The organism is Comamonas sp. A7-5 (genome assembly GCF_039581385.1).
GTDB classification, from domain to species: domain Bacteria; phylum Pseudomonadota; class Gammaproteobacteria; order Burkholderiales; family Burkholderiaceae_C; genus Comamonas; species Comamonas thiooxydans.
Genome location: NZ_JBCPWO010000013.1, coordinates 57672 through 112421, shown reverse-complemented (window position 1 = coordinate 112421; position 54750 = coordinate 57672). Strand labels below are relative to the sequence as shown.

At 61.0% G+C, this 54750-nt stretch carries 58 protein-coding genes and 1 pseudogene (2 of these 59 running past the window's edge); 27 read left to right on the top strand and 32 right to left on the bottom strand.

The annotated features are described in order from the left end of the window. From pheT to aceA, 7 genes are all read right to left on the bottom strand, one after another. Positions 1-1502 carry the 5' portion of a phenylalanine--tRNA ligase subunit beta gene (gene pheT, locus AAIL67_RS19390; protein ID WP_343484604.1) on the bottom strand. The gene continues 967 nt to the left of window position 1, outside the view, so the window shows 1502 of its 2469 coding nt (coding positions 1-1502); the start codon lies at positions 1500-1502; the stop codon falls past the left edge of the window. A 165-nt stretch (positions 1503-1667) separates the two neighbouring features. Beyond that, positions 1668-2720, bottom strand: coding sequence for a phenylalanine--tRNA ligase subunit alpha (pheS, locus tag AAIL67_RS19385; protein ID WP_343484603.1), 1053 nt, complete (start codon positions 2718-2720; stop codon positions 1668-1670). Positions 2721-2920: 200 nt separating this feature from the next. After that, a complete protein-coding gene (gene rplT, locus AAIL67_RS19380) occupies positions 2921-3280 on the bottom strand; it encodes a 50S ribosomal protein L20 (protein WP_003053572.1) in 360 nt (119 codons plus the stop codon). Between the two features lie 26 nt (positions 3281-3306). Next, positions 3307-3510, bottom strand: coding sequence for a 50S ribosomal protein L35 (gene rpmI / locus AAIL67_RS19375; protein WP_003053571.1), 204 nt, complete (start codon positions 3508-3510; stop codon positions 3307-3309). 192 nt (positions 3511-3702) lie between these two features. Next, positions 3703-4335, bottom strand: a complete 633-nt coding sequence (infC, locus tag AAIL67_RS19370) for a translation initiation factor IF-3 (protein ID WP_080745935.1) — start codon at positions 4333-4335, stop codon at positions 3703-3705. 82 nt (positions 4336-4417) lie between these two features. Further along, positions 4418-6337, bottom strand: a complete 1920-nt coding sequence (thrS, locus tag AAIL67_RS19365) for a threonine--tRNA ligase (protein WP_034396897.1) — start codon at positions 6335-6337, stop codon at positions 4418-4420. Between the two features lie 320 nt (positions 6338-6657). Continuing rightward, positions 6658-7989, bottom strand: coding sequence for an isocitrate lyase (gene aceA / locus AAIL67_RS19360; RefSeq protein WP_003053566.1), 1332 nt, complete (start codon positions 7987-7989; stop codon positions 6658-6660). Between the two features lie 535 nt (positions 7990-8524). Between aceA and AAIL67_RS19355 the strand changes: the two genes are divergently transcribed. Beyond that, a complete protein-coding gene (locus tag AAIL67_RS19355; protein ID WP_343484601.1) occupies positions 8525-9436 on the top strand; it encodes a DMT family transporter in 912 nt (303 codons plus the stop codon). 16 nt (positions 9437-9452) lie between these two features. Here AAIL67_RS19355 and rraA read toward each other — a convergent pair whose 3' ends face one another. Continuing rightward, positions 9453-9968, bottom strand: a complete 516-nt coding sequence (rraA, locus tag AAIL67_RS19350; protein ID WP_034379811.1) for a ribonuclease E activity regulator RraA — start codon at positions 9966-9968, stop codon at positions 9453-9455. 278 nt (positions 9969-10246) lie between these two features. On the opposite strand from rraA, the gene AAIL67_RS19345 reads away from it, so the two are divergent. Then, positions 10247-10555 carry an SWIB/MDM2 domain-containing protein gene (locus tag AAIL67_RS19345; RefSeq protein WP_003053560.1) on the top strand — a complete coding sequence of 103 codons (309 nt, stop codon included), beginning with the start codon at positions 10247-10249 and terminating at the stop codon, positions 10553-10555. A 588-nt stretch (positions 10556-11143) separates the two neighbouring features. Here the strand turns inward: AAIL67_RS19345 and AAIL67_RS19340 are convergent. After that, the gene (locus tag AAIL67_RS19340; RefSeq protein ID WP_343484599.1) at positions 11144-11404 is read right to left on the bottom strand and encodes a helix-turn-helix domain-containing protein; all 261 of its coding nucleotides are present in this window, start codon (positions 11402-11404) and stop codon (positions 11144-11146) included. Positions 11405-11509: 105 nt separating this feature from the next. On the opposite strand from AAIL67_RS19340, the gene AAIL67_RS19335 reads away from it, so the two are divergent. Further along, positions 11510-11905: a helix-turn-helix domain-containing protein gene (locus AAIL67_RS19335; protein WP_072248304.1), complete on the top strand. Its 396-nt coding sequence runs from the start codon at positions 11510-11512 to the stop codon at positions 11903-11905. A gap of 104 nt (positions 11906-12009) precedes the next feature. Here the strand turns inward: AAIL67_RS19335 and AAIL67_RS19330 are convergent, their stop codons facing one another. The 5 genes from AAIL67_RS19330 to AAIL67_RS19310 all read right to left on the bottom strand — a co-directional run bounded on the left by AAIL67_RS19330 (position 12010) and on the right by AAIL67_RS19310 (position 16767). Next, positions 12010-13413, bottom strand: a complete 1404-nt coding sequence (locus AAIL67_RS19330) for a sulfite reductase subunit alpha (RefSeq protein WP_063663424.1) — start codon at positions 13411-13413, stop codon at positions 12010-12012. Continuing rightward, positions 13410-14528, bottom strand: a complete 1119-nt coding sequence (locus AAIL67_RS19325) for an FAD:protein FMN transferase (RefSeq protein WP_343484598.1) — start codon at positions 14526-14528, stop codon at positions 13410-13412. The genes AAIL67_RS19330 and AAIL67_RS19325 overlap by 4 nt, the downstream gene beginning before the upstream one ends. 87 nt (positions 14529-14615) lie before the next feature. Continuing rightward, positions 14616-15416: a DUF4198 domain-containing protein gene (locus AAIL67_RS19320; RefSeq protein WP_003069955.1), complete on the bottom strand. Its 801-nt coding sequence runs from the start codon at positions 15414-15416 to the stop codon at positions 14616-14618. Between the two features lie 150 nt (positions 15417-15566). After that, entirely contained in the window at positions 15567-16088 is a 522-nt protein-coding gene (locus AAIL67_RS19315; RefSeq protein ID WP_012838986.1) for a DUF2271 domain-containing protein, read from the bottom strand. 28 nt (positions 16089-16116) lie between these two features. Continuing rightward, positions 16117-16767: a PepSY-associated TM helix domain-containing protein gene (locus tag AAIL67_RS19310; protein ID WP_034379814.1), complete on the bottom strand. Its 651-nt coding sequence runs from the start codon at positions 16765-16767 to the stop codon at positions 16117-16119. A 372-nt stretch (positions 16768-17139) separates the two neighbouring features. On the opposite strand from AAIL67_RS19310, the gene AAIL67_RS19305 reads away from it, so the two are divergent. From AAIL67_RS19305 to AAIL67_RS19265, 9 genes are all read left to right on the top strand, one after another. After that, complete coding sequence (locus AAIL67_RS19305) at positions 17140-19392, top strand: TonB-dependent siderophore receptor (protein ID WP_343484597.1); 2253 nt, start codon at positions 17140-17142, stop codon at positions 19390-19392. Positions 19393-19412: 20 nt separating this feature from the next. Then, complete coding sequence (locus AAIL67_RS19300; RefSeq protein ID WP_034379815.1) at positions 19413-19595, top strand: hypothetical protein; 183 nt, start codon at positions 19413-19415, stop codon at positions 19593-19595. Between the two features lie 109 nt (positions 19596-19704). Beyond that, positions 19705-20385 (top strand): Fe2+-dependent dioxygenase, encoded by a 681-nt coding sequence (locus tag AAIL67_RS19295; protein ID WP_034358914.1) that lies wholly within the window; start codon positions 19705-19707, stop codon positions 20383-20385. A 121-nt stretch (positions 20386-20506) separates the two neighbouring features. Then, positions 20507-21634, top strand: a complete 1128-nt coding sequence (locus tag AAIL67_RS19290) for an alpha-hydroxy acid oxidase (protein WP_343484614.1) — start codon at positions 20507-20509, stop codon at positions 21632-21634. 95 nt (positions 21635-21729) lie between these two features. Then, on the top strand, positions 21730-22023 hold the full coding sequence (locus tag AAIL67_RS19285) for a (2Fe-2S)-binding protein (RefSeq protein WP_343484613.1): 294 nt from the start codon (positions 21730-21732) through the stop codon (positions 22021-22023). A 144-nt stretch (positions 22024-22167) separates the two neighbouring features. Then, complete coding sequence (locus AAIL67_RS19280; RefSeq protein WP_034379817.1) at positions 22168-22896, top strand: energy transducer TonB; 729 nt, start codon at positions 22168-22170, stop codon at positions 22894-22896. Positions 22897-22919: 23 nt separating this feature from the next. Further along, positions 22920-23642 carry a MotA/TolQ/ExbB proton channel family protein gene (locus AAIL67_RS19275; protein ID WP_003069935.1) on the top strand — a complete coding sequence of 241 codons (723 nt, stop codon included), beginning with the start codon at positions 22920-22922 and terminating at the stop codon, positions 23640-23642. A 3-nt stretch (positions 23643-23645) separates the two neighbouring features. Further along, entirely contained in the window at positions 23646-24062 is a 417-nt protein-coding gene (locus tag AAIL67_RS19270) for a biopolymer transporter ExbD (protein WP_034358920.1), read from the top strand. Positions 24063-24315: 253 nt separating this feature from the next. After that, positions 24316-24525, top strand: coding sequence for a hemin uptake protein HemP (locus AAIL67_RS19265; RefSeq protein WP_003069932.1), 210 nt, complete (start codon positions 24316-24318; stop codon positions 24523-24525). Positions 24526-24728: 203 nt separating this feature from the next. Here the strand turns inward: AAIL67_RS19265 and AAIL67_RS19260 are convergent, their stop codons facing one another. Continuing rightward, positions 24729-25136, bottom strand: a complete 408-nt coding sequence (locus AAIL67_RS19260) for a heme-binding protein (RefSeq protein WP_003053536.1) — start codon at positions 25134-25136, stop codon at positions 24729-24731. Between the two features lie 192 nt (positions 25137-25328). Between AAIL67_RS19260 and AAIL67_RS19255 the strand changes: the two genes are divergently transcribed. The 6 genes from AAIL67_RS19255 to AAIL67_RS19230 all read left to right on the top strand — a co-directional run bounded on the left by AAIL67_RS19255 (position 25329) and on the right by AAIL67_RS19230 (position 29431). After that, positions 25329-26021 (top strand): Bax inhibitor-1/YccA family protein, encoded by a 693-nt coding sequence (locus AAIL67_RS19255; RefSeq protein WP_003053535.1) that lies wholly within the window; start codon positions 25329-25331, stop codon positions 26019-26021. 145 nt (positions 26022-26166) lie between these two features. Further along, positions 26167-26520 (top strand): hypothetical protein, encoded by a 354-nt coding sequence (locus tag AAIL67_RS19250; RefSeq protein ID WP_343484596.1) that lies wholly within the window; start codon positions 26167-26169, stop codon positions 26518-26520. A 310-nt stretch (positions 26521-26830) separates the two neighbouring features. Further along, complete coding sequence (locus AAIL67_RS19245) at positions 26831-27331, top strand: hypothetical protein (protein WP_343484595.1); 501 nt, start codon at positions 26831-26833, stop codon at positions 27329-27331. 32 nt (positions 27332-27363) lie between these two features. Then, positions 27364-27843, top strand: coding sequence for a hypothetical protein (locus AAIL67_RS19240; protein WP_343484594.1), 480 nt, complete (start codon positions 27364-27366; stop codon positions 27841-27843). Positions 27844-27874: 31 nt separating this feature from the next. Beyond that, positions 27875-28510, top strand: a complete 636-nt coding sequence (locus tag AAIL67_RS19235) for a superoxide dismutase (protein ID WP_343484593.1) — start codon at positions 27875-27877, stop codon at positions 28508-28510. Between the two features lie 3 nt (positions 28511-28513). Further along, complete coding sequence (locus tag AAIL67_RS19230) at positions 28514-29431, top strand: ZIP family metal transporter (protein WP_034392947.1); 918 nt, start codon at positions 28514-28516, stop codon at positions 29429-29431. A gap of 36 nt (positions 29432-29467) precedes the next feature. Here AAIL67_RS19230 and rlmD read toward each other — a convergent pair whose 3' ends face one another. Together rlmD and AAIL67_RS19220 are read right to left on the bottom strand one after the other, a co-directional pair. Continuing rightward, a complete protein-coding gene (gene rlmD / locus AAIL67_RS19225; protein WP_034358953.1) occupies positions 29468-30967 on the bottom strand; it encodes a 23S rRNA (uracil(1939)-C(5))-methyltransferase RlmD in 1500 nt (499 codons plus the stop codon). 152 nt (positions 30968-31119) lie between these two features. Next, positions 31120-31431 (bottom strand): hypothetical protein, encoded by a 312-nt coding sequence (locus AAIL67_RS19220; protein ID WP_343484592.1) that lies wholly within the window; start codon positions 31429-31431, stop codon positions 31120-31122. Between the two features lie 230 nt (positions 31432-31661). Between AAIL67_RS19220 and AAIL67_RS19215 the strand changes: the two genes are divergently transcribed. Genes AAIL67_RS19215 through AAIL67_RS19200 form a run of 4 tightly spaced genes read left to right on the top strand, consistent with a single transcriptional unit; the run spans position 31662 to position 34048 of the window. Continuing rightward, positions 31662-32213, top strand: coding sequence for a MarR family transcriptional regulator (locus AAIL67_RS19215; protein WP_003075187.1), 552 nt, complete (start codon positions 31662-31664; stop codon positions 32211-32213). 47 nt (positions 32214-32260) lie between these two features. Further along, on the top strand, positions 32261-33145 hold the full coding sequence (locus AAIL67_RS19210) for an NAD-dependent epimerase/dehydratase family protein (protein WP_343484591.1): 885 nt from the start codon (positions 32261-32263) through the stop codon (positions 33143-33145). Then, the gene (locus tag AAIL67_RS19205) at positions 33138-33575 is read left to right on the top strand and encodes a DoxX-like family protein (protein WP_034379827.1); all 438 of its coding nucleotides are present in this window, start codon (positions 33138-33140) and stop codon (positions 33573-33575) included. Before AAIL67_RS19210 ends, AAIL67_RS19205 begins: the two co-directional genes overlap by 8 nt. Next, on the top strand, positions 33572-34048 hold the full coding sequence (locus tag AAIL67_RS19200) for a DUF2269 domain-containing protein (RefSeq protein ID WP_034358941.1): 477 nt from the start codon (positions 33572-33574) through the stop codon (positions 34046-34048). The genes AAIL67_RS19205 and AAIL67_RS19200 overlap by 4 nt, the downstream gene beginning before the upstream one ends. A 108-nt stretch (positions 34049-34156) precedes the next feature. On the opposite strand, the gene AAIL67_RS19195 is transcribed toward AAIL67_RS19200, so the two are convergent. Together AAIL67_RS19195 and AAIL67_RS19190 are read right to left on the bottom strand one after the other, a co-directional pair. After that, positions 34157-35701: a methyl-accepting chemotaxis protein gene (locus tag AAIL67_RS19195; protein WP_343484590.1), complete on the bottom strand. Its 1545-nt coding sequence runs from the start codon at positions 35699-35701 to the stop codon at positions 34157-34159. 207 nt (positions 35702-35908) lie between these two features. Continuing rightward, positions 35909-36385 (bottom strand): Lrp/AsnC ligand binding domain-containing protein, encoded by a 477-nt coding sequence (locus tag AAIL67_RS19190; RefSeq protein ID WP_343484589.1) that lies wholly within the window; start codon positions 36383-36385, stop codon positions 35909-35911. 115 nt (positions 36386-36500) lie between these two features. Between AAIL67_RS19190 and putA the strand changes: the two genes are divergently transcribed. Further along, positions 36501-40343 carry a trifunctional transcriptional regulator/proline dehydrogenase/L-glutamate gamma-semialdehyde dehydrogenase gene (gene putA / locus AAIL67_RS19185; RefSeq protein ID WP_343484588.1) on the top strand — a complete coding sequence of 1281 codons (3843 nt, stop codon included), beginning with the start codon at positions 36501-36503 and terminating at the stop codon, positions 40341-40343. Between the two features lie 299 nt (positions 40344-40642). On the opposite strand, the gene AAIL67_RS19180 is transcribed toward putA, so the two are convergent. The 10 genes from AAIL67_RS19180 to AAIL67_RS19135 all read right to left on the bottom strand — a co-directional run bounded on the left by AAIL67_RS19180 (position 40643) and on the right by AAIL67_RS19135 (position 49462). Continuing rightward, the gene (locus AAIL67_RS19180) at positions 40643-40858 is read right to left on the bottom strand and encodes a molybdopterin-binding protein (protein ID WP_003053517.1); all 216 of its coding nucleotides are present in this window, start codon (positions 40856-40858) and stop codon (positions 40643-40645) included. Positions 40859-40997: 139 nt separating this feature from the next. Continuing rightward, a complete protein-coding gene (locus AAIL67_RS19175; protein WP_343484587.1) occupies positions 40998-41162 on the bottom strand; it encodes a hypothetical protein in 165 nt (54 codons plus the stop codon). Positions 41163-41202: 40 nt separating this feature from the next. Then, a complete protein-coding gene (locus tag AAIL67_RS19170) occupies positions 41203-42135 on the bottom strand; it encodes a CysB family HTH-type transcriptional regulator (protein ID WP_063664192.1) in 933 nt (310 codons plus the stop codon). Positions 42136-42204: 69 nt separating this feature from the next. Beyond that, positions 42205-43203 carry an ATP-binding cassette domain-containing protein gene (locus AAIL67_RS19165; RefSeq protein ID WP_343484586.1) on the bottom strand — a complete coding sequence of 333 codons (999 nt, stop codon included), beginning with the start codon at positions 43201-43203 and terminating at the stop codon, positions 42205-42207. A gap of 112 nt (positions 43204-43315) precedes the next feature. Next, a complete protein-coding gene (gene ssuC / locus AAIL67_RS19160) occupies positions 43316-44161 on the bottom strand; it encodes an aliphatic sulfonate ABC transporter permease SsuC (RefSeq protein ID WP_034406305.1) in 846 nt (281 codons plus the stop codon). Between the two features lie 10 nt (positions 44162-44171). Beyond that, on the bottom strand, positions 44172-45395 hold the full coding sequence (ssuD, locus tag AAIL67_RS19155; protein ID WP_343484585.1) for an FMNH2-dependent alkanesulfonate monooxygenase: 1224 nt from the start codon (positions 45393-45395) through the stop codon (positions 44172-44174). A gap of 23 nt (positions 45396-45418) precedes the next feature. Beyond that, complete coding sequence (locus tag AAIL67_RS19150; RefSeq protein WP_343484584.1) at positions 45419-46501, bottom strand: sulfonate ABC transporter substrate-binding protein; 1083 nt, start codon at positions 46499-46501, stop codon at positions 45419-45421. Positions 46502-46521: 20 nt separating this feature from the next. Beyond that, positions 46522-47544, bottom strand: coding sequence for a sulfonate ABC transporter substrate-binding protein (locus AAIL67_RS19145; RefSeq protein ID WP_343484583.1), 1023 nt, complete (start codon positions 47542-47544; stop codon positions 46522-46524). A 221-nt stretch (positions 47545-47765) separates the two neighbouring features. Continuing rightward, on the bottom strand, positions 47766-48362 hold the full coding sequence (gene ssuE / locus AAIL67_RS19140) for an NADPH-dependent FMN reductase (protein WP_343484582.1): 597 nt from the start codon (positions 48360-48362) through the stop codon (positions 47766-47768). A gap of 68 nt (positions 48363-48430) precedes the next feature. After that, the gene (locus AAIL67_RS19135) at positions 48431-49462 is read right to left on the bottom strand and encodes a sulfate ABC transporter substrate-binding protein (RefSeq protein ID WP_343484581.1); all 1032 of its coding nucleotides are present in this window, start codon (positions 49460-49462) and stop codon (positions 48431-48433) included. Between the two features lie 144 nt (positions 49463-49606). On the opposite strand from AAIL67_RS19135, the gene AAIL67_RS19130 reads away from it, so the two are divergent. The 4 genes and pseudogenes from AAIL67_RS19130 to AAIL67_RS19115 all read left to right on the top strand — a co-directional run bounded on the left by AAIL67_RS19130 (position 49607) and on the right by AAIL67_RS19115 (position 53380). Beyond that, the gene (locus AAIL67_RS19130) at positions 49607-49882 is read left to right on the top strand and encodes an oxidative damage protection protein (protein ID WP_003053502.1); all 276 of its coding nucleotides are present in this window, start codon (positions 49607-49609) and stop codon (positions 49880-49882) included. Between the two features lie 341 nt (positions 49883-50223). Further along, positions 50224-51387 carry a GGDEF domain-containing protein gene (locus tag AAIL67_RS19125; RefSeq protein WP_343484580.1) on the top strand — a complete coding sequence of 388 codons (1164 nt, stop codon included), beginning with the start codon at positions 50224-50226 and terminating at the stop codon, positions 51385-51387. 65 nt (positions 51388-51452) lie between these two features. After that, a pseudogene (locus AAIL67_RS19120) lies at positions 51453-52379 on the top strand (IS5 family transposase). A 275-nt stretch (positions 52380-52654) separates the two neighbouring features. Then, positions 52655-53380 (top strand): FAD-dependent oxidoreductase, encoded by a 726-nt coding sequence (locus AAIL67_RS19115; protein WP_343484579.1) that lies wholly within the window; start codon positions 52655-52657, stop codon positions 53378-53380. Between the two features lie 81 nt (positions 53381-53461). Here the strand turns inward: AAIL67_RS19115 and AAIL67_RS19110 are convergent, their stop codons facing one another. The 3 genes in view from AAIL67_RS19110 to AAIL67_RS19100 are tightly spaced (at most 13 nt apart) and all read right to left on the bottom strand, a layout consistent with a single transcriptional unit that may run on beyond the window. Further along, positions 53462-53902 carry a membrane protein gene (locus AAIL67_RS19110; RefSeq protein ID WP_034379846.1) on the bottom strand — a complete coding sequence of 147 codons (441 nt, stop codon included), beginning with the start codon at positions 53900-53902 and terminating at the stop codon, positions 53462-53464. Next, positions 53899-54360 (bottom strand): Rrf2 family transcriptional regulator, encoded by a 462-nt coding sequence (locus AAIL67_RS19105; RefSeq protein WP_003066673.1) that lies wholly within the window; start codon positions 54358-54360, stop codon positions 53899-53901. The genes AAIL67_RS19110 and AAIL67_RS19105 overlap by 4 nt, the downstream gene beginning before the upstream one ends. A 13-nt stretch (positions 54361-54373) precedes the next feature. Continuing rightward, positions 54374-54750, bottom strand: the end of a protein-coding gene (locus tag AAIL67_RS19100) for an NnrS family protein (protein ID WP_343484578.1). It continues 889 nt past the right edge of the window; 377 of the gene's 1266 nt are visible here — the last part of the coding sequence; its start codon lies off the right edge, out of view; the stop codon is at positions 54374-54376.

The window sequence follows — 54750 nt, the reverse complement described above, 5'->3', positions numbered from 1 at the left end:
AGCTTGGGCGAGATCGGGGCCAGCGGCTTGGTGGTCGGCAGGTTTTCATAGCCGATCATGCGGGCCACTTCTTCGATCAGATCTTCTTCCAGATTGATGTCGAAGCGGAAGGTGGGAGCGGTGACGCTGATCACAGGTTCGCCTGCCGCACCTTCGCTGGCCACGGTGGCCGGCAGACCCAGGCCGTTCAAGGCATCCAGGCATTGCTGCTGCGTCACGGCCATGCCGATGACCTTGGCCGCACGCGCCACGCGCAGTTGCACGGCCTTGGAGGCGGGCATATTGGGCTTCTGGTCGTCCATGGCGCCGACTTGCGTCTCTGGCGTGCCACAGATTTCCAGCACCAGCGCGGTGATGCGCTCGATGTGCTCGGTGGTGAACTCGGGGTCCACGCCGCGCTCGAAGCGGTGGCCGGCATCGGTCGAGAAGTTGAAGTGGCGCGAACGGCCGGCCACGGCCTTGGGGAACCAGAACGCAGCTTCGATGTAGATGTTCCTGGTGTCGTCGGACACGGCCGTGGCGTCGCCGCCCATGATGCCGGCCAGCGACTCGACCTGCTTGTCATCGGCAATCACGCCAACCTTGAGGAAGTCGTCGATCTTGATGGTGTTGCCATTGAGCAGCTTGAGCGTTTCGCCCTCCTTGCCCCAGCGCACATTCAGGCCGCCGCTGATCTTGTCCAGATCGAAGATATGGCTGGGACGGCCCAGCTCGAACATCACATAGTTGGAGATGTCCACCAGCGGGCTGACCGAGCGCTGGCCGCAACGCGCCAGGCGGTCCACCATCCACTGGGGCGTCTTCACCCGCGTGTTGACATTGCGCACGATACGGCCCGAGAAGCGGCCGCACAGATCGGTCGCCTCGATCTTGACTGGCAGCTTGTCCTGCAAGGCCACGGCCGCAGCGGGGAAGGACAGGGCTTTCAGTGGCGTGCCGGTCAGCGCCGACAGCTCGCGCGCCACGCCGTAGACGCTCAGGCAGTGCGCCAGATTGGGCGTGAGCTTGAGCGTGAACAGCGTGTCGTCCAGATTCAGGTACTCGCGCACGTTCTGGCCCAGGGGCGCATCGGCGGGAAACTCCAGCAGGCCGTTGGCGTCTTCGTCGATGCCCAGCTCCTTGGCCGAGCACAGCATGCCAAAGCTCTGCACGCCGCGCAGCTTGCCGATCTTGATCTTGAAGGGCTTGCCATCGGTACCGGGCGGCAGCTCGGCGCCCACGGTGGCGCAGGGAATGCGGATGCCCACGCGCGCATTGGGCGCGCCGCAGACGATGTTCAGCAGCTCGGGGCCGCCCACGTCGACCTGGCAGATGCGCAGACGGTCGGCGTCGGGGTGCTGCACGGCTTCCTTGATTTCACCGACCACGATGCCGGTGAAGGGAGGCGCCACAGGATCCAGCTCTTCCACTTCCAGACCGGCCATGGTCAGGGTATCGGCCAGCTGCTGGGTGGTCAGGTTGGGGTTGCAGTATTCGCGCAACCAGGATTCAGGAAATTGCATAGTCAGACTCTTTGGCGTTCATGCCAGTCGCACCGCAAGCGGTCTGCCACTGGCTGGGCATGCGTATCTCAAAAAGATGAGCTATTAGCGCTCGGCATATAAGGATTTCAGCATCAAAACTATCTGAAATCGTTTCAGAGCATGCGCTAGCAGCTCACTTTTCAATTACTGAAACTGCGACAGAAAACGGATGTCGCCGTCGAAGAACAGGCGCAGGTCGTTCACGCCGTAACGCAGCATGGTCAGGCGATCGGGGCCCATGCCAAAGGCAAAGCCGATGTATTTTTCGGGGTCCAGCCCCATGTTGCGCAGCACATTGGGGTGCACCTGGCCGGAGCCCGCCACTTCCAGCCACTTGCCGGCCAGCGGGCCGCTCTGGAACTGGATGTCGATTTCGGCCGAAGGCTCGGTGAACGGGAAGAAGCTGGGGCGAAAGCGCAGCACCAAATCATCCTGCTCGAAGAAGGTCTTGCAGAAGTCGGTGAACACGACCTTCAGGTCCTTGAAGCTCACGTTCTCGCCGATCCACAGGCCTTCGCACTGGTGGAACATGGGCGAGTGGGTAGCGTCCGAGTCCACACGGTAGGTGCGGCCGGGGGCAATCACGCGGATCTCGGGCATGGTCTGGCCGGCATCGAGCGCATTGCGGTAATTCTTCACATGCTGCACGGCGTGGCGCACCTGCATGGGGCTGGTGTGCGTGCGCAGCAGATTGGGCGCGTGCTGGGTGCCGCCTTCGACATAGAAGGTGTCGTGCATGGAGCGCGCGGGATGGTCTTCAGGCGTGTTCAGCGCCGTGAAGTTGAACCAGTCGGATTCGATCTCGGGGCCCTGGGCCACATCAAAACCCATGGAGCCGAAAATGCCCTCGATACGCTCCATGGTGATGGAGACAGGGTGCAGCCCTCCCGCGCCACGACGGCGACCGGGCAGAGTCACATCCAGCACCTCGGCCTTCAGATGGGCCTGCAGCTCGGCGTCTGCCAAAGCCTTGCGACGAGCGGTCAAGGCCGCTTCGATCGCCTGCTTGGCCACGTTGATGGCTGCGCCGCGCGACTTTTTCTCTTCGACGGAAAGCTGCGCCATGCCCTTCATGAGCTCGGTCATCTTGCCCGACTTGCCCAGAAACTGCGCCTTGGCATTTTCCAGATCAGCGGGGGTGTGGGCTTGCGCAAACAGTTGCTGTGCGCTTTCGACCAGAGAATCCAACTCGTTCATATCGACTCTTTATCGACTTGTAAAAATAAACAAGGGCTAGTGCCTTTTCAAGCCCTAGCCCTTGCTGTTTGTGCATCAGCAGCTACTGAACAAGACACGACTTCTGCAATCAAGTTCAAGCAAGATGCTCGCCCATCGGCAAATGCCTTTGGGGATTCTTGTCTGCAAAAGTCCTACAAGAGTAACTACCGATCGTGACCTCAGGCAGCCAGCTTGGCCTTGACTTGGTCGACGATAGCTGCAAAAGCAGCCTTGTCGTGCACGGCGATATCGGCCAGCATCTTGCGGTCGATTTCGATGGCAGCCTTCTTCAGGCCGTTGGCGAATTGGCTGTAAGTCAGACCCAGTTCACGTGCAGCAGCGTTGATACGAGCGATCCACAGCTGACGGAACACGCGCTTCTTGGTACGACGGTCACGGTAGGCGTATTGACCAGCCTTCATGACCGCTTGCTTGGCAACGCGGAAGACGTTACCACGGCGACCGCGGAAACCCTTGGCCAGATTCAGAACTTTTTTGTGACGGGCGCGAGCCGTTACACCACGTTTGACGCGAGGCATGTGTTTTCTCCTAGTTCGTCAGTGAATTACAGGCCTGCGGAAGGCAACATCTTTGCGATGGAGCCCATATCGCCGGAATGCACGTTGACAATGCCACGCAGGTGACGCTTGTTCTTCGTGGTCTTCTTGGTCAAGATGTGACGCTTGAAGGCTTGACCGCGCTTGACGGTACCACCGGGACGAACGCGAAAACGCTTCTTCGCGCTGCTCTTGGTCTTCATTTTGGGCATGTGAATGCTCCTATTGAATTTGTGCTCGCAAGGCGGTGTGCAACCCGCACACACTTCGCTGGCCTCCGAGGCACTTGTTTGTCAGTCCGGCCAGGCCGGGCTGACTCTTGCAGGCAAGCCTGCAAATTCTTTATCTGCCGCACAAAACAAAAGTGGGCCAAGCCCACTTTTGCCGACAAGGCAAAACCGCAATTATGCCTTATCTGCAGCCTCAGGTGCAGCTGCGGCGCCATCAGCCTGTGGTTTTGCAGCACCGGCGGGCTTCTTGCCGCCTGCACGAGCCGGCGCAACCATCATGATCATCTGACGGCCTTCCAGCTTGGGGAACTGCTCCACCTGGATGGAATCGGCCAGATCGTCACGCAGACGGTTGAGCAGATTCAGACCCAGCTGCTGGTGCGTGATTTCACGACCGCGGAAACGCAGCGTGATCTTGCACTTGTCGCCATCCGCCAGAAAACGGCGGATATTGCGCAGCTTGATGTTGTAGTCACCATCATCCGTACCAGGGCGGAACTTCACTTCCTTGATTTCGATGACGGTCTGCTTGGCCTTGGCTTCAGCAGCCTTCTTCTGTTCCTGGTACTTGAACTTGCCGTAATCCATCAGACGGCAGACCGGAGGAGATGCGTTGGCCGCAATCTCCACCAGATCGACATCCAGCTCGCCGGCCATGCGCAGCGCTTCTTGCAGCGGCACGATGCCCAGAGGCTCGTTGTCGGGACCAGACAGACGCACTTCAGGCGCCATGATTTCTCGGTTCAGTCGATGCTTGCGCTCTTCACGGTGGCGCCGATCGCGAAATTCAGTAGCTATGGTTTTCACCCTTGGATTGAAATGGCTACAACAGCGTAGCCGGCTAGCGTGCCTTGCACGCTGACCGGCCCGCCACAAAAATTAATCTGCTTCAGGCCTTGGCCGCGATGTCCTTGGCGAGCAATTCAATGAATGCATCAACCGACATCACTCCGAGGTCTTTGTTACCCCGGGCGCGCACTGCAACCGCACCAGCTGCCTTCTCCTTGTCGCCTGCGACAAGGATGTAGGGCAGCTTCTGCATGGAATGCTCGCGTATTTTATACGTAATCTTTTCATTGCGCAGATCTGTCACTACCCTAAGGCTTTGATTCGGCAATGCTTTTTGCAGCTTCTGCGCAACTTCCTGCGCATAGTCGGCCTGAGCGTCCGTGATATTGAGCACGGCAGCCTGCACGGGAGCCAGCCAGGCAGGCAGCGCGCCGGAGTGATGCTCGACCAAAATGCCGATGAAACGCTCCAGCGAACCCAGGATCGCGCGGTGCAGCATGATGGGTCGATGGCGCTCGCCATCCTCGCCCACGAATTCCGCATCGAGACGCTCGGGCATGTTCGGGTCCACCTGAATGGTGCCGCACTGCCATTCGCGACCCAGTGCATCCTTCAGGGTGTATTCGATCTTTGGCCCGTAGAACGCACCCTCGCCCGGCAGATACTCGAACTCGCAACCCGATGCGCGCAGACCTTCGGCCAGCGCGTTCTCGGCCTTGTCCCAGGCTTCATCGGTGCCGATGCGCTTTTCGGGGCGAGTGGACAGACGGTACAGGATGTTGGTGAAGCCGAAGTCGGCATACACCTTCTGCAGCAGCGAGGTGAAAGCCGTCACCTCGGCCTGGATCTGGTCTTCGGTACAGAAGATGTGACCATCGTCCTGTGTGAAGGCACGCACGCGCATGATGCCGTGCAGCGAACCCGTGGGCTCGTTGCGATGGCAGTTGCCGAACTCGCCAAAGCGCAGAGGCAGATCGCGATAGCTCTTGATGCCTTGCTTGAAGATGATGATGTGGCCCGGGCAGTTCATGGGCTTGAGGGCATATTCACGCTTTTCCGAATCGGTGGTGAACATGTTTTCGCGGTACTTGTCCCAGTGGCCCGTCTTCTCCCACAGGCCCTTGTCCAGAATCTGCGGAGCCTTGACTTCCTGGTAGCCGTTGTCCTGATAGACGCGGCGCATGTACTGTTCGACCTGCTGCCAGACCGCCCAGCCCTTGGGGTGCCAGAACACGGTGCCGGGCGAGTGTTCGTCGATGTGGAACAGATCGAGTTCGCGCCCAAGCTTGCGATGGTCGCGCTTTTCGGCTTCTTCCAACCTGAACAGATAGTCCTTGAGCTCGTCCTTGGTTGCCCAAGCGGTACCGTAGATGCGCTGCAGCATCTCGTTGCGGTGGTCGCCACGCCAGTAGGCGCCGGCCACCTTCATCAGCTTGAAGTGCTTGAGCTTGCCGGTGCTGGGCACGTGAGGGCCACGGCACAGGTCTTCGAAGGCGCCTTCACGGTACAGGCTCACATCCTCGTTGCTGGGGATAGAGGCAATGATCTCTGCCTTGTAGGCTTCGCCGATGCCCTTGAAGTACTGCACGGCCTCGTCGCGCGGCAGCACGCGGCGCACCACCTGCTCGTCCTTGTTGGCCAGCTCGGTCATCTTCTTTTCGATGGCGGCCAGATCTTCGGGAGTGAAGGGGCGCTTGTACGAGAAGTCGTAGTAGAAGCCGTTTTCGATCACGGGACCGATGGTGACCTGCGCATCGGGAAACAGCTCCTTGACGGCATAGGCCAGCAAGTGAGCGGTGGAGTGGCGGATCACCTCCAGACCGTCGGCATCCTTGGCGGTGATGATGGACAGCGGCGAATCCTGCTCGATCACAAAGCTGGTGTCCACGACCTTGCCGTTGATCTTGCCGGCCAATGCGGCCTTGGCCAGGCCGGAGCCAATCGAAGCAGCGACTTCGGCAACCGAAACCGGGCCTGAGTATTCGCGCTTGGAGCCATCGGGGAGCGTGATGTTGATCATAAATTCCTTGTCAAACCAAATTTGTGTGGGTGAGGGCCAGCGCCAGAGCTTTGGAGTTGCCTGAAAGCAAAAAGCGCGGAACCAGTCCGCGCTTTGATGAGGGTGTCGAGAAATCTCGGGCAGGCGCGAACCGCCAGCTGCCATCAGCAGCTGAAGTACATCTCCGATGTAGTTCGCGGTGTCATAACCGTTGATGCCTTTCTCGCCCTTGTGAATTGAAGTCGCGCCATTTTAACCCGGCAAACAAAAAAGCGCCCGAGACTTTCGCCCCGGGCGCATAACCCCTTTTTTACCTAGACAGAATCACGATTCATCGTGGCTCAATGGAACTGCTCTTCCTCGGTGGAGCCGGTCAGCGCCTTGACGCTGGATGAGCCGCCCTGGATCACGGTGGTCACGTCGTCGAAGTAACCTGCGCCCACTTCCTGCTGGTGCGAGACAAAGGTGTAGCCCTTGTCACGTGCCGCGAATTCGGGCTCCTGGATCATTTCCACGTAGTGCTTCATGCCCTCGCCGCGAGCGTACTCGTGGGCGAACTTGAAGGTGTTGTACCAGTTGCTGTGGATGCCGGCCAGCGTGATGAACTGGAACTTGTAACCCAGTGCGGACAGGTCTTCCTGGAAGGAAGCGATCTGGCTGTCGTTGAGGTTCTTCTTCCAGTTGAACGAAGGCGAGCAGTTGTAGCTCAGCAGCTTGCCTGGGCAGGCTGCATGCACGGCCTGGGCGAATTCGCGGGCAAAGCCGATATCGGGCACACCGGTTTCGCACCACACCAGATCCGCGTAGGGAGCGTAGGCCACGCCGCGGCTGATGGATTGCTCCAAACCGTTCTTGACACGGTAGAAGCCCTCCTGAGTACGCTCGCCAGTCAGGAACGGGATGTCGTTCTCGTCATGGTTGCTGGTGATCAGGTTGGCCGCCTCGGCATCGGTACGGGCCAGCACAATGGTGGGCACGCCCATCACATCGGCTGCAAAACGGGCGGCAATCAGCTTTTCGACCGCTTCGCGAGTGGGCACCAGCACCTTGCCGCCCATGTGACCGCACTTCTTGACCGCAGCCAGCTGGTCTTCGAAGTGCACGCCGGCAGCACCTGCCTGAATCATGTTCTTCATCAGCTCGAACGCGTTGAGCACGCCGCCGAAGCCGGCTTCCGCATCAGCCACGATGGGCAGGAAGTAGTCGATGAACTCCTTGTCGCCGGGGTTGATGCCCTTGCCCCATTGGATTTCATCGGCACGCTTGAAGGTGTTGTTGATGCGGCGCACCATGGTGGGCACGGAGTCATAGGCGTACAGCGACTGGTCGGGGTACATGGTCTCGGAGGTGTTGCCGTCGGCGGCTACTTGCCAGCCCGACAGGTACACGGCTTCCAGACCGGCCTTGGCCTGCTGCATGGCCTGGCCTGCGGAGATGGCACCGAAGGCGTTCACATAGCCCTTCTTCGAGCTGCCGTTGATCTTGTCCCACAGCACTTCGGCACCGCGCTGGGCCAGGGTGTACTCTGGCTGCAGACTGCCACGCAGACGCACCACATCGGCAGCGCTGTAGCCGCGCTTGACGCTCTTCCAGCGTGGGTTCTGTGCCCAGTCTTTTTCGAGGGCTGCGATTTGCTGTTCACGGCTCAGTTGCTGAGTCAGGGATTGGGGCATGGTGCACTCCTTAGCGGTTAAAACAAGATGAATTGGTGTTCGTCCTTGGGATCTACTTTATGTCTGCAGCACTCTTTTACAGAGTCTTATGTCTTATAAAAGACTGAAATTTATATTCAATAAAATCAATGACTTATTTTTATTTTTCACAATAAGAAAACGTATTTCTCGTATTGAGAAATTTTGCGGCAGCGCAACATTTCAATTTTTCATAATGCAAAATTGAATTCTTGCTTCATGAAAAATTTGCAGAAGCACGACTTCCGGAGTCCGCATCCTTTGAATGCAGTACGAAAAAAGTCCCGGCGCATGCCTTGATCTGCTCATCCTTGATCTGCTCATCCTTGATCTGCTCATTTATCCGGCACGAGACAGGCCAAGCCACTTGAACAAAAACAGGTGACACGACAAAGACATGGCGCCCAAGGCGGCGGGGACAAAAAAACAACAGTTCCCTCCCCTGGGTCAAATGCATGCAACAGCCCTGCCACACTGCTTTGCATCACCTTCTCTTGTCATTGAAATTCATTTCGCCATGCACACGCCCAGCCGCCCCATCGCCTATCTCTGCCTGGCGCTCAGCATGTCTTTGGTAGGAAGCTATGTGGCCTTGTCCAAGCCTCTGGCTGCCATCTTTCCGGTCATGCTGCTGGCCTGGCTGCGCTTTGGCATCGGTGCCGTGGCCATGCTGGGCTGGCTCAGGCCACCTGCGCACGAGACAACTCTGACCAGACAGACCAAGTGGCTGTTGTTTTTTGAGTCCTTCTTCGGCAATTTCCTTTTCACGCTCTGCATGATCAGCGGCGTGGCCATGACCAGCGCGGTCACGGCAGGCGTGACCATGGCCGCAATTCCTGCCGCAGTCGCCATCATGAGCTGGCTTTTTCTGCGCGAAGCCGTTGGCGCGCGCACATGGACAGCCATTGCTTTCGCAGTGGCCGGCATAGGGCTGAATGCCTTGAGCAAGACCGAAAGCAGCAGCCTTGCCGCACATCCCCAGCAAGGCCTGGGCCAGTTGCTGCTGATTGCCGCAGTGCTGTGCGAGGCCGCATATGCCGTGATCGGCAAAAAGCTCACCGCCAGCGTAAGCCCCAAACGCATTACGGCGCTGATCAATCTCTGGGGGTTTGTGCTTTCCGCACCCGCCGGGCTCTATCTGGCCTGGCAGTTTGATTTTTCCCGGGTTTCGGTGCCCGCATGGGGTCTGTTGCTGTTTTACGCCCTGGCCGCCTGCGTCTGGACGGTGTGGCTGTGGATGACGGGATTGCGCGCCGTGCCCGCATCGCGGGCCGGCATTTTTACCGTGCTGCTGCCCATCAGCGCCGCCGTGGTGGGCATGCTGGCCCTGGGCGAGCGCGTCGGCAGCATGCAATTGCTGGCCTTCGGCATTGCCCTGACCAGCGTGGTGATCGCAACCTGGCCCGGTTCATTGCAGTTCAGGCGCTAGGCGCCGTCGATTCCAATCAGGAAAGCAGATTGCGGCGGCTCAGCACAATGCCGTCGGAGTCGGCATACAGCCAGTCGCCCGGGCGAATCCACAGGCCGGCGATCTGCACATAGACATCGCGCAGTCCCTGGCCTTGCTTGACGGTAGGCATGGGGTTGAGCGCCAGCGCATACAGACCCACGGGGGTGGATTTCAGCTCGGCCACGTCGCGCACGCAGCCATAGACAAGCACCCCGGCCCAGCCGTTCTGGGCCGCCGATGTCGCCACATTCCCCCCCACCAGAGCCCGGCGTAGCGAGCCGCCGCCATCGACCACCAGCACACGACCACCTCCCGGCTCGGCCAGCGCCGCTCGCACCAGGCTGTTGTCGTCCAGACACTGCACGGTGCTGACCTCCCCCATAAAGCCGACATTCCCGCCATAGCTGTGGAACACGGGCGGCAGCACACGGAAATCGCTGCTGTCATCGCTGATATGCGCATCGCACAAATCGCAGGTGCTGAAGCCAAGAGAAGCCGAGGAATCGCTCATGAAAATCTCCACAAAACCAAGTCTCCCGCATCTTGCCCTGAGCACCTGACATAGCACAAGCACCAGCGGACACACACAGAGAGCAACTTTTTCACAACACTCTCGGGGAAAAACCCGTGAAAACGGACACGAAAGGGCCTGAGAGCAACAAATCGAGGCAAAAAAACAGCCCACTAGCTTGGAAGAGCGATTTTTTGCCATTAGCATCAGACTCAGCCAGTGGATTGCAGCTGTATTTCGCTGGTGATAAGTCCACTACCCAATTAGGAATAAGCAATATGGCAACTGCAAAGAAGGCACCCGCTGCAGCACCGGCAGCAGCTCCCGCCGCTAAGAAGCGCACTCCCAACGCTGCCTTCATGAAACCCCTGACCCCCAGCGCCGCTCTGGCTGCCGTGGTTGGCAAGGATCCCCTGCCCCGTACTGAAATCATCAGCAAGCTGTGGGTCTACATCAAGGCCAACAACCTGCAAGACGCTGCCAACAAGCGCATGATCAACGCCGACGCCAAGCTCAAGGAAGTCTTCGGCAAGCCCCAAGTCTCCATGTTCGAGATGGCCGGCCTGATCGGCAAGCACGTCAAGTAAGCACTGCGCTTGCGCTGACCACAAAAAAGCTGGCCCGAGCCAGCTTTTTGTATTTCTGAGGCAAGTGTCGCGTACAGGCCGACGCGACTGGGGCGGCTTTACCGCAGCAATGCATGCGTGCATGCCCCGGTCTCGACGCCGACGGAATCACGGCCGCGAACGCTGGTCAGGACGGAACCGGCCGGCAGGTCTTTCCGACAACCGCGCGGCCCACCGATTGGCGCGGCCCTCACGAAGCTGACCCCGGGCTATCTCCGCCATCGTGCCCCGCCATGCTTGCACCCTGAACCGCACATTCCTGCAAGACTGCAGTGCCGGGCAGCCAGGACATGGGCTCCACAGGCATGGAGACGCGTGCGCACGTTCGGGTCTCGGTGCGACGAACGCTTCCCCGGCAGCCCCGGCCATGGGAGGTGCACGAGCTTGAGCGCTGTCCCTCAATAACCGTCCAAAGCCGTCACGACGCCGGCAATGCCCATGAGACATCCGCAGAGGAGACCGGCCAAGAAAATCAGTGCTGCAATTCCAAAGCTCATTGAACGCCTCTCCTGCCGCGCAGGGCCGTGTGATTGCGGCACGCCGTGCGACTCATGGCGCCCCCCTTGCGATACGCGCGTCCGCTCCTTCTAGGCGTGTGCTGTGCAGTGCATGGCGCTCGTTGACAGGCGGCCAGAGCATATCGACGGGCATGCCTGTGATTTCTGCAATGCGCTGTCGAATGCGGGCCGATACCGCACGACCGCTGATGACTTGCGACACGCTGCTGTTGGCCACGCGCATTTCGGACGCCAATGCCGTGGGGGAAATGCCTTTCATGCGCAGCGCCGCTTTGATTTGCTCGGGATGCATCTGGTAGCCTTTCGCCTAATTATTTAGGTTAAAGCACGTCGTCGTGCTTTTGGCGAATTATGGGAAAGATTTCTTTCCCATGCAATACACCTTGGACAAATTTTTATGACCCTAGGGGAACGGCTGCGCGAAGAAAGAAACCGGCTGGGCATGAGCCAGCCAGCCTTCGCTGCACTTGCTGGCACTACGAAGCAAACTCTTTTTTCCTGGGAATCCGGCAAGACAGCGCCGGATGGCTTTCAGATGACCGCGCTGAGCGCACACGGAGTGGACCTGTTGTATGTGCTGGCAGGACACCGCACACCGGCAGTTCACCCTGCAGAGGCTCTGTCAGACGATGAACTCCGCCTCCTTCACGGGTATCGCAGGTGCAATGCGGATGGAAGGCAGCACCTCATACGATCCGCAGAACTGCTGTCTGCGGCACATGCCATGTCCGCCGAAGACCGCAAGCAGGCCCTCCAGGATCGGCCACATCGACCGGGTGAAGACGCCCTCTGATCCGTCCTGCCCGATGTCCGAGCGGTGCGGCACCTATAGGATGCGGTGCAGTCCTGCTCCAAGACGGTGACAGGGCCTGCTGCCATCCCCCCGCCGGGACGTGCTCAGTACACATCGCGTCGGTAGCGGCCCGAGCCCAACAGCTCGGTCACCTTGGCCTCGCCCAGAATGGCCTGCAGCGTCAGATGCACGCCTTGACCCATGCCGTTCAGGCTGCCGCAAACATAGATGGCCGCACCACGCTCCACCCATTGCCGGACTTCCTCCGCATGGCTGCGCAGCAAATCCTGCACATAGCGCGAATCCTTGCCGTTGCGCGACCAGGCCTGATCCAGTCGTGCCAGTCGGCCTTGCCTGAGCCATGCGCCCACTTGATCGGCAAATAGCGCGTCATGTTGTGGACTGCGCTCTCCGAACAACAGCCATTGATCACTCAGCTCTTGCTGCACACGCGCCTTGATATGGCTGAGAAGGCCCGCCAGGCCCGAGCCATTGCCGATCAGAATCAGCGGCCGCCCGGCGTTGTCACCGAGCCTGAAGCCGCGGTGCTCGCGCAAGGTCAACGGCAGCACATCTCCCTCGGCCATGCCACAGCACAACCAGTGCGACGCAAGGCCCGGCGAACCATCGGCACGCGTGCTCTCTCGCACCAGCAGTTGCAGGCTGCCGTCGGCCGTGATCGAGGCGATCGAGTAGTCGCGCGCGCGCTCAGGGTCGGCAGGCACGCACAGAGACACCAGATCGCCCGACTCCCAGCGCGGCAGCTCGCCGGACTGCGGCGTCCACTCCAGCAGGTATAGCGCCCCGCCCTGGCTGCCGGGATTGAGCAAACGCCGCCGACTGAGCACAAAAGGCATGCTGACCGGCGCCTGCAACCAGTCCGAGTCCAGTTCCTGAGCGGGCGCAGACTCGCCCAGCAAGTCCTGTCGCATCTGAGCGACCTGGGTCTGCCAGCTCTGCAAGCTTGAGGCATCCATATTGTCCACGCAGACCAGATCGCTGCGCGCGCCGCTGGTCTGCAACCACTCATGCACTTGCACACCAAACGCACAGAACTCCTGGTATTCACGATCACCCAGCGCCAGCACCAGGCTTTGGTGCCGGGTCAGCGCAGGCAGCGTGGCCATGAGCTGCTGCACAAAGCCCAGCGCATGGTCGGGCGCATCGCCCTCGCCTGTAGTGGATAGCAGCCACAGGCTGTGCTCGAATTGCTGCAGCAGCACGGCCGTCAGTTTTTCCACGGGCAGCAGGCGCACCTGCAGACCGCCGTCGACCAGCATCTTGCCCGTGGCGCGTGCCAGCGCCTCGGCCTGCCCCGTCTGGCTGGCATAGGCGACCAGGACGGCAGGCGCAGCGGCATCGCCCTGCGAGGCATTGCTCTCGGCCTCATCGGCCAGGCGCTGCCTGCGTACCTTGGTGCCAATACCCCAGCACATGCCTGCGTAGGCGGCTACCAAACCCATAGCCCCATAAATGCGCTCGGGCGTCAAAATCCATTCCACTGTCATGCCTCAAATAGGTTGATCCAGGCCGGTGTCTTGAGCACCTGTCTGCGGGCCTCATTGCCATCGGGTGCGAGATGCGATGTGAGCACGGCCGCAATCTCATGTTGACGGGCAAAGTCCATGCCTTGCTGCGGACCTAGCACCGTGAGCACGGTGGCCAGCGCATCGGCGTGCATGCATTCCTCATGGAACACGGTCACGCTGGCCAGATCATGCGTCACCGGCCAGCCCGTGCGCGGATCCAGCGTGTGCGAATAGCGCCTGCCAGCCTGCGTGAACTGATGCCAGAAGTCGCCCGAGGTGGCAAAAGCACCCTCCCTGCAGGCCACGACCAGCGACTCGGCCTCGACAGAACCGCCCGTGCCCAGCTGCACCTGCCAGGGCCGCCCATCAGGGCGCTCCCCCCAGCTGCGCAGCTCACCGCCGATTTCGAACATGCCCGCAGCCCAGCCAACCGCCTGCAGCTTTTGCACCGCCCAATCCACGGCAAAGCCCTTGGCAATGCCGCAAAAATCCAGCTCAAGACCACCGCTCTGCTGCAACTGCCGGGTCTGTGCATTCCAGCGCAGATGGCCATGGCCGCTGGTCTTCAGCAAGCGTTCGATCTCATCGCTGGCAGGTGCCTGCCCTGAATGCGGCTGCAACGGGTTCTGACGCGGCCCGAACCCCCACAGTGAGACCAGCGCTCCCATGCCGGGGTCCATCGCCGCGCCTGAAAGCCTTGCCCAATGCAAGGCCGCTTCCAGAACCTGAGCAAACTCCGCCGGAACTACATGCATTTCACCGGGACTTGAACGATTGAACCGGGTGATCAGCGAATCCGCCTCCCAGTTGCTCATCTGGGCAATGACATCCTCAAACACCTGCTCCAGCAGGGCCTGCACCGGCTCCGTGGGCAGGTAATCAGGATTGAGCAGGCGCAGCGACCAGTGGGTGCCCATGGTCTGGCCGGACAGGCGGTGAATACGCCCGTCCTGCTGGTGCTGCAGGCTTGCAGGTCTCCAGCGCTGCACGCCAAAGTCAAGCGCCGGCGTCCGGGGACAAGCCTGACTCTGTGCCGCCGACGAGGGCAGTTGCCAGAGACTGGCATCAAAGCGTACGCGGGGGGGTGTGGGCATGGGCATCCAGACAAAGACGAAAACAGCAGCAAAAACAACGACGCGCCCATAGCGGGCGCGCGTATTCAGTCCATCAAGCGCCAACGCTTAAGGCAGGACTTCCAGAGTCGCTATATAGCCCAGGCGGCGCTCCGTTGCCTTGGCAATGCTGGTCTTCTTGTCCGTAGCATCGGCATTCAGCCAGAACAGACCTGCACGGGGGAACTTGATCTTGACCTGACCCTTGGCATCGGTCTTGAGCTTCATGGCGTCCACACCGTCGCGATAGCGAATACCGTCGGCCACCAGCTCCAGCTCCAGATCCGCAGCGGGCTTGCCGTCAAGATGGAATTCGAAGGTCGCCTCTTCGCTGGCCACCAGGTCATTGGGGTGAGTCACGGGCTTGAGCTCCAGACCCTTGCCGGTCAGCGCCAGCGCCGAGGGCTTGCCCAGAGACACAAAGGTTTCCATGCGGCGCAGATTCTCGGTCACGCGCACTTCCTTGGCATCGGCAGGAATCTGCTTGAGCACTTCCTCCACCGAACCGCGCAGGCGCTTGGGCTGGCCGTTGGCATCCTTGTAGCCGCCCATCACGCCGGTCATCAGCATGGTGACGCGGTAGGTACCGGTCTTTTCTGGCTTGAAGTCGAACATGCTGCGCAACTCGCCCTTGGCGACATTCTTCATTTCCACGGCCGCGCCATCGGGCGCGGTCACCTTGACGGCTTCCAGACCCAGCGGACGGTGGTTGAAGAAGAACACATCGTTGGACACCGCCGCATCCACCGTCACCCAGTCGGACTTGGACAGCACGGTGCTGGAAGGCTTGAACCACAGATCATGTGCCTGGGCGCCCAGGGCAGCCAGAGCCAGAGTTGCAGCGACGATGGCACGAGTTTGGAACTTCATATCAGGTCCTTGAAAACAGAAAGGGTGACAAATCCGAAAATGAGGCGAGGCCCAAGCCAGGAACACCAAGCAAGAGCCGCCTCGCAGCGAAGGTGTTGTCCCCCTCCGCGAAGCAGAGAGGGGGAAGGCGCGGAGCGCCTCAGGGGGTGATCAAGGCTTCAATTCCAGCTTGATCGCGCCCAGCTCGGTACTGCCATTGGCGCTCAGGCTGGTGGCCTGCTTGACGGGCCACTCGAAGGGAATGGACACCAGCTCGCGGCCGCCGACTTCACGCGCGGCTTCCACCATCAGCTTGTACTGGCCGGGAGCCAGCTGGGGCAGCGGGTTCTTGCCTTCCGCAAAAGACAGCGCATGGGTGCCCACGGGCTTGGTCGGCTGGGTCACACCATCGATGGGAAAGCTCAGCTCGCGGCCGGTACGACGCCACCACTGGCGCATGTCCTTGAGCCACTTGGTGCCCTCGGCATTCTTCATCTTCACGTCATACCAGACGGACAGATTGGCAGCCACACCACCGTCGGCCTTTTCCAGCCACACGGCGACATAGGGCTTGTGGTATTCGGCCACCTGCAACTGGGGCACGGTCACAGCCACATTCATGCCGCCCGCGATTGCCGGCAGGCCCACCACGGCGCTCAGCGCCACCGTGGTCTTGAAAATCCGCTTCGCCATTTTTTCTTCCTTCACAAAATTCTTGGGCTCAATGCACGAGCAGCAACACCAGCAAGGCGGGCAGCACCAGACCCAGGCCCACCATGGGCCAGGTCATGGGGCGGCGCTGCGCATGCATCTTCAGGATCAGCAGGCCCGTGATACAGAACACCAGGCAGCCAATCGCAAAGACGTCTATGAACAAGCTCCAGGCTCCGCCCGTATTGCGCCCCTTGTGCAAGTCGTTGAGGTAGGAGATCCAGCCCCGGTCGGTCTTCTCGTACTCGACCGAGCCCTCCTTCAGGTCCACACGCAGCCAGGCATCGCCACCCGGGCGCGGCATGGGCACATAGGCCTCGTCTTCGCTCCACTCCACGGCAAAATCTTTGGCACTGACCTTGATCTGCTGAGCCAGCCAGCCATCCACCTCGGCAGGCAAGCCCACGGCATTCTTGTCCGCCGCTTCCACGCCTTTCTTCTGGGCTTGCTGCAGTTTTTCGAGCAGATCCGGGGGCAGTTGCGCATCACGCGATTCGACCTTGGGCTTGGACTCGATCTGCCCGGCGTGATTCAAGGTGAATCCCGTCACGGCAAACAGCAGCATGCCGATCAGGCAGATGGCAGAGCTGATCCAGTGCCACTCATGTAATTTTTTGAGCCAGTACGCCCGCTGTGGGGCGTTGGAGGAAGCCGCGGTCATTCAGAACTTTCTGGGATTGCGTTGCCGCCGGGCCGGGCCGAGCCGACCTTTGGGACATAGCGCCACAAGGCCAGTCCTTGCTTGCGCAGCAAGGCGGCATTCTAGTTGCGCAAATTCTAAATGCATCTCACTTTTATTTACTTTACTTGACGTAAACAAAGCGCCCTCGCGCCCAGGGCTTTTGCCAGCTCAGCAAACCCGTGGCTCGACCGATTCCGGCGATCCGCTGCACGCCCTCCACTCAACAATCTGTTGCCTCACTGCAACAAAACGTAGATTGCCGATACTCATTATTGAATGGTATCGAGAATTATTATCAATATCACCTAGAATCCGCACGCTTTTTCAAAAAATCGACTCTTCATCAAAAGCATGTCCAACAACCATCTGACCCCGACCGACTCCAACGGCTTGCGCTGCGAGCTCAAGCAAATCGTGATTGCCGCAGGCCTGTGCCTGATTGGCGCCAGCGCGATGGCTCAGCAGGAAACCACCTTGTCCACCGTGAATGTGGAAGCCGCTGCCGAGTCCAGCTTCAAGACCGAAGCCAGCCCTCAAGGCAAGTTCACCGCTCCCCTGCTGGACACGCCCAAGACCGTTCAGGTCATCAATGAAGAGATCATCAAGCAGACCGGCGCCACCAGCCTGCAAGACGCTCTGCGCTCCACCCCCGGCATCACTTTCGGCAACGGCGAAGGCGGCAACCCCACCGGCGACCAGCCTTTCATCCGCGGCATGGACGCCCAGTCCAGCACCTTTGTGGACGGCATGCGCGACATCGCTTCTGGAACCCGCGAACTGTTCAACGTCGAAGCCGTGGAAGTCATCAAGGGCGCCGACTCGGCCTATGCCGGTCGTGGCGGCGCTGGTGGCTCCATCAATATCTCCACCAAGAAGGCCAAGAACGAGAACTTCATCTCCGGCGACGTGGGCCTGGGCACCGACAACTATCTGCGCGGCACGCTGGACATCAACCGCAAGATCAACGAGACCACCGGCATTCGCCTGAACGCCATGGGCCACAGTGCCGACGTGCCCGGCCGCAACGGTCCTGACAACAAGCGCTGGGGCATTGCCCCCACCGTGACCTTCGGCATGGGCACAGCCACCGAAGTGACCCTGTCCTGGCAGCATCTGCAGACCGACAATACCCCCGACGGCGGCGTGCCTTATCTGTACAGCAATGCCGCCATGGCCACCCTGCCCGGCGGCAGCACCGTGCGTCCCACCTATGGCAACGACCGTGCCAACTGGTACGGCCTGCACAACCGTGATTTCGAGAAGGAAAAGAGCGATCTGTTCACTGCTTCGGTCACGCACAAGTTCACTGACACCAACAAGATCCGCAACAGCCTGCGCTACAGCAAGACCAAGCAGGACTATGTCTGGACCCAACCCGACGACTCCAAGGGCAATGCCATAAATGGCTATGTCTGGCGCCGCGGCAACTACCGCGTCTATGACACCACCACACTGCAGAACGTGACCGAATTTACCGGCAAGGAACAGACCGGCTCCATCGGCCACAGCTATGCCTTCGGTCTGGAGTTGTCCAAGGAAAAGGCTGACGGCAGCTCGGGCGCCATCCAGAGCGGTGGCACCTGCACAGGCGTTTCCGATCCTTGGTGCACCACTTTGAGCAACCCCAGCGGCGCCAATGCCCCCTGGAACTTTGCCTGGTCACTGCCTGCGCAATCCACCGTCAACAAAATCGACACCATTGCCGTCTACGGCTTTGATACTCTGAAGCTCAACGAGCAATGGCTGGTGAATGCCGGTCTGCGCGTGGACCACTACAAGCTCAACGCTTCCGGCCCCGCCGGCGGCCGTGGCGCCAGCGCCTACCCGGCGTATGACCTGAGCCGTAGCGATACGATGTTCAACTACCAGCTGGGCGTGGTCTACAAGCCTGCATCCAATGGCAGCATCTACGCCAACATCGGTACCTCTTCGCGCCCCGGTGGCTCGACTCTGGGCAACGGCAGCGAGGACCTGACCACGACCACCGATGCGCTGATCAGCCTGAAGCCGGAAAAGACCAAGTCCATCGAGCTGGGCACCAAGTGGGACCTGCTGGACAAGAAGCTGAACCTGACTGCCGCAATCTTCCGCAATGAAGTGACCAATGTGCGCATCACCGATGCAACCGGCACATACATGGGCGGCAACAAGGAAGTCAATGGCATCGAACTGGGCTTTACCGGCCAGATCCTGTCCAATCTGAGCGTGTTCGGCGGCTATACCTTTATGGATAGCGAGTTCAAGAACATGGGCAAGGACGATGTTCGCAATGGCCTGCCCTTCTACAACACGCCCAAGCACAGCTTCAGCCTGTGGACCAGCTACAAGCCCATGGCCAAGCTGACCTTGGGTCTGGGTATCTATGCTCAGAGCGACGTTGCTGCCAGCTACATTCAAGGCAAGGGGGGCATCGTGACCAAGGGTGCTTCCGGCTATGCCCGTTATGACGCGATGATGGCCTACCAGATCGACAAGAACCTGAGCTTCCAGCTGAACGTCTACAACCTGGGCAACAAGGTTTACTACACCGGCGTGCGCTCGCCTCATTACGCCAATATGGGCGCCGGCCGCTCGGCCGTGGCTTCGCTCAAGTTCACGTACTAATTCATGTACTGACAGGAGCAATGACAGTCCTGCCTGCGCTTGATCTGGCGCAGCCTGGCTGCAAACCATGCCCCAAAGCCCCGCAGGCTCCTGATGCCAGCGGGGCTTTTTACATGCACACTTGGCGGATCAAGCGCATTGTCGCTGGCTCGCAAAGCCTGATCTTCGCCATCAAAACCATAGCTGATAGCGTCTTTCCATAAATGTTTTCAACCCAATAAATCATTGAAAGCTATAGGTATCAAGCGCTACCAGCTATGGTTAATGATGTAACCCTGATCATCAACAAATAGATATCGCCTCACTCCCGCCATGTTGCTACGCATCCCCTGCCTGCTCACCCCCGATGAAGTACGCCACTGCCGTCAGGCGCTGGAAGCCGCCAGCTGGCAGGACGGAAAGACCACGGCCGGCCACGTGGCCGCTCAGGTCAAGAGCAATCTGCAACTGCCGCTGGACAGCAAGACCGGCCAGCAGATAGGCGATCTGATCCTGGACCGGCTGGGCCGCAACCCGCTGTTCATGTCGGCAGCCCTGCCGCTCAAGGTTCTGCCGCCGCGCTTCAATCGCTATGAGGGTGGAGGTACCTATGGCAACCATATCGACAACGCCTTCTTCACCATTCCGGGCACGGCCATCAAGGTCAGAACCGATGTCTCCACCACGGTGTTCTTCAGCGATCCCGACGAATACGAAGGCGGTGAGCTGATGGTGGAAGACACTTTCGGCCAGCAAAGCGTGAAGCTCGCGGCCGGCGATGCCATCGTCTACCCCGGCACCAGCTTGCACCGAGTCAACCCCGTGACGCGCGGCACGCGCTATGCCTCGTTCTTCTGGACGCACAGCCTGGTCAAGTCGGCGGAGCAGCGCCGTCTGCTGTTCGATCTGGACCAGAGCATTCAGCAACTCACGCAAGAGCAGCCCGAGCATCCGCGCATCGCCGCCCTCTCGGGCACCTATCACAATCTCTTGCGCATGTGGTCTGAAAGCTAGCTTCCTGGGAGACGACAGCCTGCGCTGCTGGGTAGCCCTCGCCGGCTGTCTCCCCCCTACACTGCGCCTACTTTGCTGCCTCGCCCCCATCCAACCGGCTTGATTTATGACTGTTGAACCTTTGAATGCCGCTGGCCAGCCCGTCAAACCGCCACTGACGCAGATTTCCGCGCAGATAGGCTCCCTGGCGGACTACGCCCGGCTGGCCCGCGAGCATATGGAGGCTCAGGCCTGGGCCCACCTGGAAAGCGGTGCGGACCAGGGTCTGACTCTGGCCCACAACCGCCAGGCCTTCGACCGCATCCGTCTCTGTCCTGAGCCGCTGGCCGATCTGTCGGCCGCGCATACGCGGCAAAGCCTGCTGGGCCAGAGTCTGGACTGGCCGTTGCTGCTGGCACCAGTTGCCTATCAACAGCTGGCGCATCCCGAAGGCGAGCTCGCCACGGCGCGCGCGGCCATGGCCATGCGTACCGGCATGGTGGTCAGCACTCTATCCAGTTGCACGCTCGAAGAAATCGCCCAGGCCGCGCAAGCTGCAGCGCAGGAGCTGGGGCGCAGCGGCCCGCTGTGGTTCCAGCTCTACCAGCAGCCAACGCGCGAGCACACGCTGCAGCTGATTCGCCGCGCCGAAGATGCCGGTTATCAGGCCCTGGTCTGGACGGTGGACGCCCATATCAAGCGCTCCAGCTACCCGCTGCCACCAGGCGTGGAGGCCGTCAATCTGCGTGGCATGCCCCAGCAACGGCAGACCGGCGATCTGATGAGCGAGCACATTCTGTTCGGCAGCGAGCTGGCCCGAGGCGCGCCTACCTGGGACGACCTGGTCTGGCTGCGTCAGCAAACCCGGTTGCCGCTGATCATCAAAGGTCTGCTCTCGGCCCGTGCCGCCGCGCAAGCCGTGGAACTGGGGGCTGATGCCATCGTGGTCTCCAACCATGGCGGGCGAGTGCTGGACACCGCCGTCTCCCCCCTCGAAGTGCTGCCTGCCATTCGCGCGGCCACGCCTGCCCATATTCCGCTGCTGATGGATGGCGGCGTGCGCCAGGGCACCGATGTGCTCAAGGCCATCGCCCTGGGTGCCAGTGCCGTACTGCTGGGCCGGCCGCAAATGCATGCCCTGGCGGTGGCCGGCATGCTGGGGGTGGCACATATGCTGTATTTATTGCGCGCCGAGCTGGAGCTGGCCATGGCCCAGACCGGCTGCGCCAGCCTCGATCAGGTCGGGCCCCGGCTTTTAACCACTTGCTGATTGTGCGTAATTTGGCGGCATGCATTGCAAATGCGATGGATTCTCATTTATACTCCGCCTATTACATCAATAGCCAGCAACAACTGCCTGTAGCCATGATCGTCTGTGTATGCCGCCGGGTTTCTGACCGAGAAATAGCACGCCACGCGCATGCGGGGATGAGCTTTGACGAAATCCAGTTTGAATTGGGTGTTGCCACACAATGCGGGCGCTGCGAAGGCTGCGCACGTGATGTCGTCGCCCAGTGCAGTGCAAGCCATCCGATCGCGGCCATCCACAACGAAGCGCAATCCTGCGCGTCGTTGCAGACGGTTCAGCTTGCCACCAATATTCTGGAAAGCAAAGCATGGCCCACCTCTCCGTCCTCTCAGCCGTCTTTGGCAGTCTGATTCTCGTGATGGTATGCACCTGGTGGATCCTGCGTGAATGATGCGATCCCGTCTGCGTGCCCTGCTTCCTGTGCCTGCTATTGCCGGTTGACCAGCGCTTTTCCTTTCTGATCCCAGCCTGCGCTGGTTGCTCTTCTCGTTCTTATGTCCCAGTCTGATCGATTTGCACCTGCCAGCGGCCCGAGCCGCAATATGGCAGTTGCTGGTGCTGTGGTTGTCGTGCACGCTGCCGCCCTGTGGGCCATGCAGCATGGCCTGGCACAGCAAAAGCCGCCAGAGATAGTGATTCCCGCCAGCGTGATTGCCCAGTTTGTGGCACCGCCGGCTGCCGAACCTGCCCCGCCGGCCCCTCCCCCTCCACCCAAGCCTCCGGCGCCAGCGCCCAAGCCCGAGACCAAACCGCAGCCCAAGCCCGAGGTCAAGAAGGCTCCGCTGCCCAAGGCCATCAAGGACCCGACACCGGCACCGGCTGCACCTCAGGGGGCATTGGAAGACAGCGACAGCAAACCGGACAAGACACCGCCGGCACCACCCGCGCCCCCGGCACCTCCGGCTCCGCCTGCACCTCCCGCACCACCAGCTCCGCCCAAGATCGAGCAGCCATCAAGCAATGCTGCCTATCTGAACAACCCAGCTCCCGCTTATCCTTCGGTCAGCAAGCGCATGGGTGAACAAGGCAAGGTGCTGCTGCGCGTCTATATCAACGAGCAGGGCCAGCCCGAGAAAATCGAAATCAAGCAGTCCAGCGGGTTTGACCGCCTGGATGACGCCGCCGTCAACACCGTGCGCCAGTGGAAGTTTGTCCCCGGCAAGCGCAACGGCGTGGCCGAACCCATGTGGCACATCGTGCCCATCAACTTTGTTCTCAAATAAATCTGCAGTTCTCAGGAGTACCCATGGAATCCCAATTCGGCATTGCCCACGTCTGGACACAGGGCGACTTCGTGACCAAAGGCGTGGCCATCATCTTGCTGGTCATGTCGGTGGCCTCTTGGCTGGTCATTATTCTCAAGGCGCTGGATATTGTGAAATTCAAGAAGTTCGCCACCCAGGCGCAGGACTTCTGGCACAGCCCCGATCTGGCCACCGGCCTGGAAAAGCTGGGTGACGACAAGCAGAACCCCTTCCGCTTCATGGTGCTCGAAGGCCGTGAAGCCTCCGCCCACCACCGCAAGACCAGCGTCCACCTGCATGACACGCTGGACATCAGCGACTGGGTGACCCGCTGCCTGCGCAACGGCATCAACGAATTCACGGCCCGCCTGCAATCCGGCCTGGCCATTCTGGCCTCCGTGGGCTCGACCGCCCCCTTCATCGGCCTGTTCGGCACCGTCTGGGGCATCTACCACGCTCTGGTGGCCATCGGCATGTCCGGCCAGTCATCCATCGATAAGGTGGCCGGCCCCATCGGCGAAGCGCTGATCATGACCGCCCTGGGCCTGGCCGTCGCCATCCCCGCCGTGCTGGGCTATAACGCTCTGGTACGTGGCAACAAGGGCATTTTGAACGCCCTCAACAGCTTCGCCCACGACGTGCACGCCTACTTCGTGACCGGTGCCCGCGTTTCCGTGGACGGCCAGGTCTCTGGCAATGTGCTGCCCCTGAAGAAAGGCGCCTAAGCCATGTCATTTGGAACCATGGACGATGGGGACAGCGATGATGTGATGAACGAGATCAATATGACGCCTCTGGTGGACGTCATGCTGGTTCTGCTCATCATCTTCATCATCACCGTGCCCGTGATGAAACACTCGGTCAACGTGGACCTGCCCCGCGCCACCAACCAGCCCGAGGACACCAAGCCTGCCACCGTGCAGCTGGGCATCACGGCCGATGGTAAATACTCCTGGAACGGCCAGGAAATCAGTGACGAGCAACTGGAGACCAATCTTCAGACCGAGGCCGTCAAGGAGCCGCAGCCCGACCTGCATATCCGCGGCGACAAGGAAGTGCGCTACGAGCGCGTGGCCCAGGCCATGGCCGCCGCCCAGCGCGCTGGCGTCAAGAAAATAGGCTTTGTGACCGACCCGTCCAAATAAGCCCATGCTTGCAAAAAACGGCCCTCAGGGGCCGTTTTTTTTTATTGTGGAACCTGCATCAAAACAGCACTCAAGCCGCCCGGCACAGGCACAAACTGCTGATGGACCGCAGGCAAAAGTCCTCAGATGCGGCTGGACAGATTCCACATGAAAAATAAATGGCAGTTTTTTTGCGAATGAGATTAAGTATCACTTGCTTTTCAATTGAGAATTGTTATCATTACACCAGTTTTTGATCTTAAGGAATCACGGCATGTCTGCACCGCTTGTTGCGACCTCACAGCCCAACAACCGTAGCACCCCCTCCATGGCTGCTGCAACCCCCTCAGCCGCTTCCGGCTCCAGCCTGGGCCTGGACAGCGCCCTGCTGCTCAACGGCCAGAAAGCCGTCACCATCCTGCACAACGGCACTCCTTATCGCCTGCAGGCCACCAAGCTGGGCAAGCTCATTCTGACCAAATAAACCGTTTCATCGTGGGGCGACACCGCAAGTGTCGATTCGCCAGCCATAGTCGTTGTAGAGCACCTGCCCTCTCTTGTGCTTACGCTTCACATAGCCACGCGTTTTTTCCTCATTCGCAACCCGCCAAAACAAAACCCCTGCACGCATCAAGCGGCAGGGGTTTTGTTTTGGACTCTGCCGCTGCAGCGGCAGAAATCAAGCCATTACAGGCCCAGGGCTGCGATGCCGGCCTTGGCAACCTGTGCGTCTTCATTGGCCTTCACACCCGAGACACCCACAGCGCCCAGCACCTGACCGTCCTTGACGATGGCTACGCCACCTTCGAGCAGGCCGTCCACAAACGGAGCGCTCAGGAAAGCGGTACGGCCATTGTTGATCATGTCTTCAAAAGCCTTGGTGTCCTTGCGGCCCACGGCTGCAGAGCGAGCCTTGGCGGGGGCGATATGCGAAGAGATGGGAGCAGCACCATCCATACGCTGCAACAGCAGCAGATGGCCGCCGTCGTCCACGATGGAGATCGTCACGGGCCAGTTGTTCTTCAGTGCTTCAGCTTCGGCAGCCGCAGCGATGGCTTTCACATCGGCCAGTTCGAGTTCGTGCTTGGTCTTCATGAGATAAAAAGCTCCGTTGGATTGTCAATGCAGCAAGCATATTCTGTACTTTGCAGGCAAAAGTAGATGCGATGTGAAAAACATTCCATCCTAAAACTGCCGCATTGCAACGGGGTATTGCAAAGGCTTCTCAAGACCCCCACCTAGAATGACAATGTTTCAACCCACAATTCCTGAAGGAGGAATGGCTACATGAACGAACAAGTCACCACACTGGGCTCTGCGGGCTACGGTGTCTCGCAGCAAGAGCGCAACCGTGTCTTGCGCAATACCTACTGGCTGCTGGCACTCAGCCTGATCCCCACCGTGCTGGGCGCTTGGCTGGGCGTAGCCACTGGCATGACTCGCGCGCTGACTGGCGGCGTGGGCCTGATCGTGTTCATGGTCGGCGCCTTCGGCTTCATGTTCGCGATCGAAAAGACCAAGCACAGCGCCGCTGGCGTGCCCGTGCTGCTGGCCTTCACCTTCTTCATGGGCCTGATGCTATCGCGCCTGATCGGCATGATTCTGGGCTTCTCCAATGGCACCCAACTGATCATGACGGCCTTTGCCGGTACCGCTGGCGTGTTCTTCGTGATGGCCATGCTGGCCACCGTGATCAAGCGCGACCTGTCGGGCATGGGCAAGTTCCTGTTCGTGGGCGCTCTGGTGCTGATGGTAGGTGCCATCATCAATGTCTTCGTGGGTTCCACGGCAGGCATGATGGCCATCTCCATGCTGGCCATCGGCATCTTCTCCGCCTACATGCTGTATGACCTCAAGCAGATCATCGACGGCGGTGAAACCAACTACATCAGCGCCACCCTGGCCCTGTATCTGGACCTGTTCAACGTGTTCCAGAGCCTGCTGGCCCTGCTGGGTATCATGGGCGGCGACCGCGACTAAACCTCGCCACCACTCAAGCAAAAAGGAGTGCCTTGCGCACTCCTTTTTGTTTCCAGTAACCTTGACGTCAAGCGCGGTCATCGCATTGATGGATATTTCAGTCATGGCCTAAATTTCCGACTGCCGCTGCCGATAAGCAGACAAGATGAAGCCAAACCACCCTCCCCGCGCACTTGCCATTGCCCTGCTGCCTCTGGTACTGGCAGGCTGCAAGATTGAAGACATTCCGGGCCTGGGTCCAGACCCACGCACCGTGGCGCGCGAGTCCGAAGCCAAGGCCATTGGCGGTGCCTGTAGGCATGCCATGCGCGGGCTGGAGGATTGCTACGTCCTCAACCCCAAGGCGCCCAAGGCGCTTGTGTTTGCGGGCTGGAAGGACATGGATGAATACATGCGCTCCAACAAGATCGAAGGCGTACCTTCCGTACTGGGTCAGAGCTCAGCCGAAAAGCGCAGCACTGCGGAGCCAGAAAACAGCCCCAGTCGCAACCGCAGCTGAAGTCGCTTGTGCCAGGCCCGGATCATGAGCTCCGGGCCAGTGCCAGCCAACGCCCGCACAGGCCGTAGCAACACTGCTACGGCCTTTTTCATGCTCGACATCTCTCACGCCAAGCTTTTCGGATGTCATATTTCTTTTACGGACTTTGAATACAAACAATTCTCATTTATATTCATTGACTATTGATTCCATTCTTAGCCGCACATACGCGCATCCCAGCGACGAGTTCTGTTGTGCTCTCAACCATGGGGACAAGACTGCCGTGCCAGATGATGACTTCAACCAAATACGCCTTGAGCATGAGGCCCTCATGCTGACCTACATGGAAGTGCAGACCCGCTGCACGGCACAGATGCAGTCGCTGGCACGGGAAGTCGAAGCACTCAGGCAGCAGCTCGTACAGCTCAGGGCCAAGGTCATTGTCCGCGACAGCGCGCTTGCCTGGGAACGTGAGCAGCGCCACGCCCTGGCCCAGGCGATGGCACTGGATCTGCTGCGGGAAACACCTCAACCTACAGTTGAACAGACAGTGTCCGGCGTCGACTGGCCTGTGGTCGAGGCTGCCGACAGCCAGGCCCTGGCCGAGCAGCAGTTGCTGGAGGACAGCCTGCACGCTGCCGATCTGGTGATCTGCCAGACGGGCTGCATCAGCGATGGCGCCTACTGGCGCGTGAAGGATCACTGCAAGCGCACCGGCAAGACCTGCCTGCTGGTGGATCAGCCGACCGCATTGCGGGTGGTTCGCATTCACCCATCGGGAGAGAACGGAAAGGTCGTTGCAGCCCAAGCCTGCATCGAGGGTGCTTCATGAGCCACGGCGCAGGAAAAACCTGGGCTGCAGATTTGCTGTCTGCCTGGAAGCAGCACACCCGCACGGCGCTGGCCGCAACGCTGGAGCATCGCCATCTCTCAGCACTTGGACACTACCGACATGCACAACAGCTTGGCTTGCAGTTGCTGGTCGCGGAGTCCGGCGATATTGCCGACGATGACCGTATCGCCGCTTATGTCGTTGCTCACCTGAATCTGGCAGATGCTCTCTTCGAAGCGGACCGGGCAGGAGCTGCATTTGAATGCCTGCATGAGGCACAGCAAGCCCTGATGCCATTTCTGCAGCAGGACTCCACCAGCCGGTCCCTGAGTCTAGCGATATACCGTCATTTACCGCAGCTCCTGGCCGCGCAGGCTGAGCACGCGGCAGCACGGCCCCATACCTCCTCCGGTGCCGGCACCCCAGCACCCGCCCATCTTGTCGTTCACCCCGCCAGCAACAGGCACTCTCGCCTTGCCAGCTTCGAGTTCGTGCATGCATCACTGCACTGACTCCCTTCTCTCACTGCCAAGGCTTTTACTCATGAGCTACACCCTGCCCCCACTGGCCTACGACTACGCGGCGCTGGAGCCGCATATCGATGCGCAAACCATGGAGATTCACTACTCCAGGCATCACCAGACCTATGTCAACAACCTCAACACGGCGCTCGAAGGCAGCGAATACGCGCAATGGCCGCTGGACGATCTGCTCGTCAAGATCGAATCGCTGCCTCAGCCGCTTCGCCAGGCCGTGCGCAACAATGGCGGCGGCCATGCCAATCACAGCTTGTTCTGGCAAGTCATGTCTCCCAAAGGGGGCGGCCTGCCGCAGGGCGCTCTTGCGACAGCCATTGACAGGGACCTGGGCGGCTTCGAGAACTTCAAGACCGAGTTCACCAAGGCCGCCATCAGTCGCTTCGGCAGCGGCTGGGCCTGGCTCAGCGTGGACTACAGCGGCAAGCTGCATGTGGAGAGCAGCGCCAATCAGGACAGCCCTCTGATGCCTGGCATTGGCAGCGGCAACACACCAATCCTGACCCTGGATGTCTGGGAACACGCCTATTACCTGAAATACCAGAACCGCCGTCCCGAATACATCGCCGCTTTCTACAACGTGGTGGACTGGGACGAAGTGGCGCGCCGCTTCGCTGCCGCCACCCAGGCTGTCAGGAGCTGAACCATGGGCCCGGACGGACTGCAGAGCGCATCTTCAAGCCAATCGCCCCTGCCGCTCAGAACCCGGCTCGGGCTGCTGATCTCCGCAGCTGGGGCTCTGGTGCTTGCATCCATGGTCTGGAAGCAGCTGCAGAGCAATCCCGCAGCACTGAATGCACTGCTGGGCGGCAGCGTGGCGGCGCTGGCAACGGCGCTGGGCGCTTTGCCTGTGCTGCTGACCCAACATCCATCGGAGCGCACGCAGGACACTCTATTCGGCTTTGGCGCAGGCGTCATGCTGGCTGCCTGCGCCTTTTCATTGATTCTGCCCGGACTGGAAGCCGCCAGGGCGGCCACCCCGAGCGGGAGCAGCGAATGGCTGGGCGGCGCCATGATCGGCATCGCCATTTTGCTCGGCGGTGCCGCTCTGCTGGCCATGGACCGTCTGCTTCCGCACGAGCACTTCATCAAAGGCCGCGAAGGCAACCATGCCCGCCAGTTGCGACGCACCTGGCTGTTTGTGATTGCCATCACCCTTCACAACCTGCCCGAAGGTCTGGCCATCGGCGTGGGCTATGCCGCCAACGAGGGGCTGCGCGCCAGCTCGCTGACGCTGGGCATTGCCATACAGGACGTGCCCGAGGGTTTTGTCGTCGCAGCCTCTTTGCTGGCTGCCGGCTACACCCGAGGCTTTGCGGTAGTGCTGGGCGCACTGACAGGGTTGATCGAGCCTCTGGGAGCCGTGATCGGCGCCATCGTGGTCAGCAGCTCCACCATGCTGCTGCCCTGGGGCCTGGGCTTTGCAGCCGGGGCGATGCTGTTTGTCATCAGCCACGAGATCATTCCGGAATCCCACCGCAAGGGCCATGAAGCCTGGGCCACCACGGGACTCATGCTGGGCTTTGTGTTGATGATGATTCTGGATACGTCCCTTGGCGGCTGAACTGCGCCGCGCAGGCGCAGTTCAGGTCATGCTCGCTTATGCGCGCTCGAAAACGGCCATGGATTCCACATGCGCCGTATGCGGGAACATGTTCACCACACCTGCTGCCACGCAGCGATAGCCGGCCTGGTGCACCAGCAAGCCTGCATCACGCGCCAGCGTGGCCGGGTTGCAGCTCACATAGACAATGCGCTTGGGGAACTGCCAGCTTTCCTGCCCCTCGGGCAGCGGAGGCAGCAAATCGGGCTGCTCTTCGCTGGCCACACCGGTCTGCTTGGCACCGATGCGGATCTGGTGAATATCGGCCAGTGCCTTGGACAGGGCAAACGCCCCTTCACGCGGGGGGTCGACCAGCCACTTGTCGGAGTTGCCGTCGGCAATCAGCATGGCAGGCGTCATCTCGAACAGATTGCGCGCCACGAAGCTGGTGGGAGCCAGCTTGTCGTCTTCGCTGCGAGTGGCATTGTTGCCCGCGTAGTTCTCGTGCGAGCGCTTGACCAGGGTTTCCGAGCCTTCGATGCCCAGCACCTCGCGCGCCATGGTGGCAATGGGCAGCGTAAAGTTGCCAAGACCGCAGAACCAGTCGATGACGCGTTCGTCCTTTTTCGCATCCAGCAGACGCAGCGAGCGCGTGACCAGCACACGGTTGATATGCGGATTGACCTGGGTGAAGTCGGTGGGTTTGAACGGCATGGTGATGCCGAAGTCCGGCAGACCATAGGACAGCTGTGTGCCGCCTTCTTCCATCAGGTGCACGGTATCCGGACCCTTGGGCTGCAGCCACCACTGGACGTTCTGCTCGGCAGCAAAGTCGCGCAGGCGCTGCTTGTCGGCATCCGACAGAGGCTCCAGATGGCGCAGCACCAGGGCAGTGACATGGTCGCCGCAAGCCACTTCGATCTGAGGACAGGTTTCGCGCGCATCCATGCTGGCGATCAGTGCGCGCATGGGCATGAGCATGGCGTCCACATGGGGCGGCAAAATCTTGCAGACCTCCATGTCGGCGATGTAGCGGCTCTTGCGCTCGTGGAAGCCCACCAGCACCTTGCCCTTCTTGGCCACATAGCGCACCGACAGGCGCGAACGGAAGCGATAGCCCCAGGCCGGGCCTTCGATGGGGCGCAGCAGCGTCTCAGGCTTGACCTTGGCCAGATGCCAGAGGTTGTCCTCCAGTACACGCTGCTTGATGGCGACCTGGGCCGCCACATGCAGATGCTGCATCTTGCAGCCACCACAGGCGCCGGCGTGCAGCCCGAAATTAGGGCAGCCGGGCGTCACGCGCTGCGAGGATTCGCGGTGGATTTCAGTCAGCGTGGCCGCTTCCCAGTTGTTCTTCTTGCGATGGGTGTTGGCGCTGACGATTTCACCGGTCAGGGCGCCGTCGATGAAGACCACCTTGCCATCGGGCTTGCGGGCTACGCCCTGGGCATCCATGTCCATGGACAGCACTTCCAGCCAGCCCTCGGGCAGCGCCGGGGCATCAGACGGGACTTCGGGCAGGTTTTCGGGAATTTTGTTGTCGCGGGATTCACTCATGGTGCCCGATTGTCTCAGGCCGCCCCATACCCGAGAGCCGACCACGGCAAAAAACTGCATGGGCGCCCATCTCACGCGCCCAGCCGATCGGCCCTCTGCAAGACAAAATCAAGCCTCAATGTGCCGCCGAAGCTTGTCTGGCAGCTATGCAATCAGAAACGTTGCTCTTCACGCAGCCTGCGCTCGCCGCTATTGCGCGCCGCAGCAATCTGGGCGCGCTCGGCGATCAGGTTGACCTCGGTGGCACAGTTGTACTCGTCGAGCGAGAAAAACATGCGGGCTCCGGGGGAGAGCTGCGACACCGTCTGATGCAGGGGCAGAGACAGGTCGACCGGCGCCACATTGGAGCGATAGATCAGCTCGTTATTGGGTGCATAGACAAAATAGCAGGCAGCCGATGCGACCTGGGCCCAAGCACAGGCCGACAGAACCAAGGCGGCACGCAGGACGGATGCAGCGGTCATGAACTCTCCCTTCCCTGACGGGGCTCCATGCCCCTGTAATGCGGCTATTTTACGAGTAGCGACGCAGCGACCGGGTCGATGCGAAATTTCTTCATTTCAAGAAAATTGCTTCCCGCTCCGGCTCCCATGCGCAAAGCCTGCACAAACACCTTGCGGATTCCTCTCGGGCATTCGCTCGAATATAAATTTCTGCATTGACAGAAATTTCAAGCAAGACCACACTTCATCTCATGCAACTGAGTCCTATCGCTGAACGCTTTGTGCACCACTGGGGAGATATGGGCAACGCCTGGGGCGTGAACCGCACGGTGGCACAAATTCATGCACTGCTGTTCTTTCATGGCCGTCCCCTCAATGCCGACGAAATCTGCGAAACCCTGGGCGCGGCACGCTCCAACGTCAGCAACAGCCTCAAGGAGCTGCTGAACTGGAACCTGATTCGCAGCAGCCGCAAGAGCGGTGACCGGCGCGAGTATTTCGAGACCTCGGCCGATGTCTGGGAGCTGCTGCGCACCATTGTGCGAGAGCGCAAGCAGCGCGAGTTCGACCCCACCAGCGCACTGCTGCGCGAATTGATCGCCCAGCCCGAATTCGAGCAGGAAACGCCCGATGCCCAGGACCGCGTGCACGAGACGCTGCGCCTCATGGATTCGCTGGGTATCTGGACCGACGAAATGCTGCGCCTGTCTCCAGCCACGCTGGACAAGATCCTGCGCCTTGGCGCCAGCGTCCAGCGCTTTGTCCGAGGCAAGGATGGCGGCCGAGAGAGCGGCAACGATTGAAGCCGAACTGAATTCTGTCAAGGCAGAAAATTGCAAAGGAGTAGCGTATGCGAGTTCTGATCTGCGGCGGCACAGGCTTTCTGGGCCGACATATCGTGAATGCGCTGGCCCTGCTGGAGCACGACCCCGTGGTGCGCAGCCGCCACAGCCAGCCGCCTGTGGACTTTGGCGCCTGCACCACGGCCGAGGCATGGCTTGAGCATCTGCAGGGCATCGATGCCGTCATCAATGCCGTCGGCGCTCTGCGCGACAAGCCCGGTCAGGATCTGCAGACCCTGCACTCTCTGGCTCCCATTGCGCTGTTTGATGCCTGCGCCCAGGCCGGTGTGCGCCGCGTGGTTCAGGTCTCGGCTCTGGGCGCGGGCCAGAGCGGCACCCAGTACGCAACTACCAAGCGCGCGGCCGACGAACATCTGCTGGCACTGGGCAGGCAGGGCCTGCTCAAGCCCGTTGTCGTGCGCCCCAGCATCATCTTTGGCGCGGGCGGTGCCAGCAGCCAGTTGTTCCTGAACCTGGCCAGACTGCCCGTTCTGCTGCTGCCCGAACTCATGCGCAGCAGCCAGATTCAGCCCGTGGCCGTGCGCGATCTTGCCGAAGTGCTCGCGCATATGGCGACATCGGACACCGGCGAAGGTATCGTCGAAATCGGCGGCCCCCTGCCACTTTCGACAGAGGCCTTTATCGCCAGCCTGCGCGCCCAGATGGGTTACGGCCCGGCTTCGGTGCATGCCCTGCCCGACTGGATGAGCAAGGGCAGTGCCAGAGTCGGCGACCAGATACCAGCCCTGCCCTGGTGCAGCGAAACCATGGCCTTGCTGGAAAACGACAACGTCACCGATCCTCAGACCCTGGCCTCGCTGCTGGGGCGCCCCCCCGTGGCTCCGGATGCCATGCTGGCCACCTTGCCCAAGGAAGGCCGCCGCCATGCCTGAGTTGCAAAACGGCAGCAGACCCAACCCGCAGAAGCAAGCTGCCAGACTCATGCACGCCAGTCTGGTCGTCGTCTGGCTGGGCACGGCTTTGGTCAGCGCACTGGACTATTTCGGACTATCGGGGCTCAACCACGAAGGTGCCCGCTTGCTGGACCAGGGCGGCATTGGCGATGCACGCTGGCAGGCACTGCTCATCTGGTCCGGCTTGCTGGCCGATTTGGCTCTGGGTCTGGCCTTGCTGCTGCGCCCCGGCCGCGCCATCTACCTGAGCGCCCTGCTGCTGATGACGGCCATGACCGTGATCGGCACGGCTCTTCAACCCACGCTGTGGCTGCACCCTCTGGGGCCGCTGCTCAAGAACCTGCCCATCGCCGCCATGCTGTGGTTCTTGCTGCAAACAGACAACTCGTACAACAGGCTTGAATCATGAATACCTATCTGTTGCTCAAGACACTGCACATCCTCTCCAGCGTGCTGCTGGTCGGCACCGGCCTCGGCTCGGCCTTCTACATGTTCTTTGCCAACCGCAGCGGCTCGGTCGCCGCCCAGGCAGTGGTCAGCCGCCTGGTGGTACGGGCCGACTGGTGGTTCACTACTCCCTGCGTCTTCATTCAGCCGGTCACGGGCATTGCCATGGCCTATCTCGCAGGCTGGCCGCTCACCACTCCCTGGCTCGCGCTTTCGCTCGGCCTGTATGCGCTGGCCGGCATCTGCTGGCTGCCTGTGGTCTGGCTGCAGATCCGCATGGCGGCGATGGCGACCCAGGCGCATAGCCAGAGTCAGGCCCTGCCGCCGCTTTTCCGGCAGTATCAGTTGCGCTGGGAGGCCCTGGGCTACCCAGCCTTTGTGGCCATGGCCGGCACCTATTATTTGATGGTGAACAAGCCACAGCTCTGGGGCTGAGGCGCCTGCCATGATCGGCTCGTCCACACCTCGCTCATCAGGAAGGACGGCAGCCCGCTCATTGCAGCGATAGCGGCCATGCCGTCTCAACCTTTTGCGACTCGTCAGCTATCGAAACACACCAATCGCTTCGACAAGATTCTTCACCTGCCATTGCATGCTGCTGGACGCCTGCGCCCCCTGGGTCACCAGCTGCGCGTTCTGCTGCGTCAGATAGTCCATGTCCGCCACCGACTTCCCTACCTGGCTGATCTCCTCGCTTTGTTCGCGCGTGGCCTTGCTGATCTCGGCAATGAAGTCCGCCACGCTGCGCGCCTGGGAGACGATGTCGCCGATATTGCTCCCCGCATCGCTGACCACCAGAGAGCCGGCCTCGATGGTGGCCGTGCTGGCCTGAATTAGCGCCTTGATCTCCTTGGCCGCATCGGCGCTGCGCTGCGCCAGGGCTCGCACCTCACCGGCAACGACGGCAAACCCCCTACCATGCTCGCCCGCGCGGGCAGCCTCCACGGCCGCATTCAGCGCCAGCAAATTGGTCTGAAAGGCTATGCTGTCAATCACTCCGACGATGTCGGCAATGCGGCGGGAGTTGGCCGTGATCGACTCCATGGTGGAGACGATCTGATCCATGGACTGGCCCCCGCGCAAGGCCGCCGCGCTGGCTTCGCTGGCCAGCACACCGGCTTTTTGGGCCGTATCGGCGCTGGATTGAACCCGGGCCGTGATCTGCTCCATGGAGGCCGAGGTCTGGGCCACATTCACCGCCAGCTGCTCCGTCTGCCCGTGCAGATAGCTGTTGCCCTGCTCGATCTCGTTACAGGCCTGCTGAACATTGAGCGCCTGCTGGTTCACATCGTCCACCAGCCAGCGGAACATGAGACCGATCTGGTTGACCGTGCGCAGCGTGGTGCCGATTTCATCCGTGCGCTGCAGATATTCCGTCTGCCGGTTGTTGCCGGTTGCCACATTCAGCGACTGACGCTTGAGCAGCTCCAGCGGCGTGGCGAACTGGCTCTCGAGCAACAGCGTCATCACCATCAGGGCCACCGTCATGAAGGCCGCCATCGACAAAAACTGCATCTGGCTTTGGCCCAGCAGCCAGGCCCCAAGCACCAGGACGGCCCACAAGGCCAGCGAGTTCAGGCGAATGCGCCGGCGCACCCCCATGTGCCGCCAGATCGACAGCAGCTTCCCCAGCCCTTTCTTGGAGACTATGCCTTTGTGCAGCTCGGGGGCGGAACCGCCCTTGTCGTGCATGGACTCATACAGCTTTTGCGCCGCTTCGACCTCCTTGCGCTCGGGCTGGGTGCGCACCGACATATAGCCCTTGGCCTTGTCATTGCGGATGATGGGAATGGCATTGGCCCGAACCCAGTAGTGGTCCCCGTTCTTGCGCCGGTTCTTGACCAGTGCGCTCCAGGGCTCGCCGCTTTTGAGGGTGGCCCACATGTCGGCAAAAGCGGCCGGTGGCATGTCCGGGTGGCGCACCAGATTGTGCGTCTGGCCGAGGATCTCTTGCGGCTCGAAGCCGCTGACCTCCATGAACGCCTGATTGGCATATTTGATGTAGCTCTCCGTGTCCGTGGTGGACATCAGAGTCGCGTGCTCATCAAAGCTGTACTCCCGCTGTGTCACTGGTGCATTGACTCTCATAGATGCCGCTTTTTGGTCATTAATCGAGAAAAACTGCACAGCTTGTGCCGCAGCCTGCGTCGCGCTTGCGCTGCGGCAACCACCTCTGTGTGTATCAATTATTTACATGTTTTTTGCGACCCATCTATTCCTGAAAAAGCAGTTGTTGCTAGCCTGCGTCAACGCAGATACAGAGTCCTGAACCCTTCATTCAAACCCGCTTCTCTCCTACAAAGGCAGCCGTGCATCATCCTTGATCTCCTCCATCACCGCATAGGTTCTGGTCTCGCGCACGCCCGGAAGCTGCCACAGCACCCGGCCCGCGAAGTCACGGTAAGCCGCCATATCGGCCATACGGGTCTTGAGCAGATAGTCAAATCCCCCTGCCACCATATGGCACTCCATGATGGCCGGGTAAGCCAGCACGGCGGCCTTGAACTCGTCAAACACATGGGGCGTCGTGCGGTCCAGCAGCACCTCGACAAACACCGTCATGCCCACGCCCAGCTTCTGCGGATTCAGCCGCGCTTCGTAGCCCAGGATGTAACCATCGCGCGTAAGCCGGGCCACACGGGCCTGTGCGGCTGTGGGCGACAGCGCCACCTGCTCTGCCAGACGCAGATTGGAGATGCGCCCATCAGTTTGCAGAATTGCCAGTATTTTTCGATCAATCCTGTCGATATCCACTTCTGAAGCATCGATCATTGGTGAATTCCTCTTTTTAACTCACTCAATATAGTGATTCATTTTTCGACAAACCAGCAATGATTTTCCCTATGTAGACAGCTGCGCCCGGGCCGCATGCAATGCAGCTGTGAACATGGTGAAGGCCGCGCACCCGCTCGCGTCCAGGCTCTACGACACCTGCACAGACATGCCGACTTTCACTGCGCTGCCAGATTCCAGCCGTCCTGCCGATGAACTGCGTCAAGCCATCAGTTGCGCCACCCGCATGGCCGAGTCCGATGCCGTGGCCCGGCTGCTGCCTGCAGCCACGCTGCCGCCCGCCGAGGCTGCCCAGGTCGCTGCCCATGCGCAAAAGTTGGTCGAGCAGCTGCGCGCCCAACCCGCCAGCGCCGGGCGCCAGGGACTGGTGCAAGGTCTGCTGCAGGAGTTTTCGCTGTCCTCGCAGGAAGGCGTGGCGCTGATGTGTCTGGCCGAAGCCTTGCTGCGCATCCCCGATGCGGCCACGCGCGACGCACTGATTCGCGACAAGCTGCGCGGCGGCGACTGGCAGGCTCATCTGGGCAAGAGCCCCTCGCTCTTTGTCAATGCTGCCGCCTGGGGACTGGTGGTCACCGGAAAGCTGGTCGATACGCATAGCGAGTCAGGCCTGCTCGCGGCGCTCAAACGCATCACAGCCAGGGGCGGCGAGCCGCTGGTGCGCAAGGGCGTGGACATGGCCATGCGCCTGATGGGCGAGCAGTTTGTGATGGGCGAGACCATTTCCCAGGCTCTGGAGCGCGCTCGCGAACTGCAGGCCAGAGGCTTTCGCTATTCCTACGACATGCTCGGCGAGGCCGCACTCACCGCAGAGGATGCGCAGCGCTACATGCAGTCCTATGTGAATGCGATTCATGCGATCGGCAAGGCCGCTGGCGGCGAGGGCGTCTATGAACGGCCGGGCATTTCCATCAAGCTCAGCGCCCTGCACCCGCGCTACAGCCGCGCGCAATGGCAGCGCGTGATGAACGAGCTGCTGCCGCGCGTGCTGCAACTGTGCGAGCTGGCACGCAGCTATGACATAGGGCTCAATATCGACGCCGAAGAAGCCGACCGCCTGGAGCTGTCGCTGGACCTGCTCGAACAATTGGCCCACGCCCCCGGCCTGGCAGGCTGGAGCGGCCTAGGCTTTGTGATTCAGGCCTACCAAAAACGCTGCCCCTATGTGATCGACTATCTGATCGACCTGGCCCGTCGCAGCAAGCGCCGTCTGATGGTGCGCCTGGTCAAGGGCGCGTACTGGGACAGCGAAATCAAGCGCGCCCAGGTCGACGGTCTGAGCGACTACCCGGTCTACACCCGCAAGCACCACACCGATGTGGCCTATATTGCCTGCGCTCGCAAGCTGCTGGCAGCACCCAGCGCCATCTACCCGCAATTCGCCACCCATAACGCCCAGACCGTGGCCAGCATCGAATCCTTGGCCGGTGCCCAGCCCTACAGCGCCGGACGTTACGAGTTTCAATGCCTGCACGGCATGGGCGAGCAGCTCTACCTGCATGTGGTCGAGGCCGAGGACAAGGCCGCACGCCGCCCCTGCCGCATCTATGCTCCGGTGGGTACGCACGAGACACTGCTGGCCTATCTGGTTCGCCGCCTGCTGGAAAACGGCGCCAACAGCTCCTTCGTGCACCGCATTGCCAACCCCGACTGGCCGATCTCTGATTTGATAGCTGCCCCTGCAGACCAGACCTGGGCTGAAGGCCAAAAAGACTCAAACTCCAGCCCCACCAGCATCCATGTCGCAGAAGACATAGGCCTGCCCCACCCGCGCATTGCGCTGCCGCGCGCGCTGCTGGGCGCGCAGCGCGCCAATTCCGCAGGGCTGGATCTGAGCGACGACGGCGTGCTGAGCGCACTGTCTCAAGCGCTTGCGCAAAGCCGGCCCGCACAACTTCGCCAGGGTGTCCATGCCGTGCATGCCGGCGACACCATCGGCACGGCCATCACCAACCCGGCCAATCATCAGCAGCTGCTGGGCCATGTCAGCGATGCCAGGCCCGAGCAGATCCAGCAGGCCCTGCAAGCGGCGGCACAGGCCCAGCCAAGCTGGAACCGCAGCCCGGCCGAGCTGCGCGCCAGCCTGCTGGAGACCGCAGCAGAACGCTTTGAAGCGCAGATGCAGCCACTGATGGCCCTGTTGATGCGCGAAGCCGGCAAGACTGCGGCCAATGCCGTGTCCGAGGTGCGCGAGGCCGTGGACTTTCTGCACTACTACGCGGCTCAGATTCGGCGGCAGGCCGATGCGGATCTGCTCGCCCCCGGCATAGGCCCTGTGGTCTGCATCAGCCCCTGGAATTTTCCACTGGCCATTTTCACCGGCCAGGTCGCAGCAGCCTTGGGCGCCGGCAATGTGGTGCTGGCCAAGCCCGCCGAGCAGACCCCGCTGATCGCCCTTGAAGCCGTGCGCCTGCTGCATCAGGCCGGCATCGCGCCAGACGTTCTGCAGTTGCTGCCCGGCCGGGGCGAGACCGTGGGCGCCGCGCTGGTGGCCGATGCGCGCGTGGCAGGTGTGCTGTTCACCGGCTCCACCGAGGTAGCGCGACTGCTGGCTCTGCAGACCGCCGCCAGGCTGCGCCCCGACGGCCAGCCCGTGGTGCTGGTGGCCGAGACCGGCGGCCAGAACGCCATGCTGGTGGACTCGTCCGCCCTGGTCGAGCAAGCCGTGCAGGACATTGCTGCATCCGCCTTTGACAGCGCGGGCCAGCGCTGCTCGGCTCTGCGCCTGCTGTGCGTACAAAGCGACTGCGCCGACCGACTGCTGGCCATGCTGCGCGGTGCCATGCAAGAGCTGCATTGCGGCAACCCGGCCGAACTGGCCACCGATGTGGGGCCCGTGATCGATGCCGATGCCAAGGCGGGTATCGAGCGGCATATCGGCAAGCTCAGGGCTCTGGGTCTGCGCATCCATCAATCGCCGCTGAGCCCGGAAACTGCCGCACAAGGGCATTTTGTGGCGCCCACGCTGATCGAGCTGCCCGATCTGCATCAGCTCAAGCGCGAAGTCTTCGGCCCCGTGCTCCATGTACTGCGCTATCAAAGGCGCGAGCTGCCGCAGTTGCTGGAGCGCATCAACGCCCTGGGCTACGGCCTGACCATGGGATTGCACACGCGCATCGACGAAACCGTGCAGCTAGTCGCCCAGGCGGCACATGTGGGCAATCTGTATGTGAATCGCAATATGGTGGGGGCCGTGGTCGGTGTTCAGCCCTTTGGCGGCGAGGGGCTGTCGGGTACCGGTCCCAAGGCCGGCGGGCCCCTGTATCTGCCGCGTCTGCAGCAAACACCCGGCTCGCCCCTGCGTTTGCTCAGTCTGCTGCTGCATCAATCCGGAGAGGCACAGGCCAGTGCCACGCCCGTCACGGCAGCAGCGGCGACCGCCTTGCAGCAGTTGGGCCACTGGGCCAGGCAGCATGGTGAGGCCATCGTCAGCCACGATTGCGAGCGCCTGCAATCGGCCCTGCCCGATCTGCATGCCGCGCGCCTGCTGCCCGGCCCCACAGGCGAACGCAATCTCTACCAGTTGCTTGGCAAGCCGCGCACACTGTGCTTGGCACAGGAAAGAACCATGCTGCTGCAGCAACTGGCTGCCGCACTGGCCTGTGGCTCGCAAGCACTGTGGGCGCCCGGCCCGCTAGGCACCGCAGTTCACGGCAAGCTACCAGAGGCACTGCGCCGCCATGTGCTGCTGTTGCCTGCCGAGCTGAGCGTCGAGGAAATTGCGGAGACCGAGGCCATGGATGCAGCACTGCTGGAATGCGACACCCCCCAATTTCTGCGCTGGGCGCAGGCATTGGCAAGACGTCCAGGCCCGTTGGTACTGCCCACACGCTGTGTGACAGGCCAACCCGTCCGGCTGGAGCGGCTCTGGCATGAACGCGCTCTATCGCACAACACGGCGGCAGCGGGCGGCAATGCGGCATTGATGACGCTGGAATAGGCAAGCCCCCTGAGGCGCTTTGCGCCTTCCCCCTCTCTGCTTCGCGGCGGGGCCGCCGAGGCCCTTGCTTGCTGTCCACTGCTTAGGCCATGCCTGTTTGGCACTGTGCGCCCGATGCTCACCATGTCCCTCAGAACCGCTAACACTACCCAGCAAACCGCAGGCTTGCCATTGAGACCAGGCGCGAAGCCGCAAGGCGAAGCAACGACATATCAAGGGCGGTATTAGCGGGTCCAAGAAAGAAAACACCCAGCGCAAGCAGTACCTGCGCTGGGTGCTCTTTTGAGAGCAAATGAGATTTACAGTTTGGCGATGGACACCTCTGTGGACTTGACCAGAGCGACAACCTCCGAGCCCACCGCCAAACCCAGATCATTGACCGAGCGCGTGGTGATCACCGAAGTGACGATGCCCCAGGGCGTTTCCACATCCACTTCCGAGACCACGTCACCGCGGATGATTTCCTTGACCTTGCCCTTGAACTGATTGCGTACGTTGATGGCTTGAATGGACATACAAAATTCTCCTGAGAAGTCGTGAAGGGTTCTGAAAAACAGTGTTTGCTGCACTGCATGAAAACGATTCTGAAACCTTCTCCAAAAAACTCAAAAGAATAAAAACAAAAATTTTTATATCAAAAACATCTTATAAAAATCAGTGACCATCGCGCGGCACAAGCCTGCACGGCCGGACATTGAGCAGCAGCCCGATCGCGAAGATGGCGAAGATGGCAACACCACGATATGGCTGCGCAAAAAGCTCGAGGCTGAGCACCACCTGTGCCAGCCCCTGCTGCACGGTCGCCCCATGCAGTGCCATACCGGGGCTTGAGGCTCTTTCGGGAGATTCGAGTTGAAGTTCAGTCTTCGGCAGATTGCAGTGCCGCGCGCACCACCTCGGGCGTCAGCGTAGGCACAAAGCTCTCGATGAAGGCATAGGCATAGCCACGCAGCCAGGCATCGCGGCGCAGAGCCAGGCGCGTGAGATTGACCTCGAATAGATGGCGGGCATCGATAGCGCGCAGATGGCGGTCGCGCTCGGCATCGAAAGCGATGGAGGCAATGATGCCCACGCCCATGCCCAGCTCCGCATAGGTCTTGATCACATCGGCATCCATGGCGGTGAGCACCACATCGGGCACCAGCCCGGTCGCCGCAAACGCCTTGTCGATATGGGCACGCCCGGTGTAGCCCTGCTCGTAGGTGATGATGGGGTGGCGCGCCAGCGCTTGCAGCGTCAGTGCTCCGTCTGTATCGAGCAGTTCATGGCCGGGCGGCACGACCACGCTGTGCGACCAGCGGTAGCAAGGCAGGGTCACCAGGTTCTCATAACTGCCCAGCGCCTCGGTAGCCACGCCGATATCGGCCTCACCCGAGAGCAGCATCTCGGCCACCTGGCGTGGCGAGCCTTGATGCAGATGCAGCGAAACCTGGGGGTAGAGCCTGCGGAAATCACGCACCACCTGGGGCAAGGCATAGCGTGCCTGGGAATGCGTGGCAGCAATCGACAAGCCGCCGCGCTCGCTGGCGTGGAAGTCCTCGCCCGCGCGACGCAGATTGTCGGCTTCCAGCAGCATGCGTTCGACGATGGGCAGCAAGGCCGTGCCAGGCGGCGTCAAGCCCGTCAGGCGCTTTCCTGCTCGCACAAAGATATCGATGCCCAACTCCTCCTCGAGCTCGCGAATCTGCCGGCTCACGCCGGGCTGCGAGGTGTGAAGCATGGCCGCCACTTCGGTCAGATTGAAGCCACGCCTTGCCGTTTCCCGGACCGAACGCAGTTGCTGAAAATTCATATCTTGATGGCAGGCGACACAGCTTGTGGCTGCGCCAGCCGCCTGTTTCTCTTTGTTTTCGTTGGATGCTCAAATCGCCCAGCGCAGACCCGTAGCCGGCACGCCAGGCCAGCTCGACAATCCGGTGGCCTGTTCTGACTCGGGCTTTTGCAGCACGCGATCCAGAATGCGCGTCTCCAGCGCAGCAAAGCGGGCATCGCCATGCACGCGCGGGCGCGGCAAATCGATGCGCTCGTCGAGCGCAATGCGCCCATCCTCGATCAGCACCACGCGGTCGGCCAGGGCCACGGCTTCCTGCACATCATGAGTGACCAGCAAGGCCGTGAAGCCGTGGCTGAGCCACAACCCTTCGATGAGGCGGTGCATCTCGATGCGCGTCAGTGCATCGAGAGCACCCAGCGGCTCATCGAGCAGCAGCAGTCGCGGCTGATGAACCAGGGCACGGGCCAGGGCTACGCGCTGGCGCTGGCCACCAGACAGCCGCGCCGGCCATTCGTTTTCGCGGTCAGCCAGCCCCACCTGCGCCAGCACCTTGCGGCCGCGCTCGCGTGCCGAATCGGGCAACCCCAGAATCACGTTGTCCAGCACCCGCTTCCAGGGCAGCAGACGCGCGTCCTGAAACATGATGCGCGTATCCCTGTTCTGCCGGCGCTGCTCGCGCGCATCGCCAGCATCGATCAGTAGCTGCCCGGCACTGGCCTCTTCCAGCCCTGCCACAAGGCGCAGCAAGGTGGACTTGCCGCAGCCGCTGCGCCCAACGATGGCGATGAACTCGCCGGGCTGGACATCGAGCTGCACCTGTTTGAGCACTTCCCGCTCGCCATAGCGCTTGGTCAGCTGCAGCGTCTGCAGATGCACACCCTGGGCCGCTTTCTGCTGCACATCCGGCTGCTTGCTGCTGCCCTGCTGCTCTTCTTCTGCATCCTTGGTCCGCTGCCACAGCTTTCCACTCGCCTGCAAGGCCTCGGCCTCGTCCCAGGAAGCCTCCCAGGCCACCAGCGGCTGACGCGCATTCAGCGCACCTGCACCCACCAGCGACTGCGTCAAACGACTCCACAAACTACTCATCACCAACTCCCGTCTTTGTCTGTTCAAAACTGGCGCAGCACATGCGCGTGACAGCGAGCAAGCGCCGCCGCGCAGCGAGGCTGTCGTCCCCTGGGGGAAGCCGCAATGCGGCTCAGGGGGCTCCATAGCTCGGATGCCAGCGCAGCCACCAGCGCTCCAGCGAACGAGCAAACACATCGGCCAGCTTGCCCAGAATTGCGTAGAGCAAGATGCCCACAAGCACCACATCGGTCTGCAGAAATTCACGCGCATTCATGGTCAGGTAGCCGATGCCCGCCTGGGCCGAGATGGTCTCGGCCACGATCAGAATCACCCACATCAGCCCCAGCGAAAAACGCAAGCCCACGAGGATGGAAGACAGCGCTCCCGGCAAGACGATGTCGCGATACAGCTGCCAGCGCGTGAGGCCGTAGCTGCGGCCCATCTCGATCAGACCAGGGTCCACGTTGCGAATGCCGTGAAAGGTGTTCAGATAGATGGGAAAGAACACCGAGACGCTGATCAGAAACAGCTTGGCCGATTCGTCGATGCCGAACCACAGAATGACAAGCGGAATCAGCGCCAGCGCAGGGATGTTGCGCACCATCTGGATCGTGGAATCGAGCAGCGTCTCGGCCCAGCGCAGCGAGCCTGTGAGCAGCCCCAGCAGCAAGCCCAGGCTGCCGCCAATGGCCAGCCCCGCCAGCGCACGCCCGGCACTGACCTTGACATGGGTCCATAACTCGCCCGACTCTGCCAGAGCCCAGGCTGCACGCAACACATCCAGCGGTGCGGGCAGCACCCGTGTGGACAGCCAGCCATAGGCCGATGCGGCCTGCCAGGCAGCGATCAGCGCGACCGGCAACAGCCAGGGCAGCAGGCGCAAAGCGAACTGACGCGCCAGCAACTCAAGGCGCGGCACCGGCGGGCTTGCAGGCTGGGCAGCGGATTGCAAGGTCAGCGTTTGAACATCACTCATACACTCTCCTTCAGCTTTGCGACACTCGGACCTGCTCGCGCTCTGGGGCGGCGGCTCCCGAAGCAGCAGCTCCCGAAGCGGCGGCTCGCGGCGAGTACAGATTGGCCACGGTCTCGCCGAACGGGCCGCCGGGGTTGCCACCGCCGAGCTTTTCCTGCACGTTGACGGGCAGCAACGGGAAGACCAGCTCGGCAAAGCGATAGGCTTCCTCGAGATGCGGGTAGCCCGAGAGCACAAAGGTGTCTATGCCCAGATCGGCATATTCCTTGATGCGGTCGGCCACAGCCTGGGCGCTGCCCACCAGGGCCGTGCCCGCACCGCCACGCACCAGACCCACACCGGCCCACAGATTGGGGCTGATCTCCAGGTCCTTACGGCTGCGCTTGGTGCCGCCCGCATGCAGCTGGGCCATGCGGCGCTGGCCTTCGGAATCCATGCGTGCAAACGCAGCCTGGGCCTGCACCACGGTCTCGTCCTTGAGGCGGCTGATCAATCGCTCGGCGTCGACCCATGCCTCCTCATCGGTCTCGCGCACGATCACATGCAGACGGATGCCGAACTTGACCTGGCGGCCACGGCGCCCGGCCTTCTCGCGCACATCGGCAATCTTTTTGGCGACTTCGGCCGGTGGCTCGCCCCAGGTCAGATAGGCATCGACCTGCTCTGCCGCCAGCTCGTGGGCGGCAGGCGAAGAGCCGCCGAAATACACGGGTGGATAGGGTTTTTGCAGCGGCGGGAACAGCAGCTTGGCACCCTTGACCTGCAGATGCCGACCTTCGAAATCCAGCGACTTTCCCTCATGGCTGCGTGCCAGAATCTCGCGCCAGATCTCGATGAACTCGGCCGATTGTTCATAGCGCGTCGCATGATCGAGAAACACGCCATCGCCCTCCAGCTCGGCCTGATCGCCGCCGGTGACCAGATTGATCAGCAGCCGCCCGCCGGAAAGCCGGTCGAAGCTGGCTGCCATGCGAGCAGCCAGGCTGGGCTGATGCAGGCCGGGACGCACGGCCACCAGGAACTTGAGGCGCTTGGTGACGGGCAACAGGCTGGACGCCACTACCCAGGGATCTTCGCAGGAGCGGCCCGTGGGAATCAGCACGCCTTCGTAGCCCAGGCTGTCGGCCGCCACGGCCACCTGCTTGACATAGTCATGGCTCAGCTGGCGTGCGCCTTCGCTGCTACCCAGGTAGCGGGCATCACCATGGGTGGGAATGAACCAGAACACTTGCATGACGAAATCTCCTTGAACCTGACTTAGAACCTGGACGCCACGGCGGGCGTGATGGATGAAGCGGCGGGGCTCGCCTGGCCATGGCCGGCGTATTCAGCCGCCGTGGGCTGCCAGACGATGTCGGCCACCTTCACCTGGCGTGGAATCACGCCCAGACGAAAAAAGGTATCGGCCACGCGCTGCTGCTCGACCACGATGGCGGGATTGAGCAGCGTGGTCGGCGAGCTGGGCCTGCGGCCGATGAAGCGGCTGACCACATTCGCATCCAGCCCGCTGAAAGCGGCCAGCAGTTGCACGGCCTCTTTGCGCGAGGTCTGCACCAGCTGATCGGCGCGCATGAGCTCGTCGAACAAGGCCTTGATGAGCTGGGGATGGTGCTCAACCAGGCCGCGCGAGGCCAGGTAGAAAGAGTTGTTGCCCGACAGCCCTTCACCGCTGGTCAGCACGCGCGGCCGGATGCTCAGCTCGGTGGCCGCATAGAACGGGTCCCAGATGGCCCAGGCATCGACGCTGCCGCGCTCGAAAGCGGCACGCGCATCGGCCGGTGCCAGATACACGGGCTGAATGTCAGCCCAGGCAATACCGGCCTTGTCCAGCGCACGCACCAGCAGGTAATGGGCGCTTGAGCCTTTTTGCAGCGCCACGCGCCTGCCTTTGAGGTCGGCCAGGGTTTTCAGCGGCGAATCGGCAAGCACCAGAATGGCCGAGCTTTCAGGCTTGGGCGGCTCGGCCCCTACATAGCGCAGCTCCTTGCCCGCGGCCTGGGCAAACACGGGCGGCGAATCGCCGGTCAGGCCAAAGTCCAGGCTTCCGGCCGACAGCGCCTCCAGCAACTGCGGCCCGGCTGGAAACTCCAGCCAGCTGATCTTGGTGCCTGGAAAGCGCTTTTCCAGAATGCCATGCTGCTTGAGCACGACCAGATTGACGGCCGACTTCTGATAGCCGATGCGCAACTGGGCCGGAGCCGCAATAACCGGCCCAGGCTGGGCCAGTGCATCGTTGGCGTAATACGCGGCAAGGGTCCAGCTGAAAGCCGTGGTGCCCAGCAGTTGCAGTGCCTGGCGACGGCCGCGATGGAAACGGGGTGAAGAGGATGCTGAACTCATGGCAATGACCTTTTCATGAATCAGCGGCTGGCCAGCAAGTCCACAGGCGCGGCATGCAGCAAATTGAGCTTCTTGGGGATCAGCTTGAGATCGAAGAAGGTGTCTGCAATCTTTTGCTGCTCATCCAGGATTTCGGCATTCACGGCCTTGGTGCCGAACTCGGCACGGCTCAGGTACAGCTCGGTCACCGCGGTGTCCAGGCCCAGTATCTGAGACAGCTCGGCCGCTGCTGCGCTCTTGTTCTTGCTGGCCCAGGCATCGATGGCGGCAATTTCCTCGATCGCGATGCGCAGCACATCGGCATTGCGGCTCGCATAGTCACGCGAGGTGAAGTAGTAGGCACGGTTGTTGACCACGCCCCTGCCATCGGCCAGCAGGCGTGCATCCAGAGCCTTCTGGGCCGAGGCCAGGAACGGGTCCCAGATCACCCAGGCATCGACCGAGCCCTTCTCGAACGCGGCCCGCGCATCGGGAGGGGCCAGAAAGACCGACTGCACATCGCCGTACTTGAGGCCATGCTTTTCCAGCAGCTTGACCAGGAAGTAATGAACGTTGGAGCCCTTGTTGTAGGCAATGCGCTTGCCCTTGAGGTCGGCCACGCTGCGGATCGCCGAGCCCTTGGGCACGATCACCGCTTCCAGGCCGGGGCGCGCCACCGTGGCACCCGCATAGACCAGGGGCGCACCGGCGGCCTGGGCAAAGATGGGCGGTGCCTCGCCCACATCGCCAAAGTCGATCGAGCCGACATTGAGCGCTTCCAGTTGCACAGGTCCGGCATTGAATTCAACCCAGCGCACGGCCACGCCCAGCGGGCTCAGGCGCTTTTCCAGCGTGCCGCGATTCTTGAGAATCGACAGCCAGCCTTTTTGATGGCCCACGCGCAGCACGCGCTGCCCGCCTGCCGTGCCATTGCCCTGCTGCGCATGCAGTGCGCCCGAGGCCAGGGCCAGCGCCGAGGCTGCCGTACCCGCCAGCCACTGACGGCGTGTGGTGTTCAGCAATTGCGACGAAATGACGACGGAAGTGTTGTTGCGATCGGTCATGAGAAATCAATCCTTGGAGCTTGCAGTCCACACACTTCAGGCGCACCTTCGGCCTGATTTCAGGCGCAACTCAGCCTTCGCAGTGCGGGAACTGCTATCAAAAACAGAGACATGGAGAAATGGGCACCGCCCCATCAGTGAGGCAGCAAGCAAGGGGCGCCCCGCAGCGATGCGGCCGTCCCCTCGGGGGGAAGCCGCGTAGCGGCTCAGGGGGCGCTAGTTCAAACGCTACATCGCACGTCGGAGAACGCGATGCTTTCAAAGTCATTGGCTGCGGCCCATTGGGCACTGCGGCGCAGATCGGTGGCCAGCAACCGGGCTGCATCCTCGACGCGCTCGGCGATCTCGGGGGCCAGGCCATAACCGCCTTCAGGCAGCAGTGGCACCCCCTGGTCGGTGGCATAGATGCCCGGCAGTATGTGGCGCGCGCCAAGCGACTGCAGCACGGGGCGCAGCGCGTAGTCCAGCGCCAGCATATGGTGAGGGCTGCCGCCAGTGGCCAGAGGCAGTACCAGCTTTCCCTTGAGCGCCGTCTGCGGCAACACATCGAGAAACACTTTGAGCAGGCCGCTGTAGGCGGCCTTGTAAACGGGTGTGGCCACCACCACCGCGTCGGCACGGGCCACTCTATCGGTCACGGCACGAATCTCGGAGTGATCGAAGCGGGCATGCAACAGGGCTGCGGGGTCCAGCTGGTTGAGCTGCAGCACGGGCTCGGTGCTCAGGCCCTGTGCCTGCAGGCGGGCAGCCACGGCATTGAGCAGGGCACTGGAGCGCGAGGGCTGCGAGGGACTACCGGCAATCAGCAAAATCGACATGGCTTGGCTCTATCTTTTTGTTATTGCAAAGACAGGAGCACTCATCGTGCCCCCGTCTTGCGTTTCACTTATTTCTTGGTATAGATCTGGTCGAAGCTGCCGCCGTCTGCAAAGTGAGCCTTGTCTGCTGCTGCCCAGCCGCCAAAGGCCTTGTCGATGGTGAACAGCTCCAGCTTGGGGAACTGGCCGGCAAACTCGGCTGCCACCTTGGCATCGGTCGGGCGGTAGAAGTTCTTGCCGGCAATGCGCTGGGCCTCCTCGGAGTACAGATACTTCAGATAGGCCTCGGCCACGGCACGCGTGCCCTTTTTATCGACCACCTTGTCGACCACGGCCACCGAAGGCTCGGCCAGGATGGACAACGAAGGCGCGACGATCTGGAACTTCTCGGGGCCGAACTCCTTGAGTGCCAGATAGGCCTCGTTCTCCCAGGCCAGCAGCACATCGCCCAGGCCGCGCTGCACAAAGGTCACGGTGGAGCCACGCGCGCCGGTGTCCAGAACGGGCACGTTCTTGTAGAGCTTGGTGATGAAATCCTTGGCCTGTGCATCGCCGCCGTACTTGCGCTTGGCAAATTCCCAGGCTGCCAGATAGTTCCAGCGTGCACCACCCGAGGTCTTGGGGTTGGGCGTGATCACCTGAATACCGGGCTTGACCAGATCGTCCCAGTCCTTGATGCCCTTGGGATTGCCCTTCTTGACCAGGAACACGATGGTGGAGCTGTAGGGCGCGCTGTTGTGCGGCAGGCGCTTTTGCCAGTCGGCCTTGACATTGCCGTTCTTGACCAGAGCGTCGATATCGCCTGCAAGGGCCAGCGTGGCCACATCGGCCTCAATGCCGTCGATGATGGAACGCGCCTGCTTGCCCGAGCCGCCATGCGACTGCTTGATGGTCACATCCTGGTTCTGCGCAGCCTTCCAGTGCTTGGCAAACGCCTGGTTGTAGTTCACATACAGCTCGCGTGTGGGGTCGTAAGAAACGTTGAGCAGTTGCACGCCGGTTTGTGCAAAAGCAGGCAATGTGGGCAGAGCCGAGAGGGTCAAGCCGGCAATCAGACCGGCAGCCAGAGGAAACTTGATAAAGTTGCGACGATTTTTCATTGGACTGTGTTCTTGGAGTGAATGGTTAACGGGCTTCTGCCCCCGTTGCTGTGCATTCTTGAGCCGCATTCTTAAAACTCAAACTACTAAGATTTCAGTTTGTTATTACCTAAACATCTGAAATCAACCAAGAGGACCCTACACATGGCACGTACCGTTCACTGCATCAAGCTTGGTCAAGACGCTGAAGGCCTGGATTTCCCTCCTGCCCCTGGCGAGCTGGGCAAGCGTATCTATGAAAGCGTGAGCAAGCAGGCCTGGGCCGACTGGCTCAAGCACCAGACCATGCTGATCAATGAAAACCGTCTGAACCTAGCCGATGCCCGCGCCCGCCAGTATCTGGCTCGTCAGATGGAAAACCATTTCTTTGGCGGCGGAGCCGATGCTGCAGCCGGCTATGTGCCTCCCAGCGCCGAGTAAGTTCTTCTGACTCGGACACCAAGCCCCGTGGCCCTGCCCCGGGGCTTTTTCATGTGTGAATTCGCAGCCGTAGCGGCGATGTCGCACGGCCGCTCCGCGTGTGCCCGGGTCACCGAGGACGGCCTGCCGATCGCGGCGGGAGCTGCGTCGGACATCCTCTCCTTATGCCCGGCTCCATCCGTTAATTCCTCCCGGTGACCCAGCCCACAAGAGATACTTGAAAATCCGCATCCTGCGACAATTCGCCTCGCGTGCGGCCCGTTCCATTTCAATCAATGCCACGGCCCCGACCGTCGCCCCCGAGCAGTTGATCGGCTCCCCCGCTGACACATCCATCGTCCATGGTTCTCGATCCCTTCACCCTGCTCGTCCTCTCCGCGGCCATGGCCGCAGCCTCGGCGCTGTACCTGGCTGCGGAATGGAGCAGCGTCCGCGAACGCTCGCTGCTGCTCTGGAGCGCGGGGTTTGCGATCATCTCCGTGGGCAGCGTGCTGGCCCTGCTGCGTTCCAGTGGCCATGTGTTGTTCGGCATCTGGTTCCCGAACGGCTTGCTGATCTCAGCCCATTGGCTGTTCCTGGTTGGCGTTGCCGGATTCACACGCACTAGGCTGCCGCGCACCTGGTGGCTGCTGGCCGTCGTTTGGCTGGCGATGCTGTTTCTGCCCGACGGGCCCTGGTGGTCCAAGACGATGCTGGGCATCCAGTCGCTGATGATTGCCGTCATCACCTTGCGCGCCGGCCTGCTGCTGCGCCCGCATGGCGCGGCGCTGAGTGTGGGTGCGGCGCAGCTGCGCTTCGTCCTGCTGGCACACGGCCTGTTCTACCTGGCCAAGGCCGGTTCGGCCGTGACACCGGACGCTTTCGTCAACCTGGCCAGTTTCCGAGGCGCGGTGATTCTGGTCTCGCTGGTAGAAAGCGTAATGGCGATCATGCTGCTCGCGATGTCCATGACCGGCACCGAGCGCCATCGCCGCGAAGAGCGCATCGCACAGATCGCCGCCCGCGATCCGCTGACCGCCCTGGACAACCGCCGAGCGCTCTATCTGCGCGCACCCGAGCTGCTGCGACAGGCCTCGCCAGCCAGCCCAGGCGCCCTGCTGCTAATCGACATTGACCACTTCAAGCAGGTCAACGACCTGCACGGTCACGATGCCGGCGACCGCCTGCTGGTGACCCTGAGCGACCTCATCCGAGGCTTGCTGCCCCACGGCGCACAGGCCGCGCGACTGGGCGGGGACGAGTTCGTGATTCTGCTGCGCAGTGTCTCCGGTGCCGTCGCACAGGAGCTGGGACAGAACCTGCGCGAGTCGTTCGCGCAGCAGGCGCGCGCCATGTTCGCAACGCCGGAGCCAGTGTCCCTGAGCATCGGTGCAATCTTGTTCGATCAGCCCGAGACCGAGCTGTCACATTGGCTCAAGCGGGCCGACGAAGCCCTCTACGCATCGAAGCGCAAGGGACGGGACCGGATGGAACTCGCCCCGCTTCCGCCAGGGCGGTCGCAATGATGCACCCTAGCCTCGACAGGGCGTTGTTGCATAAATAGCTATGCCGCCAGCCGTAGGCTTGCTGCATGATCCCAGCCAACAAACCTCGCTACCAAACCACGAACTGGAAACAGTACAACGCGGCACTCAAGGCACGTGGTTCACTGTCAGTTTGATTGGACAAGCACATGGCCTGGTTTGCCGCTGGCAGCGGCAAACGCGGACGTAGTCCGAAGTTCTCTGATGCTGCCATCCAGTTTTGCTTGACCCTTAAAAACTTGTTTGGCTTGGCGCTGAGGCAAACCACTGGTTTGGTGGAGTCGGTGCTTCAACTGTGCGGCCTTGCATGGCCAGTGCCCGACTTCAGCACCCTGTGCAGGCGACAGCGAGATTTGAATGTCCAGATTCCGTACTCTCGCAGCAAAGCAGGCTTGCACCTTCTGGTTGACTCAACAGGAATCAAGTTTCTGGGTGAAGGCGAATGGAAGTGCAAAAAGCACGGTGCCGAATATCGCCGTCAGTGGCGTAAGTTGCACATAGGCATCGATGCCGACACCTTGCAGATTCGGGCAATCTGTGTGACGAGCAACAACGTCAGCGATGCCTCAGTGCTCTGCGATTTGTTGGAACAATTGCCACCAGATGAAGCACTTAAAGGTCTTACTGGTGATGGTGCTTACGATACACAGCCCGCCTACGAAGCGATCATCAGGCGCGGGGCTATACCCATCACTCCTCCACGCAAGAATGCACGAGTGCGCAGGGGAACAGTTTTTGAACACCGCAATGCAGCTATTGCTGTGTGCAGGCGCTTGGGACGCAGTATCTGGAAACGCTGGATTGGCTACCACCGGCGAAGTCTGGTGGAAACGAAGATGAACTGCATCAAAAGACTGGGTGAGCGAGTGATGTCTTGCACCTTTGAACGCCAAGTCAACGAGCTGCACATCCGAGCAGCCATATTGAATCGATTTACTGAACTGGGCCGTCCTCAGACGGCAGCCGTGGCATAGCCACGGCCGGGGTATGGGGTCACTCGCCTCAAACTGGATTTATGCAACAACGCCTCTTTGAGTTAAACGGCTACAGCCAGCCTAGACTTCCCGTTCGCGGCCTCGTGCTGAACGGGACTGCTTCTGGCCGAACGCTGCCATAACAGGCTGAGGTGGTCGGTTCAATGAGAACACCCAATTCGACCCGTTTCTCACGGTGGGTATCGATTGGCGGGAATATTTGCTCCATTGGACGCATCCAATGTGTAGATCCATTGATTGCGAAGGAGTGAATCATGGGCATAGAGCACAGCAAAATCCTCGAGTGCGAAGAGGTTGCACAGGGTACGATGGCATTCCATCTCGCCAAACCGGCGGGGTTTGATTTCCGCCCTGGGCAGGCGTTTGAAATCCAGCTGCCGGGCGCGCTCCCAGGGGAAAGCAAAGAGGAGCGATGTCACGCATTCTCCATTGTCAGCGCGCCACACGAGAGTGAATTGGTGTTTGCCACGCGGATGAGGGACAGCGTTTACAAACGCGCTTTGGGAGCTCTACCCGTAGGTTCAGAGTTGGATATCGATGGACCATTTGGTTCGCTGACCTTGCATAAAAACACGGCGCGAGCGGGTGTGCTCATCGCCGGTGGGATTGGCGTGACGCCGTTCATCAGCATGCTTCGAAACGCTGCAGTGCAGCAGTCACAGCAGGATTTGCTTCTGCTGTATTCCAATCGTCGTCCAGAAGATTCGGCATTTCTCTCTGAGCTTCAAGCTCTCGAAAAGAAGAATCCAAAATTCCGGCTCAAGGCCACCATGACGGATATGGCGCACTCTGCCGTGGATTGGAGTGGTGATACACAAACGATCGATAGAGAGTGGCTCCAACAGGCCATTGAGGGCTTGGCTAATCCGATCTTTTATGTTGCTGGCCCACCTTCCATGGTGGCGGCAATGCAGCAGTTGCTGTTATCAGCCGGCATTGATGAGGACGATGTTCGTAGTGAGGAGTTCTTTGGATATTGATTTGGCAGACTCACCCTGATCAAGGGGAAAGTCTGCCATGACGCATTTGGATGCAGCCGCTTGGCATACCTGGCCAGACTCTTACCAGTGCAGATAGAACATGGCCTTGGCCAGCAAGACAATGACCAGCACATGGCAGAACACGCTCAGATGCAATCGGTGCGAGCGTCGCCCATTAAGTTGTCCTTGGCGGCGCCACCACATGGCGCTGGCGAAGTGCGCAAGCACGCTAAGCGCAAGCGCAATCTTGAGCACCATCAGCATGCCTGTACTGCTGGCCAATGGGTGCGCCAGTACCGAGCGGTGCTGCCAGGCCAAGCCCGCTCCCGCAAAATACAGCACTAGCAACACCCAGGGCATGACGGCGGTGGCGCGTGTCCCCAGCGCCTGCTCCACGGGGAGCATGTGCTGCTTCGGCACTCGGCTGTGCACGTTGGCCAGCAGCACGACTTCGAAGAACACTGTGCCTGCAAACGCCACGGCGGCCAGCAGGTGTAGTGTGATCAGCAGGCCATAGCTCATGTCTGGGCCTTCTCTCTTGACAGTCGTATGGCAGGAATCAACGGCACTGCGCTGACAGACGTTGGCGGTATCAGGTCCGCAAGAGTGAAGCCATCTAGATGCGCCATGAAGCTGTGCAAAGCTCCTTGCAACATACCAGCGAGGCGACAGTCGCCGGTCAGCGTGCACCGGTTGTCGTTGCCAAAGCATTCCACCAGCGTGAAGTCGGACTCTAGTCCACGTATCACTGTACCGATATGGATCTGCTTAGGTTCACGGGCGAGGCGCATGCCGCCTCCCTTGCCACGTACCGTCTCTATCCAACCCTGCAGGGCCAGCTGATGCGTCACTTTCATCAGATTTGCCTCGGAAATGCTATAAGCCTGCGCCACCTCGGAAATCGTGCATAGGCGCTCTGGCCGCTGGGCCACATGCATGAGCAGCCGCAGCGCATAGTCGGTCATCAGGGTTAGACGCATTGAGTGATCTCGTTCAAACAGATTTTCTGGACTTGCTGGCGACATATCCTGATGGTTGAGCCGCTGAGAGTCCAGCTGGTGGCAGGCGCGGCCGAATCAGCAAGGGCGCAAATCGCCATAGGTACAAAGCAAAGGCCAGCACCCATGCAAGCGCCGAGGCATGCAGCGCGGCTTGAGGGAGCCCCGCAGGCAGAAGTGCCAGCAGGCGCAGCAAAGCGGCGGCAAGCACCAGCACATACATCACCACGATGCTCCCATCGGCGCGCAATGGTCGCCCCAGATGGCCCAAAGCCGTACGTGTCACCATGCCGATTATCAGCACCGCAAAGCCGGCCACACCGATCACATGGACCGGCCAGGCCAAGCGCAATACCCAGCCGCTCGCCTGGA

Excerpts from the sequence above, each read along its gene's own strand:
- AAIL67_RS19315 (WP_012838986.1), bottom strand. The coding sequence starts at position 16,088 with ATGGCGAAGCGGATTTTCAAGACCACGGTGGCGCTGAGCGCCGTGGTG.
- AAIL67_RS19275 (WP_003069935.1), top strand. The coding sequence starts at position 22,920 with ATGGAATCCCAATTCGGCATTGCCCACGTCTGGACACAGGGCGACTTC.
- AAIL67_RS19260 (WP_003053536.1), bottom strand. The coding sequence starts at position 25,136 with ATGAAGACCAAGCACGAACTCGAACTGGCCGATGTGAAAGCCATCGCT.
- AAIL67_RS19330 (WP_063663424.1), bottom strand. The coding sequence starts at position 13,413 with ATGACAGTGGAATGGATTTTGACGCCCGAGCGCATTTATGGGGCTATG.
- AAIL67_RS19220 (WP_343484592.1), bottom strand. The coding sequence starts at position 31,431 with ATGACCGCTGCATCCGTCCTGCGTGCCGCCTTGGTTCTGTCGGCCTGT.
- AAIL67_RS19195 (WP_343484590.1), bottom strand. The coding sequence starts at position 35,701 with ATGAGAGTCAATGCACCAGTGACACAGCGGGAGTACAGCTTTGATGAG.
- AAIL67_RS19210 (WP_343484591.1), top strand. The coding sequence starts at position 32,261 with ATGCGAGTTCTGATCTGCGGCGGCACAGGCTTTCTGGGCCGACATATC.
- AAIL67_RS19170 (WP_063664192.1), bottom strand. The coding sequence starts at position 42,135 with ATGAATTTTCAGCAACTGCGTTCGGTCCGGGAAACGGCAAGGCGTGGC.
- AAIL67_RS19325 (WP_343484598.1), bottom strand. The coding sequence starts at position 14,528 with ATGCCCACACCCCCCCGCGTACGCTTTGATGCCAGTCTCTGGCAACTG.
- ssuE (WP_343484582.1), bottom strand. The coding sequence starts at position 48,362 with ATGTCGATTTTGCTGATTGCCGGTAGTCCCTCGCAGCCCTCGCGCTCC.
- AAIL67_RS19355 (WP_343484601.1), top strand. The coding sequence starts at position 8,525 with ATGCACACGCCCAGCCGCCCCATCGCCTATCTCTGCCTGGCGCTCAGC.
- AAIL67_RS19190 (WP_343484589.1), bottom strand. The coding sequence starts at position 36,385 with ATGATCGATGCTTCAGAAGTGGATATCGACAGGATTGATCGAAAAATA.
- AAIL67_RS19115 (WP_343484579.1), top strand. The coding sequence starts at position 52,655 with ATGGGCATAGAGCACAGCAAAATCCTCGAGTGCGAAGAGGTTGCACAG.
- AAIL67_RS19335 (WP_072248304.1), top strand. The coding sequence starts at position 11,510 with ATGACCCTAGGGGAACGGCTGCGCGAAGAAAGAAACCGGCTGGGCATG.
- AAIL67_RS19110 (WP_034379846.1), bottom strand. The coding sequence starts at position 53,902 with ATGAGCTATGGCCTGCTGATCACACTACACCTGCTGGCCGCCGTGGCG.
- AAIL67_RS19310 (WP_034379814.1), bottom strand. The coding sequence starts at position 16,767 with ATGACCGCGGCTTCCTCCAACGCCCCACAGCGGGCGTACTGGCTCAAA.
- rpmI (WP_003053571.1), bottom strand. The coding sequence starts at position 3,510 with ATGCCCAAAATGAAGACCAAGAGCAGCGCGAAGAAGCGTTTTCGCGTT.
- AAIL67_RS19145 (WP_343484583.1), bottom strand. The coding sequence starts at position 47,544 with ATGACCGATCGCAACAACACTTCCGTCGTCATTTCGTCGCAATTGCTG.
- AAIL67_RS19255 (WP_003053535.1), top strand. The coding sequence starts at position 25,329 with ATGAACGAACAAGTCACCACACTGGGCTCTGCGGGCTACGGTGTCTCG.
- rplT (WP_003053572.1), bottom strand. The coding sequence starts at position 3,280 with ATGCCTCGCGTCAAACGTGGTGTAACGGCTCGCGCCCGTCACAAAAAA.
- AAIL67_RS19295 (WP_034358914.1), top strand. The coding sequence starts at position 19,705 with ATGTTGCTACGCATCCCCTGCCTGCTCACCCCCGATGAAGTACGCCAC.
- AAIL67_RS19245 (WP_343484595.1), top strand. The coding sequence starts at position 26,831 with ATGCTGACCTACATGGAAGTGCAGACCCGCTGCACGGCACAGATGCAG.
- AAIL67_RS19200 (WP_034358941.1), top strand. The coding sequence starts at position 33,572 with ATGAATACCTATCTGTTGCTCAAGACACTGCACATCCTCTCCAGCGTG.
- AAIL67_RS19265 (WP_003069932.1), top strand. The coding sequence starts at position 24,316 with ATGTCTGCACCGCTTGTTGCGACCTCACAGCCCAACAACCGTAGCACC.
- AAIL67_RS19135 (WP_343484581.1), bottom strand. The coding sequence starts at position 49,462 with ATGAAAAATCGTCGCAACTTTATCAAGTTTCCTCTGGCTGCCGGTCTG.
- AAIL67_RS19165 (WP_343484586.1), bottom strand. The coding sequence starts at position 43,203 with ATGAGTAGTTTGTGGAGTCGTTTGACGCAGTCGCTGGTGGGTGCAGGT.
- thrS (WP_034396897.1), bottom strand. The coding sequence starts at position 6,337 with ATGATCAACATCACGCTCCCCGATGGCTCCAAGCGCGAATACTCAGGC.
- AAIL67_RS19300 (WP_034379815.1), top strand. The coding sequence starts at position 19,413 with ATGACAGTCCTGCCTGCGCTTGATCTGGCGCAGCCTGGCTGCAAACCA.
- AAIL67_RS19305 (WP_343484597.1), top strand. The coding sequence starts at position 17,140 with ATGTCCAACAACCATCTGACCCCGACCGACTCCAACGGCTTGCGCTGC.
- AAIL67_RS19285 (WP_343484613.1), top strand. The coding sequence starts at position 21,730 with ATGATCGTCTGTGTATGCCGCCGGGTTTCTGACCGAGAAATAGCACGC.
- AAIL67_RS19280 (WP_034379817.1), top strand. The coding sequence starts at position 22,168 with ATGTCCCAGTCTGATCGATTTGCACCTGCCAGCGGCCCGAGCCGCAAT.
- rraA (WP_034379811.1), bottom strand. The coding sequence starts at position 9,968 with ATGAGCGATTCCTCGGCTTCTCTTGGCTTCAGCACCTGCGATTTGTGC.
- AAIL67_RS19125 (WP_343484580.1), top strand. The coding sequence starts at position 50,224 with ATGGTTCTCGATCCCTTCACCCTGCTCGTCCTCTCCGCGGCCATGGCC.
- AAIL67_RS19230 (WP_034392947.1), top strand. The coding sequence starts at position 28,514 with ATGGGCCCGGACGGACTGCAGAGCGCATCTTCAAGCCAATCGCCCCTG.
- AAIL67_RS19340 (WP_343484599.1), bottom strand. The coding sequence starts at position 11,404 with ATGCATCCCGAGCAAATCAAAGCGGCGCTGCGCATGAAAGGCATTTCC.
- AAIL67_RS19180 (WP_003053517.1), bottom strand. The coding sequence starts at position 40,858 with ATGTCCATTCAAGCCATCAACGTACGCAATCAGTTCAAGGGCAAGGTC.
- AAIL67_RS19215 (WP_003075187.1), top strand. The coding sequence starts at position 31,662 with ATGCAACTGAGTCCTATCGCTGAACGCTTTGTGCACCACTGGGGAGAT.
- pheS (WP_343484603.1), bottom strand. The coding sequence starts at position 2,720 with ATGAACGAGTTGGATTCTCTGGTCGAAAGCGCACAGCAACTGTTTGCG.
- AAIL67_RS19250 (WP_343484596.1), top strand. The coding sequence starts at position 26,167 with ATGAAGCCAAACCACCCTCCCCGCGCACTTGCCATTGCCCTGCTGCCT.
- rlmD (WP_034358953.1), bottom strand. The coding sequence starts at position 30,967 with ATGAGTGAATCCCGCGACAACAAAATTCCCGAAAACCTGCCCGAAGTC.
- AAIL67_RS19105 (WP_003066673.1), bottom strand. The coding sequence starts at position 54,360 with ATGCGTCTAACCCTGATGACCGACTATGCGCTGCGGCTGCTCATGCAT.
- AAIL67_RS19150 (WP_343484584.1), bottom strand. The coding sequence starts at position 46,501 with ATGAGTTCAGCATCCTCTTCACCCCGTTTCCATCGCGGCCGTCGCCAG.
- AAIL67_RS19345 (WP_003053560.1), top strand. The coding sequence starts at position 10,247 with ATGGCAACTGCAAAGAAGGCACCCGCTGCAGCACCGGCAGCAGCTCCC.
- AAIL67_RS19270 (WP_034358920.1), top strand. The coding sequence starts at position 23,646 with ATGTCATTTGGAACCATGGACGATGGGGACAGCGATGATGTGATGAAC.
- AAIL67_RS19175 (WP_343484587.1), bottom strand. The coding sequence starts at position 41,162 with ATGGCACTGCATGGGGCGACCGTGCAGCAGGGGCTGGCACAGGTGGTG.
- AAIL67_RS19235 (WP_343484593.1), top strand. The coding sequence starts at position 27,875 with ATGAGCTACACCCTGCCCCCACTGGCCTACGACTACGCGGCGCTGGAG.
- putA (WP_343484588.1), top strand. The coding sequence starts at position 36,501 with ATGGTGAAGGCCGCGCACCCGCTCGCGTCCAGGCTCTACGACACCTGC.
- AAIL67_RS19130 (WP_003053502.1), top strand. The coding sequence starts at position 49,607 with ATGGCACGTACCGTTCACTGCATCAAGCTTGGTCAAGACGCTGAAGGC.
- aceA (WP_003053566.1), bottom strand. The coding sequence starts at position 7,989 with ATGCCCCAATCCCTGACTCAGCAACTGAGCCGTGAACAGCAAATCGCA.
- AAIL67_RS19205 (WP_034379827.1), top strand. The coding sequence starts at position 33,138 with ATGCCTGAGTTGCAAAACGGCAGCAGACCCAACCCGCAGAAGCAAGCT.
- AAIL67_RS19320 (WP_003069955.1), bottom strand. The coding sequence starts at position 15,416 with ATGAAGTTCCAAACTCGTGCCATCGTCGCTGCAACTCTGGCTCTGGCT.
- ssuD (WP_343484585.1), bottom strand. The coding sequence starts at position 45,395 with ATGCAAGTGTTCTGGTTCATTCCCACCCATGGTGATGCCCGCTACCTG.
- ssuC (WP_034406305.1), bottom strand. The coding sequence starts at position 44,161 with ATGAGTGATGTTCAAACGCTGACCTTGCAATCCGCTGCCCAGCCTGCA.